The sequence below is a fragment of the Aminobacterium colombiense DSM 12261 genome, assembly GCF_000025885.1.
In the GTDB taxonomy this organism is placed as follows: Bacteria; Synergistota; Synergistia; order Synergistales; family Aminobacteriaceae; genus Aminobacterium; species Aminobacterium colombiense.
The window spans coordinates 1,729,049-1,786,719 of sequence record NC_014011.1 but is presented as its reverse complement, the minus strand read 5'-3'; the positions used below and the strand labels follow the sequence as shown (position 1 = coordinate 1,786,719).

Sequence of the window (57,671 nt, the reverse complement as noted above, 5' to 3'; positions counted from 1 at the left end):
ACAAACAATAACGTATACATGTGGAGATCGATATAAAAATGGATAGGCACTTTCTAGGTATTTCCTTAGCCCTTATGACAGGCGTTTCATGGGGCACAGTAAGCCCTATCGGGCGAATCCTTGCCCTTAAGGGCATCAATATGGTAACCGTTACAGTTCTCAGAACCTTTCTGGTGGTTGCGGGCTTTGGGCTCTATCTGGCGTTGCGGAGTCCCCAGTACCTTCGCACTTCCCTCAAAGAACAGAAAATATTTTTAATATACGGTATTCTGTCAGTGGTCTTTACCTATACAGGCTTTCTTTTTTCCCTCAAGTATTTAACTGTTTCGGCAGCCCTTATCATTCATTACACCTTTCCAATGGTGACCCTTCTTGGTGGCCTCCTGATAACAAAAGAACCTCCCACACCTGCACAGGTGCTTTCAGCCCTTCTCATCCTTGTTGGAGTATGGGTAGGCATGTTTTCTGGCAAGGAGGGAACTCAAGAGATCTCACTGCCCGGCATCCTCTGGGGGCTTGTGGCTGTTCTCGGATTGTCGGGACAATCCCTTCTGGGCAGAGAAACGTCCAAGAAAGGGGAACTCAACAGAAACAGCATCATCTTCTATTCACATGTATGGGGCGGCCTTTGCCTCATTATCATAAAGACCTTCACTGCCGGGTGGGCCGATGTGTCGCCCCTTTCCCTCGTCAACTGGGGATATATCGCCATTATTTCCTGTGTAGGCAGCCTCTTGGCCTATGCCGCTTTTTATACGGCCTTGAAATACATATCAGCCACTGCTGCCAGCCTCATGTGCACTGTAGAGATAATAACGGGCATCACTCTGGCCGCCCTTATGAGCGCAGAATTCCCCACATTGAGAGAAATGGCGGGCTGCACTATTATTATTCTGGCTATTGTGCTGGCTGCTATTCCCCCAAGGGTCTTTAAAGGCCGTTTTAAGGGCGCTCCACGGCAAAACAACGCCTAAAGAGGCATCAAACTACGAATAGCTAAAAACATATGCGCAGAGAGCCTTCTTTTTATTTGACTTCCTCTTTTGTGAGTAATAAAATGACTCGAAAAGAAGAAGGAAAAACATAAATCATGATTGATTCTTTAATTACTTCAAAAACCCGTGTCAAATTGCTCTTAAAGTTCTTTCTCAACCCTGAGAACAGGTCGTACCTTCGTGAACTTTCCGAAGAGTTCGGCGAATCAACCAATGCTGTGCGGGTAGAGCTCAACCGCCTTGCTGAAGCAGGGCTTTTGCAATCCCAAGACGAGGGGCGAACCAAGCTCTACAAAGCCAATACCAAACATCCGCTTTTCCCCGAAATACGAGCCATCGTTACAAAAACTCTCGGAATCGACCAGCTTGTGGACCAGGTTATAAGGCGCCTCGGCAACGTAGAGCTCGCCTTTATAACGGGAGACTACGCAAAAGGCATAGACTCTGGCCTCATCGACCTCGTGCTGGTTGGCGATATTGACAGAGCTTACCTGCAAAGCCTGATAGACAAACTTGAAAAAATGATTGAACGAAAAATTCGTGTGCTGGTGCTGAAGCAAGAAGAGTTTGAAAAAATAGGGGAAAAATTTTGTTCAGAAGGGCTTCTTCTTTGGAATCAACTTAATCCGAATTTTCATGAGGTTTAAAAAATGCAAATCGTTCATTTGTTACCAGACTCCCTTTATTCGAAGAAATTTTTAGAGGTTCTTGCTATAAATACAGAAGCAATAAAACACTTTGTTTTATTGCCAGAGAATCCTAAATATATTGACATTTCCTCTCCATTGTTTGGAAGTTTGGATATTGCTTGTTTTTCTAGAAAAAATCGGATTCAAAGAATATCTTGTCTAAAAGAATACGTAGAAAAAACGGATAAATTGGTAGCGCATTGCCTTGACGATAATGTTCTTTTGTTGCTTTTATGTTATCCCTCTCTTGCGAATAAAGTATGTTGGGTTCTTTGGGGGGGGGATCTTTATTATAGGGTTATTCGGCCTCACGATATAAAATCATGGTTAAGAGAAAAAGCAAGAGAAAGAGTAATACCTCAAATACCCCAAGTTGGCATGTTAGTAGATGGGGATTATGAGCTATTGAAAAAATGGTATGGTTTTAGGGGTAAAAGGCACGAACTTTTTTATCCACTGCCAAGTCCGTTAGGAACTTATAGCGTAGATAACAACATGGAGGTTGAAAGAGAAATAAAAATCTTGGTAGGGAATTCTGCTGATCCTTCAAATAATCATAAAGAAATTTTTGAGGTATTAGCTTCAAAAAAGTTGAGTGAATGGAATATTAAGATTATTTGCCCACTTTCTTATGGGGATAGAAATTATGCCAGCCAAATAGCAAATTATGGACGTTCGCTTTTAGGAGAGCGCTTTTCCCCGTTGTTTGATTTTATGTCTTGCGATAAATACGTTGCTTTTATGGGAAACATGAATATTGTTATAATGAATCATCGGAGACAACAAGGCTTAGGTAATATTTTGTTGGCGCTTTCCTTAGGTAAAAAGGTATATGTACGATCAGATACAACTTCTTACGCATTTTTTAAATCTCGAAATATTGAAGTATACGATACCTTGCGTATTAAATTTCAGAGCGTGGAAGATTTGCTTACTTGTAACGCTTCTGAAGCAAAAGATATTTCTTCAAAAATTAAGTCGTATTTCTCTGATGAAAATGGCATCCGTTTGTGGAAAAAATTCTTTGAAGATATCCTAAATAGTTAATCTTAATCAGTCAACAAGAAAAAGGGGTGTTTATAAAGGTGAAAGGTATAATCCTTGCCGGAGGGAAAGGAACACGACTTTATCCTGTAACATGGGGTGTAAGCAAACAGCTCTTGCCTATTTATAATAAGCCTATGATTTATTATCCACTTTCAGTTCTTATGCTAGCGGGGATAAAAGATATTCTCATTATAACTACATCGGAAGATTTAGGTGCTTTTAAACGTCTTTTGGGCAATGGAAGCCAATGGGGTATCTTCCTTACATATGCAGTGCAGCATTATCCAGGGGGTCTCGCTCAAGCTTTTATTATAGGTGAAGATTTTATCGGGAAAGATACGGTTTGTCTTGCTTTAGGAGATAATGTTTTTTATGGTCAAGGTTTCTCCCCAAAATTAAAAGAAGCTGCGTCTATCCATGATGGTGCTGTCGTTTTTGGATATCAGGTGAAAGATCCTGAACGGTTCGGAGTTGTTGAATTTGGCCAGGATAAGAAAGCAATATCTTTGGAGGAGAAACCCCAAAATCCTAAAAGTAACTATGCTATTACGGGTCTCTATTTTTATGATAATCAGGTAGTTAATATTGCGAAAGGAATTATTCCGAGCCCTCGCGGGGAACTTGAGATTACTGATGTAAATAAAGAATATCTTCGTCGGGGTCAATTAAAAGTAGAGATTTTAGGGCGAGGTTTTGCGTGGCTTGACACCGGAACCCATGATAGCATTCTTGCGGCTAGTTTGTTTGTTCAAACAATAGAGCAGCGTCAAGGGTTTAAAATAGCTTGTTTGGAAGAAATTGCTTTTCAAAATAAATGGATTGATGAAAAATCTCTTTTAAAGGGAGCAGAAACGTTATCTAATACAGAGTTTAACTCTTATCTTAAAGAGCTAATACAGCGGAGGGGCAAATGATAAATGTAACAAAGCCTTACTTGCCGGACAGAAAAAAACTAGAGGGTTACATAGACTTAATTTATAATACTGCACGGATGGCAAATAATGGTCCTTTAGTAAGAGATTTAACAGATCGCTTAGAAGAATATCTTAATGTAGAGAATTTATTATTGGTCGCAAACGGTACCCTTGCTCTTCAAATAGCTTATAGAACTTTTGGAATAAAAGGAAGGGCAATTACAACCCCCTTTTCTTTTGTTGCAACTGCTAGTTCTTTGATGTGGGAAGGAATTACGCCTATCTTTTCAGATATAGATTCGCAATCTTTTTGTATTGACCCTCAAAAGATAAGAACAAATATTACATCAGAAACAACGTGTATTGTCCCTGTGCATGTTTTCGGTAATCCCTGTGATATGCAAAAGATAGAACAACTAGTACATAATTCTAATTTGAAAGTGATTTATGATGGTGCTCATGCTTTTGGCGTGAAATATAGAAGGAAAAGTATCTATTCCTTTGGAGATGCTGTAACGTTGAGTTTCCATGCAACTAAGCTTTTTCATACAGTAGAGGGCGGAGCCATTGTTTTTAAAAATAGAGAAGATTGTGAAAAAGCCAAATTAATGGTTAATTTCGGGATAAGTAAGCCTGATACTATTGAAAAATTAGGCATAAATGCAAAAATGAATGAATTTCAAGCCGCCATGGGATTATGTGTTTTAGATGAAATTGAAACAATAATGGAAAAACGACAATTTTTATGGAATAGATACGATGAAAGATTAAAAAATTATTTTCAACTTCAAAAACGAAATCCAGAAGCGACAAATAATTATAGTTATTTTCCCATCCTCTTTGAGGATGAGAAATCTTTGCTTTGTGCAAAGAGGGAATTGAACAATAACGATATTAATCCAAGACGGTATTTCTATCCCTCTTTAGATACCCTTGCTTTTTTATCTTCTCCTAATAATATGGCTATTTCCAGAGATATATCAAAAAGGATTTTATGTATACCTATTTATCCGGATCTCTCTACCGATGATCAGGATAAAGTAATAAAAATACTTTTGGAACAGCATAAATAACAAAATTCATTTTTATTTTAGGTGGCAAAAATGAAAAATTCATTTATGACCAGGGATGAAATTGAGAAAATAGGGTTTAAGTTTGTAGGGAAAGATGTACTCATAAGTAGAAAAACTTCATTTTATTCACCAGAAAATATCTCTATTGGTGACCATTCTCGAATAGATGATTTTTCCATCATAAGTGGCAAGGTATCAATTGGTAGCTATGTCCATATCTCTGCTTATGTTGGATTGTTTGGTTCAAATGGAATCGTTATAAGCGATTTTTGTTGTGTGTCGATTAAAACTACTATACTTTCTGCTACAGATGATTTTTCAGGAGAATCAATGTTTGGATCTGTTGTTCCGATGGAATATCGCAATGTTCAGAAGGGGCCTGTTATTTTAAGAAAGTATGTCTTAATAGGGGCTAATTGTCTTATAATGCCTGACTTAATTATTGAAGAGGGGGTTTCCCTGGGGGCTATGAGCTTCGTTAATAAAAGCTTAAAAGAGTGGGCTGTTTATACAGGTATCCCCGCTAAGTTTCTTAAAAATAGAAAGAAAAATGTAAAAAATATGGCTCGATTATTTTTAAAGAGGAGAAACCCTAATTGTTAGGAGTGTCTTGAATGTTTAAAAAATCAGCTAAAGCTATTCTTGTAACAGGCGGATGTGGTTTTATTGGCAATAATTTAGTTCGCTACATTTTGAATAACTATGATTTTACAATAATCAATTTAGATAAGCTAACTTATGCAGGCAATGTGGATTCGTTATGTGATATCTCTTCTAAAGAGCGTTATAAGTTTGTGCAAGGTGATATCGGGGATCGTAATTTGGTCAGAAAGGTACTTGCAAAGGAAAAACCATGGGCTATATTAAATTTAGCGGCAGAATCTCATGTTGATCGATCAATAGATGGTCCCGATGATTTTGTGCAAACCAACATAGTAGGTACTTTTAATTTATTGGAAGAAGTTCGTTATTATTGGAACTTTCTTGAAGCAAAAAAACGTGAGAAGTTTCGTTTCCTTCATGTTTCGACAGATGAAGTTTTTGGCTCTCTTAGATTAGATGACGCCGCTTTTACTGAAAATCACCAATATTCACCGAATTCGCCTTATTCTGCCTCCAAGGCGGCGTCTGATCATTTAGTAAGATCGTATTTTAGGACGTATGGATTGCCGACCCTTACAACTCATTGTTCTAATAATTATGGCCCGTATCAATTTCCAGAAAAATTAATCCCATTGATGGTATTGAATTGCTTATCTGAAAGAGCCTTACCGGTTTATGGAGATGGGCAGAATATTAGAGATTGGCTTTATGTAGGAGATCATTGTTGCGCTTTGATGACAGTTTTATTAAATGGTAAGGCAGGGCAAACTTATAACATAGGTGGGAATTGTGAGAAAAAAAATATAGAGATTGTGTGTTTAGTGTGCTCTATCCTCGACGAAAAAAAACCGCGTTTGCAGGGGAAGAAATATAATGAACTAATAACATTTGTTAAAGATAGACCTGGTCATGACTTACGTTATGCCATGAATACAGAAAAGATTAGAAGCGAATTAGGATGGAGAGCGGTAGAATCGTTTGAAACAGGACTTGAAAAAACAATAGAGTGGTATCTAAATAATAATATTTGGACAGAGCGAATTTTGTCAGGGAAATACCAATTAGAGCGACTTGGTGTTGCGACAACGCAACGAATGGAATGATTAGTTTTGGAGAGCGTAAGTGTTTTTATTAAACGTTTTTTAGCTTTTCTTGTCGGCCCTATAGTAGCAGCAGGGATATCTTTTGTTATCGTTCCTTTAGCTACATGGATGGTGTCCCCCGAAGAATTTGGCAAAGCATCAATGTATACTCTTGCTATGTCCTTGCTTAGTTTAATTATCTACTTAGGTTTTGATCATGCTTTTGTTAGGGAATTTTATGATACGGAGAATAAGAGACATCTTTTTATGAATTCTATAAGTTTGCCTATTAATTTGTCATTGCTTTGTAGCTTTTTAGGACTTATTTTTTGGAGAGATATTTCATTGTGGCTTTATGGAAGAAGCGAATGGCTAGCGTCACTTTGTTTGGTTCTTGCCTTCCCGTTTACCATTGTAGAACGTTTTAATTTGTTGGCTATTCGTATGGAGGAAAAAGCCAAACTTTATTCACGCCTTATGATTTTAAGGCAAGCGATTCGAGCTCCATTTTTACTTTGTGGAGTTTATTATGTACGGAGCTTTGTTGGGATAGTTTTGGCAGAAGCAATATCACAAATCGTTTTTTCTTTATTTTCTGTGTTAGTTTCGAGAGTGTATTGGACAATTCATTTTAATATTGATTGTACATTATTAAAAAAACTTTTAAAATATGGGCTGCCATTTCTTCCCGCATCTTTTCTCATGTGGCTTTTTAATGGGATGGACAAGATTGCACTAAGATACTGGAGTTCTTTCGATGAAATAGGGCTCTATGCGGCTGCATTTAAAGTAGTCTCTGTCCTTTTAATATTTAACGGGGCATTTTGTGCTTTCTGGGCACCAACTGCTTTTAGATGGTATGAAGAAAAAGTGCCAGTAGAAAAGTTTGATAAGGTAGGGGAATTTTTGTGTTTTTTTATGACCGCTATTGGTTTTTTGCTAATTGCTTTTCGTAAATATATTATTTTAATTTTATCTTCATCGTATCAAAGAGCAGCTGATGTTATGCCTTTTCTCATCTTTATCCCTGTTATGTATACTATATCTGAGGTTACTGTTGTGGGAATAAATTTTATGAAAAGGACAGAGCTTCATATTATAAGTGCGTTAGCTTCATTTGTAACTAATTTTATAGGGAATTATTTGCTCGTTCCTATATTAGGTGCTCAAGGGGCTGCAATTTCTACGGGCATATCTTATATTGTTTTTTTCTGGTGTCGCACCCTTTCTTCAATGTATGTATGGAAACCGATTAAGATTCGGTGCTATTTTATTAATATATTGCTACTTTTTAGTTTCATTGTTTTTACTGTATTAAACTCTTTCTTTGTCAAAGAAGGGGTTTTTATAGTTTGGTTATTTTATAATAGAAAAACTATAAATAGTATCATGTTATATGTTGTCCTTTTTTTCAAAAATAGGAAATTAAAGATCAGCTAGATTTCGGAACGTTCTTTGAACTTAGTATAGAACCGCGGACACGAAAGTGTTAACCGCATAGACTATTCTATAAAAGGTGAGTGTTAGACCATGGTCAAAAATGGTGTCCAGTACCCAGATGAATTCAAACAATAACTTGTGAGTTTGTATCATTCAAGTCATAATATGGCGTGTCAGGTGTAAGCATATACGCACGGCATGCTAAAGACTCAAAAGGTACTGGTTAGGCAAGGGGGAAAAAGTCAGTCTTAAACGGGTACTGTGCACTATATGGTAATTCGCTCTATTGCTGTCAAGAAATATCGATATCATACAGATACTATACAGAAAGAGCGGGGTAAAAATATCTTAGACAGAAATTTCTCGATAAGCGATATCAACCAGAAATGGTGTGCTGAATCCCATATGGTCAAGGATGCCCCTTCTGTGGGACTTTGAAAATTTGGGTCTGAAAACAAATATGTAAAAAATATTGACATTACCTTTGATTTTGGAAATATTTGGATTCGGAAAAACTCTTTTTACTCTTGGAAGTTATTGAGGCTAACGTTAAAAATCTTATAAATATATAAGGAAGAAAATATACTATAAATGGGAATAACGATAAATTATGAGTTTCAACTTTTGGGAAAATTACGATAAATCCTAATAAAATATTTGCATAAATAATATAGCCAATCAGTCTTCTTCTCCTTTTTATATAAGCATGTATCTTTCCCATAACAAATCCCCAAAATAACATTCCTACTAGAGGCCCTATCATTCCAAAATTTGCATACATCTCTCCTACCGCTGTAGGGGGTAATGCTCCTCCTTGAATGTGCAAATACCATTTTTGTTTTATAACAGTAGAAACGGGAGTTACAAGTAATCGTATAGAGCTTGGGAAAGGACTCAATATCCATTGAAACATTGTTTTTCCTAAGCTATATCCTATGTCTATACCCCAACTATCTATTATTTTCATTAATATGGCAATGTTTGGGGTGTTGCCTTTTGCAAATGTATATACGGCAAAGTGCTTAATAAATATTTTTACGGTAGAAATATTAAAATCATTTCCACAGGCAATTATTGAGCTTGCAACCCTTAAAAAATAGAAGGTTATGGCAAGTATTGCGAATAAAAAAATAAGTCCCAAATATTTTTTGTTGTTTACTTCTCTTTCTCCTCTGATTTTATAATAATATGTAATAAGAAATGTCATTGGGAATATAATAGTATTTGTGACTCTTCCTGTAGAAGCTTTCAGTAGTGTGGCGAAAATGAGAATTGCTAAAAAAAGGAGGAGATATCTTTTTTTACTATTCCTTAAATATAAAAATTGAGCTAAGAATGTTGCGGCATAAGCAAAATTATATCCAAGAGTTGTCCCTTGTTTGGCAAATTCATGATACCGAAGTGCAATATTTTTCATATAAATTAATGGATTACCATGGGCAAATAAAAAGACATTTTGGGTAAAATTAAGGAGTGATATGGCGAGAAAAATATAAATAATAAAGATCAATATGAGGGGGCTAATTTGCTTATGAGTTTCTAAAATAAGTTCTGAAAATTCAGAGCAGTTTTCATTTTTTTGGATTTCGTAGCCATAAATGAATGAAATATAACCAATGAAGCCTAAGTAAGAAGCAGTTCCACATAAGGCTTCTAAGTTATCGCTATAAAAATAAGTTGTATTAATAAATTGACTATTTTGAAAATTAGTTGATATTAAATTAAAAACAGATAATGAAAATGTGATATAAAATAGGCTAAAAAGAAAAGTAGGATCGAAAATGTCTTTTGATCGTCGAGTAGTTGTGTATAATAATATAGTAAAAAATATCATCCATGCCCAAAAATAACCAGAATTAATATGCTCGACATAGTAAAAAAACTGAGAAATAGAAGAGATAATCACTAGAATTAGAAAAATGAAAGTTTTCGACGACTTTGAAAGAAGCATATTTCCCCCTACTTTATAAAAGATTAAGAATTCAATATATTCGACACACTAACCCTCATACGCCGCTTCAATAATCTCCACGGTCTTTCGAGCTTCTCGTCCGGTCACTAGTGGCTCTACTTTGCCATCAAAAACATCAACAACGTGGCGATAGTAATCGAGATGTCCGAAGCCGTAAACACTTTTAGGGTTCGTGTCGGCTTCGCAAATGGCTTTGTCCATTGGGCTGTTATCGGCAAACTGCCATGTTTCTACCTTATTCATGGCGACACCACCAATGCGTACCGTTCCCTTTTCGCCCAGTATAGTAAGGCTCCCTTCGAGGTTTTTGGGGTAGGTGAGAGTGGTGACGTTAATAGAGCCGAGAGCGCCACTTCTGAATTTAAGGTTGACTACAATAGTATCTTCGGCTTCAATACGCCGTGCAAGTGTAGAGCTGAAGGCACTAACGTCTTCTACAGCTCCTCCCATCCATTGAACCATATCTACATAATGAGCGGCTTGATTTGAAAGGCATCCACCATCGAATTCCCATGTCCCTCGCCATTTAGCTTGGTCATAGTATTCTTGGGGGCGGGTCCAAAATACATTAGATGAGATCATGTAAAGCTGACCAAATCGGCCAGCTTCAAGGGCTTTTCGTAGAAGCTGAATGGTTTTATTGAATCGATTTTGCTTTATAACAAGATAGAGTACCTGTGCAGCGTCACAAGCGTCTATTGCGGCATCTACTGATTCAAGGGATGTGCCAGCTGGTTTTTCACTTATGGAATGTTTACCAGCCTGAGCTGCCATTATAACGTGGTCTGGGTGGAGGCCAGATGGAGTGCATATGGAAACCGCATCAAATTTACCATCATTAAGCATGTGTGAATAGCTATAATAGGGTGTACACCCTATCTGAGAAGCTACAGAATCAGCCTTTTCTTGAACAATATCACAACATGCAACGAACTCCGCTTTCCCTTCTTCTTTTAATGTCGATAAAGCCTCTATGTGGTTTTTACTGATTCGGCCACAGCCGAGCAGGGCAAACTTATACATAACAGATAACTCCTTTTTATAGAATATGTAACGTATTCAAGGTTTCTGGTTTTATGTTAAGAATTTGACTTAAAATATTCTTAGTATCGAAGATCAATTGAGCGTTTTCAGCAATAAGCCGGTAGTCAACATTGTCTTTATGGGCAGTTGTAATGATGACAGCATCTGCTTTTTGTACAACTTCTTTTGTAAGTGGTGTGGAAAGTATCTTTTTACCCTTCCACGCCACAGAAGGGCAACAAGGGTCGTAATATGTAACGATGGCTCCCTTTTGCTCTAGAAGCTGCCAGATCTTCAGGGCAGGCGACTCCCTAAGGTCGTCGATGTCTCCCTTATAGGCTATTCCACAGAGAAGTATTGCGCTGTTTTTAAGAGGTTTCGCCTGATCGTTCAGAAGGTTCATAAGCCGTTCCACCACATGCTCTGGCATGAGGTCGTTAATTTCTCCGGCCATCTCTATGAGCCGTGTATGGTAATCGTAGGCTCTGGCCTTATAGGTAAGGTAGAATGGGTCTATGGGAATGCAGTGTCCGCCGACCCCGGGGCCGGGGTAGAAAGGGACAAAGCCAAAGGGTTTTGTGGCAGCTGCGTCAATAACTTCCCACACATTAATGCCCATTTTTTCGCATACTATAGCCATTTCGTTAGCTAGAGCGCAGTTAACAATACGGAATGTATTTTCAAGAATTTTCGTCATCTCTGCTTCTTTGGGAGAAGAAACGGCACAGACAGGGGCATTAAGCACAGCTTCATACAAGGCTTTTGCGTGCTCTGTACATAAGGGAGTACATCCGCCAACAACTTTAGGAGTGTTTTTTGTTTTATAAATATGATTCCCAGGGTCTACGCGTTCTGGAGAAAAAGCGAGATAGAAGTCTTTACCTACTTTTAACCCTTTTTCTTCAAACAGAGGTAAAAGAACTTCTTCTGTTGTGCCAGGATATGTTGTTGATTCTAAAACTATAAGCATTTCTTTATGTATATGATTTGCTACAGATTGTGCTGAACTCACCACAAAAGAAAGATCAGGCTGTTTAAATACATCTAATGGAGTAGGCACACAAATAGCAATGACGTCACATTTGCCAATATCAACAAAATCACTGGTAGCATGCAAGTGCCCCGAAGCGACTAACTCTTTAAGCTCTTGGGGAATAATATCCCCTATATAGTTTTCTCCCTTGTTTACTTTCTCGACCTTCTCTGATTGAATATCAAAACCAGTTACATGAAATCCGGCTTTTGCTTTTTCAACTGCTAAAGGGAGGCCAACATAACCAAGGCCAATAACGCCAACGGAAGCTTTTTTTGATTGAATTTTTTGAAGTAAAGTTTTCATTTTTTGTCCGCCTCAAATATTAACAAGAATATCCACCATCAATAATTAAGCTAGATCCAGTAACCCATCTACTGGCATCTGAAAGTAAGTAGATGGCTGCGTAGGCAATATCATTTGGTGTGCCAAGACCTAGAGGGTGAGAAGATACTATATTTTGCTCAAATAGTTCTTCTCCCAGTTTCTCTCGAGTACTTTTTAACATTGGAGTATCCACCCACCCAGGGCAAATAGAATTAAAACGTATTCCTATAGGAGCATATTCTAGTGCGAGACAGCGAACTGAAGATGCAAGAGCTGCTTTTGAACTAGCATATAATATTAGTCCACTTTTCCCCTTTAGAGCTGTAATAGAAGATATAGCAACTATACTCGCATTTTTTGTATGGTTCTTCTTTTTACAACAAATTTGAGATAAGAAGAGAAAGCTCCTGTAGTTTACATTAAAGATATTATTATAATCTTTTTCCGTTCTAATTCTGTTTAATGGTTGAGTAATTGTTAATCCGGCACTATGTACCATCCCATGTAAAGGTCCCCATTCCTGAATAAGATTGTCGATTGTCTCTTCAATCTCATATTCTTGAGAGAGCAAATCAAGAGGGACAATTCTATGATTGCATCCTTCAAGCAAGGAAAATGTCTTTTCAAGCTTTTCTTTAGATCGTGCAAGAAGAGCTACTTGTCCTCCCATGCGGCTGATCCATATAGCTATAGCTTGTCCTATTCCTGAAGATGCGCCGGTTACCAGTATTTTCTTGTCTTCGAGAGAAAAAGGGTTTTTAAAGTTATTCATGCATCTCATCTATGATATCTTGAACTATTTTAAATTCTCTTAACTTTTCGACAGAAATGTTTCGTCCAAAGGATTTACTGAACATTCCAATCAGAGAAATTAATGCCAGAGAGTCCCATTCGTCTAAAGAGTCAAGAGAGCGAGTAGAAATTAGATTTTTAGAATCAGTTTCTATAGTTTCTGCAAGTAATGCTATCTTTTGTTCCAATGTCATGTTTCATTACTCCTTCCATGTTAGTACGGCAGATCCCCATGAATATCCAACACCGAATCCAGCGAGGAGAATTTTTGCTCCGTTATGAAAAAGTCCTTTCATTCGAGTGTTTTCAAGAGCAATAGGAATTGTACTAGATACAGTATTTCCATAATCTTTCATATCGATAATAAATTTTTCTTCAGGAATATCCAGCTTTGCGCGAAGAGTTTCAAGCATAAACTTGTTAGCTTGGTGGAAAACAAAAAAATCTATGTCTTGCATTGTTAACGATGCTTTTGCTAAAACTCGTTCTATTGTCAGAGGCACTGTATTTAATGTAAAAGTGAAGATTTCAGGGCCATTCATATATAGATTATCAAGAGAACGGATATTACCATTAGCGTCAACTTGTTCCTTAGCTGTTTCAGAGGAACAATGCAATGCATCTCCACCAGCTGGAACGATAAGATTCTTGGCTCCAGCTCCATCTGTTCCCCAATCGAAAGCATCAAGAGTAGCCATTCCTTGAGTTTCTGATAGAAGTGTAGCTGTTGCTCCATCGCCAAAAATTGTACGCGTACTTTTATCTTGAGGATTAATATAGCGGCAATATTTTTCTGATGTTAACAGTAATACATCGTGGACGTGTTTTGCTTGCATCAAAGATGTGGCTAAAAGCAATCCATAAATATAACCGGAACATCCAAGGTTGAAATCTAACGCTCCGATCGTTTGTTTCAAGCCGAGTCTTTCTTGTACCAAACAGGCCGTTGTTGGAAGAAAATAGTCTGGACTTTGCGTACAGAGAAGAAGAAAGTCAATGTTATCTTTTATAATATCTTGACTCGAATTAAAGAGAGCTTCTGCTGCTTTTACGGCCATTTCTGATGTTGCTTCTTCATTGGCAATATGGCGGTTTTCAATGCCTGTCTTCCGGTAGATTTTATTCGCAGACCATGATTCATATTCTTTTTCTAGTTCTTCATTTGTTAAAATATTTTGAGGCAAATAATAGGCAATTCTAGCAATACTTAGCATTCAAATCATCCCTATCGCTGTTTATTTATATATTAGAGCGAGTTCTTAACATCCGTTTAAAATGGTCCATCGCGAAATTTCCTGAAACTCTTTCGTTATCCTTCACATTTCTTACTACTACTGATCCGATTAATACTTGGGCGTTGTTTCCTAGCGTAATTCTGTTAGAAAGGGTAGCCCCAGGACCTATCCAGATGTCGTTTCCTGTCGTTACAGAACCAGATATGATAGCTCCTGCTGCTACTAGACAAGAGCATCCGATATGAACTCTATGAGCTATGTGTACTAAGTTGTCTATTTTAGTATGATCACCGATGATAGTATCACGTCCCATCAGTCCCTTATCTATTGACACATTAGACCCGATCTCTACATTTTCTCCTATAATGACTTTCCCGTCATGGTAAACTTTCTTTTTGTTTCCATTGATATCATCATAACAATGAAAACCATGAGTTCCAATAATTGTTCCGGGCCCTATTATTGTACCTTTTTGTATGGACACGCCATCTAATATGGCGGCTTGGGGATGTATGATTACTCCTGATTCTATGCTTACATTATAAGGAGAAACATAAGCTGATGAAGCTATGTTCGCATCGGGATCTATTTTAGTTACCTGACGTGATATATTTAATTTACAAAATTCATTATGGATATCGAAAAAAATACTTTTAGGTTTCTCTATAATAATTTTTTCTATTTCAACATCTATTTTTTGTGCATCTTCTGGATTGACTAAAATAGCAACGATATTAGAATTTTGAGCTAATTTAGAAGCAAATTTAGGATCAGAGAGAAAACTTACAGTATTAGAATAAATGGCATCCATTAATCCAGTGTGTTCTATCTTATTTTTAAAAGAATCATATCCTGTATATTTAGTTATTAGTTTTTTTATTTCCATTTAGACCCCTCTTTTGCTATTCTTGTGCGTTACTTTTGAAACAGCTTTTTATAGAAGATAATAAGTTTTTTGCATTCATTGTCCCAATTATACTTTGTTTCTATTGCTTTTAAACCGTTTCTTCCCATTTTTTGAGCTTCTTCTGGATGATCTAATACCCACTGCATTGCTTTTGCTATCTTTTCAGGACTAAGAGGATCAACGAGGAGGCCACACTTGGCTTCCTCTACAATTTGCCTCCATAAAGGGAAGTCTGATGCTATTATAGGAATTCCTGCAGACATATATTCGAAAAACTTATTAGGTTGAGCCCCAATATGATTGGGTACCGGATGAAAAAGTACAAGCCCAGCTTTTGCTTTTTTTAATATTTCGACAACTTCTTTTCTACCAACAAAACCTTCATATTGAACTTTGTTCCATCCATGGAGAAGTTTAATTTCTCTAGATAATTTTTCAGTGCTAAATTTTCCTGCAAGAATAAGGTTTACTTGAGAATTCGCCATGTATTCTAAAGATTTTACCATTTCTTTAATCCCACGAATTACTGTTATCCCCCCAATGTAAGCAAAATATGGAGGACGGTTTGAGTAATTTTTTAAGTCCAATTCTAAAAACTCTTCACGAATAGGAAAGTTTTGTACCATAATAGTTTTATGAGAAGGGAATCTATGTTGCTGCACGGGAGCAACGATTACAATGCCATCAAAAAATTTTGCTCCTATCCATTCAACAAATTCTGCTGCGAATGCAATACCCTTTCGACTCCAACTTGGTAACCATTCTTTAGTGCGTATTTGACGAGGAAGGTCTTCATGCACGTCATATACTACCTTTTTGCCTATAAATTTAAGTATAAGCCCCATGAGAATAAGTTCAGGGTCATGAAAATGATAGAGTGAAGCTTTTAGTTTAACTGCTTCTTTTAAGGCATGCCATTGGCCACGTATCAAACGAAGAAAACGACCGTGTTCTTTGTGTATGAATTTTACCTTCACAGAGATATCTGTTAAAGACATAGGCGTTTCTGGCGCAACCAAAAATACTTCATAGCCTGACTGGCTCAATGATTGGCATTCTTTTGCGAATATTCGAATATCATTTGCGGAATGTACAGTTGTAATATGACAAATTCTTTTTCCCATAGTTTTTAAAGGACCTCATTTATTCAAGTATGTCATAATATTTTTCACAATAGCTTTTGCTGCATTTCCATCTCCGTAGAGATTGACAGGATATGCTATAAATTTATTTTCTAAGATACGAGGCAAAAGTTCTTTTGCTGCGTTTCCTGGTACAAGTTGATTCCAACCAGATTCTATGATTTCCTTCCATCCTGTATCGGGCATAATTACAGCTGCTTGCTTTTTTGCGTAGTATGCTTCTTTTTGTAGGCCTCCACTGTCCGTAACAACGTTTGAACATCCTTCAAGAAGGCCCATGAGTTCTAAATAACCCACTGGCTCTACGATGTTCATAGAATCAAGATAAGTAGCAAGGTCAAATTCCTCTATGCGCTTTCGAGTTCTGGGGTGCATGGGAAAGACAATAGATAGCCCTGTCATTTTTGCATAATCATTTAGCCCTTCGAGAATAGGAAGAAGGGATTCTTTATTATCCACATTAAAGTCTCGATGAAGTGTAACAAGTATATACTCACCTTCATGAAGAGTGAGATTTTGTAACATTTTATCTTTTAGGAAACGTGGTTTCATTCGAAGAAAAAGGTCATACATTACGTCTCCTGCAATATAAACACCGCTTGTTATATTTTCTCGCTGGAGATTTTGATAAGAAAGTTCAGAGCAACAAAAGAGGAGAGATGATAAGTGATCTGTTACTACGCGATTGACCTCTTCTGGCATATTTTTAGGATATTGGCGCATACCTGCTTCAATATGAGCTACGGGAATGTTAAGTTTTGCAGCTGCTAACGCTCCAGCAACAGTGGTATTTGTATCTCCATATACAAGAACGAGATCGGGTTTTTCTTGAAGAAGAATGTCTTCAAACTTTTCGAGCACTGCCGCTGTTTGCTTTCCATGACTGGAAGACCCAACCTCTAAAAAATATTTAGGGGTTGGGATTTGAAGTTCCTCAAAAAAGAGATCAGACATATTTACATCATAATGTTGACCGGAATGTACTAGTATATGATTCCAGGCATTGGTTTTATGAACTTCAGACGCGATAACTGCTTCTTTTATAAATTGGGGACGGGCCCCAACGAGGGAAATAATTGTATTTTCCATTAATTTTATGCTCCTAATTTTGTGTTTAAAAGTCAATACTATACTAGTTTTTTGAGTTCTATAGCAAGTTTTTTTGCTAACTTTCCCCAATTATAATGCTCCTCCGCATACTTCTGACCTTTTTCTCCCATTTTAATCTTTTTTTCGGGACTCAATTCTTGAAATTTTAGTAAGGCTACAGGCAATTCTCGTGCTGATGAAACAGCAAAACCTGCCCCAGATTCAATAACAGGGTTTTGTGCATATTGTCCGATTGAAATTATGGGTTTGCCAGCGGCATGATAGTCCGCCAACTTATTTGGGCTAATTCCATATTGAAATAATGTTACAGAGGAAGAAACTAGATTAAATAACAATGCGTCTGCTTGGTTAAGAACGGACCATATTTGCGCCTTGGGTACTGGATTGTGTATAAAACAGGGTAATCCATTCTGCTCAATATAACTGGATAATGATTCTTTAAGGGGGCCATTTCCCCAAAAATGGAATTCAAAGTTTTTAAGTTTTTCTTTACTTGCTTGAATGACCCGTAAGATTTCATCTAGCCCATTTGCTTGCCCTAATGCTCCCGTATAAACAATGCGGAAGGGTGGGCGGGCCTCTTTTTTATTTTCAGGCAGAATTGTTTCTCCTGAATCATTAGTTGAATTAATATCTATGTTAGTCCCATTCGTGACCCATAAAAATTTACTTTCTGGAAGCCCCCACCGATCAATGTAATATTTTTTCATAAGAGGAGCTGTTGTTATAACAAGGGTGGCTTCTTTAGAGAGAAGTTTGTCTATTCTATCGAAATATAACACCAGTGGATTCCATTTTTTAATTCTACCGAGTTCTATCAAGGTCAAAGGCCATAGGTCCCTAACCTCATATATAAATGGTACTTTGTACATTTGCGATAGCTTATAGCCGGCATAAGCTGCCCACGGGTGAACTGTCGAGCCTATGATAATGTCTGGGTGTTCGTATTTAGTCTTGTTGGGAGATAGGACTTTCGTTGTTTTAAGATAAAACGAGTACATATTTCTTATTCGTCCCAACGAAGCATTCCCACTGTACGAAGGTAAATTGATGGATAAAAATGACACGCCCTCATATGTGTGGGAAATAGGATTTTCACTGTTTCTTTCTTCTGGAAGAACAGTGTCTCCCAAGTGATCAAAAGTTCCATTAACGATCATTACGTTATTTTCTAAAACACAAAGCTTTTTTGCTAAATTAAAATGTCTCGTCCCTCCTGCGAAGATAGGGGGGCGGGCATGTTGGTTTATCCACCAAAGCTTCACTTATACTCACCTTTTCATTCTTTTTGCAGGATTTCCTATATAAATCTTATTGTTTTCTAACGAAGTAATAACATTACTGCCAGCTCCTGCAATAGCCCATTGGTTTATAGTTACATTCGGAATAACAGTAGTACCAACTCCAAGTAAAGCCCCTTCTTTTACCTGCACATTTCCGGCTAAGTGGCAGCCAGGGGCAATATGTACAAAATTCCCAATGCGGCAGTCATGATCTATTGACGCACTGGTATTTACTATGACGTGTTTGCCGATGATGGTGTCAGGTTGTATCACGGCTCCTGCGAAAACGACGCTTCCCTCTCCTATAGAAACAGAAGAGTGAACCATGGAAAAAGGATGTATGGCTGTAACCCATTTGACATGAGGCAAGCATGAGGCTATTTTTTGACGAGTTTTGTTGTCTCCAATAGCTATTATTGCATAAGTTTCTTCGTTAGCGAGAAGGTGTGTTCCCCCAACAATAGGAATATTCCAGATGGAAGAGTTCCATAAGGTTGGGTTGTCGTCGTAAATCGCATTTATCGCGCATCCACATGCTTGTAAAGTGCTAATGACAACCTTTGCATGCCCGCCTGCACCTATAATACTTACTTCATTCATAATAATCTTTCCCTTGCTTGCTTATTTCTGTAAGAACACTCCCGGTAAAACGTGGCATTGTAGCTTCTCCCTGTGCCGATATTCCTTCCCGTTTTATTATGGCCTGGATTGTTTTTGCAATGATCTTCAAATCGAGTATGAGATTCCAGTTTTCTACGTACCATGTGTCTAATTTAAATTTTTCTTCCCATGTCAAAGCATTTCTGCCATTTACTTGGGCCCAGCCTGTAATTCCGGGAAGTACGCTAAGACGTTTTCGTTGTTGCTTGTTGTAAAGAGGAACATATTCAGGTAAAAGGGGCCTTGGCCCCACAAGGCTCATATCGCCTTTAAGAACATTAAACAGTTCCGGCAACTCGTCTAAGCTCGTTGATCTAAGAATTCTTCCAAAGGTTGTGAGCCTGGTACTATCAGGCAACAACTTCCCGTTCTCATCTTTTTCATCAGTCATGGTTCTAAACTTGTACATAGTAAAGATCTTTTCGTTGAGGCCTGGCCTTTCCTGTTTAAAAATTACAGGGCTGCCAAGTTTTATTCTGACCAGTAGTCCGATTATTACGAGAACCGGACTCAGTATTATCAAAGCTGTCAATGATAAAAAGAAGTCCATAGGTCTTTTGAAAAACCTTCTGTAAATTCCACTCTTAGGTGTTTCCATTATCCTCTCCATAGCTTTTTAATAATCTCTACAATCCTTCCCAAATCCTCATCTGTCATTTTAGTGTCAGAGGGAAGGCAAATGCCATTCTGAAACAACTTCTCAGATACGTCTGTTCCTATGTAATCATATTCTGCAAAGAAGGGCTGCATGTGCATTGGTTTCCATACCGGTCTTGATTCAATGTTTTCTTTTTCAAGAGCTTCCATTATATCAATAGGGCTTACCTTTCTTTTTGAGGTCAGGCATGATAGCCAGCAATTTGGTTCGTTCCACTTATTTATGGGCATGAACTGTACTCCGTCTAAATTGCCCAGCTCTCTCTTATAAAACTCGAAGATGTATTTCTTTTTGGCAAGCCTCTGATCAAGAACTTTTAGCTGGCCTCGGCCAATGCCGGCAACTACATTGCTCATGCGGTAATTAAAGCCTAGTTCGCTATGCTGGTAGTGCCTCGCCTTATCTCTGGCCTGAGTTGCCCAGAAGCGTACCTTTTCAATTCTCTCTTCGTTATCAGAAACGAGCATTCCGCCGCCTGATGTGGTGATGATTTTGTTGCCGTTAAAGCTGAATATTCCATACTCGCCAAAGGTGCCGGTATGTTTTCCTTTGTAATAGGTGCCCAGCGACTCTGCTGCGTCTTCAATAACGGTGACGTTGTGTTTATTGCAAATATCCATGATCTTATCCATATCTGTCGATAGCCCATAAAGATGTACAACCAGAACGGCCTTAACTTGAGGGTACTTTTCAAAGGCTTCTTCCAGTAATTTAGGGTTCATATTCCATGTTTCATAGTCGCTATCTATAAAAACCGGTATGGCGTTCTGATAAATAATGGGGTTGGCTGTGGCAGAGAAAGTAAGGCTTTGGCAGAAGACAATATCCCCTTTGCCGACTCCCGCTGCTTTAAGGGCCATATGAATGGCACCTGTTCCAGAAGTCAGTGCCGCAGCATGTTTTGCGCCGACCCTTGAAGCGAAGTCTTTTTCGAATTCATTTACGTTTTTCCCAAGAGGAGCAATCCAGTTGGTGTCAAAGGCTTCTTGTATATACTGCATCTCATACCCTTCTTCGCTCATATGAGGGGATGAGAGATAAATCCTGTTCTTATTCTCATATTTGTTCATGAACAGCACCTTCTATTTCTTTAGACTTGAATTGGGGTACAACTTCAAATAGCCTTTTGCATATGTCTTCATTGTTGCCGCTGGCTGCGGTTTCAAAAAGGCCGGCAAGTTTTGCATCCAGGTCCGCTGGCAAATCATTGCTTTTTGCCTCATATATTTTTTTATGATGAGTTGCTGTTGTGCCTTCTTCCGCTGTAAGAAGCTCTTCATACAACTTTTCACCAGGGCGTACGCCAGTATAGACAATTTCGATTTCTTCAGGTTCAAATCCTGAAAGGCGAATAATGTCTTTAGCTAAATCAACGATTTTAACAGGTTCGCCCATATCGAGAACGAAAACCTGTCCGTTTTTGTTCATTCCTCCCGCTTGTAAAACAAGCTGTGCCGCTTCGGGTATTGTCATAAAATATCGTGTCATTTCAGGGTGGGTGATTGTTATAGGGCCACCCTTTCTGATCTGCTCTCTGAAGATGGGAACAACGCTGCCGCGAGAACCAAGAACGTTACCGAAACGTACAGATATAAAGTGTTGCCCTTCTTTGGCTTCTATGGCAGCTTTTCGCACCACCATTTCGGCCACCCGCTTAGAGGCTCCCATAATAGATGTGGGGTTTACCGCCTTGTCTGTGGATATGTTGACGAAGTAACTGGTGTTAAAGCGCAAGGCATTTTTTACAAGGTTTTGTGTGCCTCCAATGTTGTTTAAAATGGCTTCGTCAGGGTTGGTTTCCATCATGGGCACATGTTTATGAGCCGCCGCGTGGAACACAACTTCAGGCCTGTATTGTTCAAAAATATGCTCGATTTTATGGATGTTTCGCACGTCTGCTACCATCGTAACATAGGGAATATGAGAATAATTTGCTTTCATCTCCCTTTCAATGTTAAAGAGGCTGTTTTCTCCTCGACCGAGGAGGATGAGAAGCTTAGGTGAAAAATGACATATTTGCCTGCATATCTCAGAGCCGATGGATCCGCCGGCCCCCGTTACAAGAACTACTTTGCTAGAGAGGTAGCCGGCTATTGAGTCGATATCAAGCCTCACGGGTTCGCGGCGAAGCAGGTCTTCCACGTCTACAGGGCGAAGCAGTGATATTGAAACTTTTCCGCTGATTACTTCATAGATGCCGGGAATAATGCGGTATTGTACTTTGGCTTTCTTCGCAAGTTCAACAATGCGCCTTACGGTGGTTCCAGGGGCAGAAGGCATGGCTATGATAACTTCTTCAATACTGTGTCCTCGAACCACTTGTCTCAGGTCGCCAATGGGGCCAAATACATCGAGGCCTAAAAAGCGGGTTTCTTTTTTCGAAGGGTCATCGTCGAGAAATCCAACAGGAACCAGCCCAGACTCAGGATGGCGGAATATTTCACGGGCGATCATGGTTCCGGCATCGCCAGCCCCTACGATCAGGGTTCTTTTTTTGTTTATGCCTGTTTTGCGGCCAACAATTTCTTCAAAGATTATTCTGCTGGCGAATCGGCTTGATCCCATAAAGACGGCGTAGACAAGAGCGTCGATAAGGGGAATGCTGCGAGGGATATTGTAGTTGTGTCCCAGCATAAAGGCGATGGAAGAGGCGATTAAGGCGAAAATAACAGTAGATTTAGCGAGGGCAAGGGCATCCCTGGTGCCTACTGTGCGCCATGACTGACGGTGGAGGTTGAAGTAATAATTGAGGGCCACTTTGATAAAAACACTTATATATGTGTAGGTAAAGGCACGGGGGGCGTATTTGCCAAGAGGCAAGCCAATGCGAAGAGCGAAAGCGCAATAGGCCGCAAGTGCGCCGAGCAAAATGTCGATACCTAATTTTATAAGAAGCATCTGTTTGCTTTTAGTCATGAGTGTCACCTAATTTAGAAAGCCATTGTACGGTTCGTTCAGCGAGAGGCGGTTTCTGCCTGCATTGTTAAAGTATTTACCAAAAACTTGTGTGTTTTCTGTTGTGGCTACAAGCAAATTGACCTGAACAACATTATCAATATAGCAGAAGTCTCGAGTGTTGTCGCTGTCTCCATATATAAAAGCCGGCTGTTGCTTTAGAAGGGCTGTTATCCATGCCGGGATGACGGCGGCATAAGCGCCGTGAGGATCTTGCCTTGGGCCAAAGACGTTTGAGAGTGGGGTGAAAATTTTTTGTATTTGGTGAAAGTAGTTTTTATAGACATTCATGAAGTGTTAGTCCTTTCAGAAAGAGCACGTATTGCAGTGTCTCCTTTCTTCTTTTCAAGGTTTGCATCTTATTATGCATTGTCATTCCTCAAAAAACAAATGCGGATTTTAAAATTGAGGTTTCAGCGTAATTGGCTGGCAAAACCTATTTTGTTTATAAAAGTTTAAATTGCACTAGCAAATTAATTGCTCACACTGTAATATAAAACGAACAACATGTTTCGTTAATTGAAACAAGCCGGGGCTTTCTGTTCATTTTTTGTATATGATGGAATAGTTGATTGTTGCTTTATGTAGACGTTCATTGGCCCAGTCCGTGTGTTTAACAGACTTTTCCTCATTGTTGTTGTTTTGCAGATTTCAAAATAGTATCATATAATAAAATTAAAAAGAAGCGGGACATTTTTAGTGTATCTTTCGAGGAGGTTTTTGTTGTGCGCAAGTGGGGAATTCTATTGTGTTGCTTTGTTTTTATCTTTTTCTTTGCGCCCTTTGCCATGGCCCAGACGGCGGTTTTAGATGGAGTGGGTGGAAGTGGCGGCATTGCCCTGCCAAACGTTCCGGATGTTCAGGAAGGGGGACAAATACACGCGCCCATTGTTCTTCCAGGTGGCAGCGCTCCTGATATTCCTGACATCTTTCCTTCGCAGCCCGAGAACTCCATCTCCCCTTCCTCTTCCCATGAGACTGGGAATGATTCAGCACATTACACAGAAGAAACAATAGACACAGGAGACCCTGCTTCCAATATAGATGAGTTCCAGCGTTTTATTACAGGAAGTTTGCCAGAAGAGCGCCTGACTCGCATTCAGCGATATGGAGCCGGTTTTTTTAGAAATCCTCCATCTACTTTTGCTCCGGGAGATACTGTTCCTGTTCGTCCGGATTATGTGATTGGGCCTGGTGATGAGATTAGAATCAATGTCTGGGGCATGGTGGAAGGAAGCTGGGTTGAAACAGTGGATCGCCAGGGAGCCATTACTATTCCCAGAGTTGGCGTAATAGGAGTGGCGGGAATGACCTTCGAAGAGCTTCGCTATGCTCTTCATCAGGAGTTTTCAAAGTACTACTCCAATTACGAAATGAATGTGACCCTCGGCGCGCTGAAAAGCATCAAGGTGTATGTGGTGGGAAATGCGAAAAGGCCCGGAGCCTATACAGTCTCTTCACTTGCGACCCTTGTAAACGTGCTTCTCCAGGCTGGAGGGCCCGACAGCAACGGCTCAATGCGTAACATAACAGTAAAACGGAACGACAAGATTGTTGCAACCTTTGATATGTACGATCTGCTCATGAAGGGCGATAAAACAAAAGATATCAGGATGATGCCGGAAGATGTGGTGTTTATTCCTGTGGTAGGGCCTCAGGCGGCCATTGTGGGAAATGTGAGGCGGCCGGCTATCTACGAACTTAAAAATCCTCTGAATGTGGAAGGCCTTATCGCTATGGCCGGCGGTATGACTGCTACAGGGTATAAAGGCCGTGTACAAATGATGAGGGTTGTGGATCAGGAATACAGAACGATTTTTGAAGGGGATTTAAAGCGCCTTTCAAAAAACTCCATAGGATCTACCATGCTTAATGATGGCGACTTCTTGCGTATTTTTTCTGTTATTGAGCGGCAGTGTACGGTAAAAGTTGCCGGGCCTGTGGCGAAGCCTGGTATTTTCTCTATTGAGCCTAATGTAACCAAATTGAAAGATGTTCTCGATTGGGCCGGCGGGCTTCTCTATTACGCAGCAGATGATGTCGAGATTACCCGGGTTGAGGCGACTCCTCAGGGGCCGAAGACACATCAGTTGCGTGTGAATGCTAAAAGGGTTCTGGCGGGAGACCCCTCAGAAAACATAATTGTGCAGATGAATGACTTTATTTCAGTAAGGGCCATCCCTAATTGGAAACTTTATAAAAGAGTAGAAATCTATGGGGAGGTTAAATACCCAGGTGTTTATCCCATTCAGGAGGAAGAAACTCTTTCTTCCCTTTTAACACGGGCAGGGGGTTTTACCGACAGGGCTTACCCACGTGGTGCAATTTTTACAAGAGCGAGCGTGAAAGCCGCCCAGCAACGGCAGGTTGATGAAATGGCAAAGCGGATGGAACGAGAGCTTCTAGCCGTGAATACCAACGAAATGTCATCGGCTCTCACATCAGAAGAGGCAAAAATTCTTCAGTCTGAGGCAGAGCAGAAACGGCATCTGCTGCAAAAGATGAAAGAAATCCAGGCCACTGGCCGTATTGCCACGTTGGTCGCAGAGCCAGGGGTGTTGAAGGGAACAGCCTATGATCTTGTACTGGAAGAAGGGGATGCCCTCTACGTTCCGGCGAACCCGTCTACTGTTCAGGTAATAGGATCTGTTCTCAACCCTTCGGCCTTTATTTATGATAAAAGACTTTCTTTTAAGGATTATGTACTGATGGCAGGGGGTTATACCAGCGAGGCGAGCCCAGCCAGGATCTATGTTCTTAAAGCGGATGGTACGGCCATGCGTGTGAAGCCTTCAGCTCGGGAGGTTACACCCTGGGTGAAGGAGTTCAACAAAGGGGATGACTGGAACCTCATTGAGCCGGGAGACGCTATTGTGGTGCCGCAGAAGATGGCCAGCTACCGGGGAATGCGTCAGACCCGGGATTATGTGGATATGCTCTATAAAGTAGCGGTAACAGCAGCGAGCATACATAACATTACAAAATAATGAAGAGGATAGGATTATGGCTGAAATGAAGAATGGAGAAGAATTTCATTACTTTGAAGACGACGAGATTTCCCTGCTTGATCTGCTGCTTGTACTCGCCCGGCAGAAAAAAATAATAATGGGAATAACGACCCTTTTTGTGGTCGTGGCAATTATAGCCAGTTTGCTTATGACAAAGGTATACCAGGCATCGACGAGAATTTTGAATCCTGTTCAGAGGCCGTCTTTTGCCAGTCTGATGGAAGAAAAGGCTGGGTTAATGGGTGATTTGCTGTCTTTGGGCCCCACTGGCGGCAACGTTTATGTGAGCATGCTGAAGAGCCGCTCTTTACAAGACCAGGTGCTTGATCGTTTTGTTTCAAATGGCTGGAGGGATATGGTTGGGGCAGGGAAAGAAATGAGACGTCATGATTTTGTTGCTGAAAACATAGGAGAAATGTCTGTAACTGAAGAAAAGAATGGAACCATTCTTGTAACGGTATCTTACACTGATCAGTATAAAGTGGCGGATATAGCCAATGCCTATGTGGAAGAACTGCAGCATATGGCAGACCATTTTTTTTCCACAGAAGCGGCTCAGCGGAGAGGATATTATGAGAATGAACTGGATTATGCCCGTGAAGCTTTGGCCCAGGCTGAAAAAAGTTTGCGGGAGTTTCAGGAAAAAACAGGTGTATATATGGGAGACGCCCAGCTAACGGCCAATATTCAGAACAGGGTGAATATGCGAGCTCAGATTGCTGCAAGAGAAATACAGCTGCGATCCCTTTTATCCTATGCGACACATCAGAACCCTAAAGTGGTAAAGCTTGAAAAAGAGATAAATGGATTAAAAGAAGAGATAGCCCGTTTAGAGTTGGTAACAGACTCTGGTGATCCCCTCAATCCTGTTGGAGGTATGCCGGCGGCTCGATTTGAGTACCTTGAGAAGTTCCGTGACTGGAAGTTTCAGGAGGTTCTGTATAATACCCTGCTCAAGATGTACGAGACGTCTCGTCTCGACGAAGCCTATACGCCTGTGACTATTCTGGTGCTTGATAAAGCGGTGACTCCAGAGCAGCGTATCAAGCCAAAGCGAAAAATGATGGTGGTGCTGGCTGCCATGTTAGGGCTGTTCGTTTCTATTCTTTGTGCCTTCCTGGCGGAGGCGTGGAGCAGGGCTGAAAAAGACCCTGAACAGAAAAAAAAGCTAAAGGAATTTAAAGAAGCTTTAGGAGTGCATTGGCTGCAAAGGGTGCTCAAAGGCTTAGTGCCTTCCAGGTCGTCAAGGTAGCAAGGGCGAATATACAATGAAGAAATGCTTTTTCTTTATCCTCATTCTTCTGCTTATGATTTTTCCTTTTGGGGAAAAGGCTTTGTGCAGACAAAAAGAGATATACGAGAAGGGGTGGTGCTTTCCAAGCATTGGGAAAGGCAATGGCTTTTGGGGACTCAGTGCAGGGGCTCATTTCTGGACAGACCATTTGGATTTCAGAAACTTGCAGCTTTTGACAGATGTGGATTTAGGGGCTGGCCTGCGATGGCATAGTATTATCCGCTCTAATAAAGAAATGAACGGTTTAGGGGAGTGGGCCCCCCGTTTTGACGAAGCTTTTATTGAGAAATATGGTTTTTATGTAGATGCAAACGGAACACTGAGTTTGAGTGCCAAGCTTGGAAGAAGCCGCTATTTACGTTTCCCCTATCCGGATGCTATCGCCACCTTTGATCAGGTGCCGGGAATCGGTGACCTCAAGGGCGGAGATGAAACAGGCTATTCCGGCCTGATTCTTACTGCTGATTATGCCCACAAGTGCGGCTTGGGCGTTCATGCTGCGTGGATAGACTGGGGTTTTGGTGTAGACCGCTCTTCGAATTGGGCAGAACGGTATATTTTCTATCGCAACGATTCTGGTTTGTGGCATTATGAAGCAAGGTTCGGTGACTTACCCATACGAGAAGAAGTGATGGGGGAAACGGCCCAGGGATTTAACCTTTTTGTGGGCCGCACCTTTAAGAACTGGTCTATAGGCTTCTTGTATGAGGAATTAGAGGATCAGCCGGCTTACACGGGGATTGTGGTGCGCTTTGCCCAGGGAGATAAGACGAAAAAAATGGGAGAGCTGGCTTTCGATTACACCCGTGCCCCGCGGGGTCACGCTGTTCAGATTCCCCTTCTGTCTGGAACGATAGGCCGTGTTCGGAGGGTCGACCCAACACAAGAGCCTCTTTTTAAAGGCGTTCTGATGAAGCCTGGCGAAGATGGCGCTTTGCAGGCCACAGACTACGTTCTTGTTGGTGAAGTTGAGGCTGAACGAATACGAACCTATTGGCAGAACGGCCAGGTTCGGAATTTTTATGAGCACCGTTTATCTTGCTGGGGAGATACACAGTCACCCGGCCTGGTTGTGAAGATGGTAGAAGAGCCGTGGTATTTGGAGCTTGAGTCGCTAGTGAGCCCCCATACTGATCTGTGGAGCTGGGATGACCTGAAAAAATGGGAAGAAGATCGCATGGGGCCTGCCCAGCTGAACCAGAAAGTTGTGTACCGGTTTTACAAAAAAGTGGTGCCAGGTCTTGAAAATGTGCATTAGTTTTTAATTTCACATGTTGGCAGGCAGAAAAATAGCGAATGCCCTCAAAAGAGGTTTCAAGACTCTCTTGTGGGGCATTCGTGCATACTTTTAATACAATTGCACATTTTCAAGACCTGGCACCACTACAGGTTGTTGATGTCGGTCATTTGTTCTACGTCGTAAAGGCTGCTGGCGATGGAAAGGTTGGTGGCGATTCCTTTTTCAATAAGGGGAGAGAAGAGGTTGGCGCCGCCGTATATGACCATGTAGCCTTTGTTGCGGTCTTTTGAGCTGATGCGATATGAGGGGGGAATGAGCCCGCCATGGAAAATGAGACCTGAAAAGATAGATGGATCAAGGTGCGCCAGGGCTTCTTGAAGTTCTTTGTATAAGAATGATGGAAAGGTCTTGATGGCAGCGGTAACAAGCCCCTCCCCGGTTTCTGCCAGACGGCAGACAGATGTGTATCGCCCTCGAATGAGGATTTCTCCAGGGCTGAGGGTTGTTCCTGTATGAGATATGATCTCTGTAAATCCCCGGGGAGTGAAGTTTTTGAGGCTGTAAAGACCTGTTGCCGAGGTTTCTACATAGATTCCTTTCTTCTGAAGAGCCACATCGTAATTCCTGGATGATACGCAGACAAGACCTACATACTTGTCAGGAAGGTCGCACTTCCACAGCTTTTCCGGTTCTTTTGAAATGCCGAGGAGAGACGATACCCATACGTTTGTAAAAGCAGCCTTTTTAAGTTCTTGCAAGGCGATTGATAGCTTGTTCTTTTCTAGAAGGAGGCAGTTGGCGACGATGAAGCCCTTCTTTTTTTCCCCATTGAAAGAGTAAAAAGAAGAAAGTTTTTCAGTTTCGAAGGATGGAGTGCCAACGCGGTCGAAAACGAAGAGCATTTTTGCTTCGCTGATTCCTTTTTCGGTAAGGTAAGCCCCTCTGTTTCCCTTTCTCTTCACAAGGTTCTCAGATTCCATGTTTGAAAGATGATACCGTACCGTTCTGGAGTCGAGGTCGAATCCTCGCTCTCCGAGCTGGCTGCGTATATGGCTTGATGACTGAATGCCGTCAGAGAAGTAGAGGATGCGTAGAATCTCTATAACTGTGGCCGCATATTTTTCATTGGCAAACATGAGTGAAACTCCTTTGCTGGTTTTGCTACTATTATACGTAAAATTTTGCATTTTAAAGCCCTCTCTATTTTCGGAAGTTGCTATCCGATGAAATAAATTAAAAATTTTCTTTTTTGCGCCGTGTTTGCGCCAAACACCCCTATTTTAGCCTTTTGATAGCTATTAAACCCGCACTATTTGAAGTTGACAAAAGAGTCTGAGTATATTAACCTATAGCCAAACGGAAGTCAATTTCCGAAAATAGAGGAGGGAATGTTGTGGAAAAATGTTCGCTTCTCGTGTCTACCGGCAACTTGGGCGATAACATTATCGAAGAAGAATCCTTTTACGAAGGTGTGAAGCATCATATCGACTGTTTCGCAGCCGATGCGGGAACAGCCGATGCCGGCCCCACCTTTTTAGGAGCCAACAAGCCCCACAACCCAATTGAATGGGAAAGACACGACCTTGAAGTAATGCTTGTGGAGTCAAGAAAAAAGAATGTTCCCATGATTGTTGGATCATGCAGTACCACTGGAACAGACAGAACTGTGGATTTGTACGCCGACCTTATTCGCGATATAGCAAAAGAACATCGCCTCGCCCCCTTCAAAATGGCCCTTATCTATTCTCAAGTGGACAAAAATGAACTGTTAAAACGTGTAGAAAACGGAGACACTGAACCTCTTGAAGCAGATTTTCCCCTTACGAAAGAAGTAATTGATCAGACGACGAATGTAACTGCCAGTATGGGTATTGAGCAGTTTGTTTATGCCCTTGAGCAGGGAGCGGATGTGATTATGGCCGGCCGGGCCTGTGACGATGCCGTTTTGGCAGCCTATCCCATCTTTAAGGGTTTTGACAGAGGGATCAGCCTTCATATGGGGAAAGCGGCGGAATGCGCCTCCCTTGTCTGTTGGCCCCAGATGGTGAAAGAGTCGATTATTGCCACTGTCCATCCAGACCATTTTACAATCGAGCCCATGCATCCGAAACAGCAGGCAACGCCACACAGCCTTGCGGCCCACTCTATGTACGAGCGAACGAATCCCTTCGTTCAGGGGTTGCCCGGCGGAATTCTCGATATGCATGAGAGCGTTTATGAGTCTGTTACCGACCGTATCGCCAAAGTATCGGGAAGCAAGTTTGTTTCTTCTCCCGACGGAAGCTATAAGGTGAAACTGGAAGGGGCCGGCGAAGCGGGGCACCGTGTCTATCACTTTGTTGGAATCCGCGACCCCAGGGCCATCGATAATATCGACATGATTCTTGAAGACACGAGAAAGAAAGTGTCTCACATTATTGGGCCTTCCCGGGACAAAGACTATGATCTCTATTTCCACGTATATGGCCGAAACGCCGTTATGAGAGAGTATGAGCCCGTTATAAAAACCCAGGCCCATGAGCTGGGAGTTTTTATAGAAGTGGTTTCTCAAGATCTGGATCTTGCCACCACTGTGGCAAAGTGCGCCAAGTTCCGTTTCTTCTATATGAGCTACCCTGGCCAGATGAACTCATCGGGCGGCTCTGTGGCCCTTCTTACCGACGAACCCCTTTATCCTCAGAACAAGTGTTATCGGTGGACCATCGATCATCTGCTGACCCTCAAAGATCCACTGGACAGCAAAATCTTTAAATATCATTTTGAGACGGTAGGGGGTTAGTAATGACTCAAACACTTGATGTAAATGCCACCTATCTTTCAAAATTAAGCCGATTCTATGGCGATAGGGGGGCTTCCCCCATACCGGAAGCAGTTCTTGATAAAGCTCGCCGCGTTCTAGTGGATTTTCTTTCGGAAGTAGCGGCCGGACACAAAACAGGAGAGTTTCCTGCCCTCTGCGCAGAGTACCTCATTTCCCTTGGCGGGGCTCCGGAATCCACCATCCTTTGTCATGGAAGCAAGGTTCCTGCTATTAATGGAGCGTTGGCCCTGGGAGCTCTGGGGCATTCCATAGAGCTTGATGACGGCCATCGGTGGGGAACATGCCACCCTGCAGTGGCTATTATTCCGGCTGCCCTTGTGATGGCAGAACGGGAAGGATCTGACTTTACCAGCCTTCTTCGGGCCATTGTGGTGGGGTACGATGTAATGCTTCGGGCGGCGAGAGCCATTAACCCTTCCCATCTGAAGTGGGGATTTCATTCTACAGGTACATGCGGATCCCTTGGCGCTGCCGCTGCCTGCGCCAGCCTTAAGAATTTCGGCCCTGAATCTTTTGCCTACGCTGTTGCACTTGGAGGGCTGCAAAGCGCCGGACTTCAGGAGATGCTTCACGACCATCCGGGAATCAAGCCACTTCAGCCGGGCAAGGCCGCCATGGCGGGAGTATTGGCAGCAGACCTCGTTGATCGGGGAGCGAAAGGGCCCAGGTCTCTTTTCGAGGGAGAGCACGGTTGGTTAAAGGCCATGTGCCGCAACGAATTTTCTGAAGAAGCCCTCATGGGAGAGCTGGGAGATCGGTGGGAGATTATGTACACCTATACCAAGCTTTATCCTACCTGCCGCCACTGCCACGCTGCCATCGACCTGGCCAAAGAGGGGAAACAGGCTCTTGGCCTCACCCTTGACGATATTGAATCCATCCACGTAAAGACCTATGCCCTGGGGATTGCGGAAGTGGGACGGATCTTTACCCCCGCTACCTTTGAAGAAGCCATGTTTAGTCTTCCATTCTCCGTGTCTATTGCCCTTGAGCGGGGCCATGTGACTCTGCGGGATTATGACGAAAAAACTCTGAAGAACGAGAAACTTCGCCAAACCGCCCTGAAAATGAACCTCGAAGAAGATGAAGCCATGAACCGCATCTATCCAGAGGAGCGGGGAGCCTGGATGAGAATTGAGCTCAAGGACGGACGTTCTTTTGAAAAGCATATTCCCGTAGCCAAGGGAGAGCCTGAAAATCCAGTGAACGATCAGGATCTTTTAGAGAAACTTCAGGGCATGGTGAATGTGTATTACCCGGCAGAATTTTTAGCGGGCTTGTGGGATCTGTGTGTGGAAAGACCCATAGACTCAGTCGCCTATGGGGAAATAGTTGACCATTTCGGGAGGTTCCACTCATGAAAACAAAAAATATATGTGATTTAGCCAGAACGGTTCGCAGCAAGAATGCGGGGAGCTTTATGATTACCCTCGAGATTATCTTCAGTGACCGTTCAATCTATGAAAAAGTGAAACAAAGCGGTGTCGTTACTCAAGAAGCCATTGCCCGGGCCTACGATGTGCCAACAGAAAAAGTGCTTGATTTTATGTTCTTCGATCCCGGGATGGGTATTAAGGCCAATATTCGGCGGTCGATAGCCAGCGGAGGCCCTTCAGAAACAGACGTGTACGGGTGCCAGCAGTATGCCCCACTCTTCTCTCTGGAGGTTCCCTGGGATGAGTGACAAAACCTTTTCGAGGAAGCTGGCGGAATTTGCCGCTGATACATCCTTTTCAAGCCTGCCTGAAGCTATTGTTCATCAGGCACGACGGTGTCTTCTCGATACTGTGGGTGTGATCATTGCTGGCTCAGCCATGGCAGATTCGGCTCAGGCCATTCAGGGTTTTGTCAAAAAATGCGCCCCTGCCGGCAAGGCATCGGTGATCGGAACACTCCTTAAGACTGATAGCGCTCATGCCGCTCTTGCCAATGGAGTAGCGGCCCATGCCCTGGAGCTCGATGACGGGTCAAAGTATGCGACCTACCATCCCGGGGCTTCTATGATTCCAGCTGCATTGGCTCTTGCGGAAGAGCGGGGAGCCACTGTGGAGGATGTACTTCTTGCCATTGCGTTGGGGTATGAAGTTTCTCTTCGAATTGGCACCTCGGTTAACCCCTCCCACTATCTTAAGGGCTTTCACCCCACGGGAACGGTGGGAACCTTTGGCACCACAGTGGTGAGTGCCAGCCTGCTGGGGCTGAATGCGGACGAGCTTGTTTCGGCCATTGGCATTGTTGGCAGTCTGGCCTCAGGTATTAACCAGTACGAAATCGACGGCTCTTTTGTGAAACACCTTCACCCGGGCAATGCGGCGCGAAACGGCATGTTTGCCGCCCTTCTCGCTCAAAATGGCTTTACGGGGCCAGAAGAAATTCTTGAAGGCCGTCTGGGCTTCGCCCACTGTTTTTCAGATACCTTCAATCCTTCCATTCTTGAAAAAGACCTTGGCGAGAAGTGGGAATTCCAGAAAATATACTTCAAACCTTACTGTTCATGCCGGTATGTTCATTACGCTGTTGAGGCTGTGGAAAATATTTTAAGGGGGCACCCCATGACGATGGATGACATTCAATCCATTCGGGTGCTGACCCACAAAAATGCCAAACAGGGTTCAGATATTCCCGACTACCAGACAGTGCTTCACGCCAGACTGAGCCTTCAGTACGGCATGGGTTCCATGATCGTGCGGGGAAGAGCCGGTCTCCAGGAATACACGGAAGAGAGTATTAAAGACGAGAGGGTTAAAAAGATAGCTTCTCTTATAGAAATAGAGGCAGATCCCGAGATTCAGAAGACCTATCCTGAAATACGAACCACCATTGTAGAAATAACCGATACCGACGGGCAGATTTTTGCGTCAAGGGTGGATTATGCCAAGGGAGATCCCCTTAACCCCATGTCTGATGAAGATCTGATGGATAAGTTCAGGGATGTGACCCAGACTGTTCTGACGGCTGGGCGTCAGAAAAAAGTTATGGACTGGATAATGGATGAAGGCACTTTAACGAATCCGATTCAAGAACTGACCGACATGCTTCTATGGTAATGGCAGTACGATCACGTGCAGCATCTGAAATAAGATCAGGTGAATTATAAGGAGGAGAAGCAAGATGGCAGACAGAATTAATGAAGGTCTTTCTCGATTTATCGCACAGCTCAAATATGAAGATATCCCCGTTGAGGTCACAACCCATTTGAAGAACATTCTGCTGGATTCCTATGGATGCGGTCTCTTTGGTTCCACCACTCCATGGATGAAGATCTATAAAGACGTACTTTTGAAAATGTCTGACAGGCAGGAAGCCTCTGTTTGGGGTACGAATGTTAAGACATCGGTTACATCGGCCATGATGCTCAACGGTTCTGCCATCAATTCCTTTGAGCTTGACGATACCCACACCGACGGTATCATCCACGTCTCCACAGGTGTTCTTGGCTGCATTACAGCCTTTGCCGAAACCCTTGGCACTGTTTCGGGAAAAGATTTTCTCACCGCCGCGGTTCTGGCCTTTGAAGTGGCCTGCCGGGTAGCGGCTCCCATCGGTATGGAGCTGGCCCATCAGGGTTTTAACAATACGGGTACGTGCTGCCCCTTCGGTTCTGCCGCAGGGGTGGGGAAGATGCTGGGGCTGAGCAAAGATCAGATGATCCACGCCATGGGCATTACCGGAAACTGGTCGAGCGGATTGCAGGCTGTACAGTTCGCTTCCATGGCCAAGCGAATAGTTCCCTCCAAGTCTTCTGAAGGGGCCATTATTGGATGTCTGCTGGCTAAAGAAGGCTTTACCGGCATCGAGGATGTTTTTGAGAATAAATTCGGCGGGTTCTACAACTGCTTTACAGACGATATCTATAACGTAGAGCGCACAGCTGGAGAACTGGGAGAACGGTGGGAACTCCTTGGCATAGGCTTGAAGTTCTACTCCACTTGCCGAAGCAAACATTCCACCATCGATACGCTGCGGAGATTCAAACAGGAGCACCCTGAGATCAATCCCGACGACGTGAAAAAGATCAGGGTTGGAACCACTTCCATTACACATAAATATTCGGTGAACGCTGACGCCATTACCAGTGTTGTAGCGGCCCAGCTGAGCCACCCCTACGTATGCGCCGTGACCATGCTTGAAGGAAACGCCTTTGTGGATCAGTTTAACGAAGAAAAGATCCGCGATCAGAGGATTCTCGAGTACGCCAAAAAAGTCGAGGTATATCCCGACGAAGAAATTGAGAATCTGCCAAGAAACCTTCGTTATACAGTGAAGGTCCAGATCGAACTCAACGACGGCCGTGTCTTCAATCTGAGAACAGAATATCCCAAGGGACACCCGCTGAATCCCTTTACAGAAGAAGAGCTTCTTTGGAAATTCGATTCTCTGGCGGGGAAGGTCTTTGATTGCGCAGACCGGCGGAAGAAGATTGTTGACGCTGTGATGCATCTTGAAGATCTTGATAACGTGAAAGTTCTGACAAATCTTCTTAGAAAAGAGGCGTAAGTATGGGGCGGGGGAAGACCATTGTTGAAAAAATAATATCATCTCACTGTGGTCAGGATGTGCGGGCCGGAGATATTGCTGTGGTCAATGTAGATCTTGCCATGGCCCACGACAGCACGGCTTCCCTGGCGATTCAGGCTTTCCGCGAATATGGGGAACCTCACATTTGGGATGCTTCCCGTCTGGTGTTTGTGCTTGATCACGCCGTTCCCTGCCCTAATGAGCAGGCGAGCCGCCTTCACTCCCTCATGCGGGACTTCGCCAAGGAACAGAATGTGCGTCTTTTCGAGGTTGGGGAAGGGGTTTGCCACCAGCTTCTTGTGGAAAAGGGACTCGTGGTTCCCTCAGAGATCGTGCTGGGATGCGATTCACACACCTGTACCTATGGAGCCATGAACGCTCTCTCTTTCGGAATTGGTTCCACTGACATGAGCGGAGTGATGCTCACAGGACAGCTTTGGCTGAAGGTGCCGGAGACGCTGAAGATAGTTTACAGTGGAGCCATGGGCAAAGGAGTGACCGCGAAAGACGTAATGCTCTACACCATTGGCAGACTGGGATTTGATGGGGCCGATTACCTGGCCATCAGCTTTACAGGAAAAACTATTGCCGATATGGAGATCTGTGATCGTATGACCATGTGCAATATGGCCATTGAGTGCGGGGCGAAAGCCGGAATTATGGAGTGTGACGAAAAAACGTCCGCCTATCTGACTGGCAGAACCCATAAAAGCTACACCCCTGTTTTTGACGATGCAGACGCTGTTTACCACAATGTGATGGAAATAGACGTTAATGCCATTGGGCCGCAAGTCGCCTGTCCCCACGCCGTTGACAACGTTCATCCAGTGGAGGATGTGGCGGGGAGAGCGGTTCAGCAGGTATTTATCGGAACATGCACCAATGGAAGACTTGAAGATTTACGGGCAGCTGCGGCTATTTTGCGAAAGGGAAGGGTGAACCCCAACTGTCGCCTGATCATAGGGCCGGCATCGCGGCAAATCTTTCTCGAGGCGGTTAAAGAAGGTCTTGTGGAAACATTCCTTAAATCGGGAGCTACTCTTATCCCTCCAGGCTGCGGTCCCTGTCCCGGAACCCATTTAGGAGTGCCTGGAGATGGCGAAACGGTGCTTTCTACGGCCAATAGGAACTTCAAGGGGCGGATGGGGAACAATAAAGCCTCTGTCTATCTGGCTTCACCTGTAACCTGTGCTGCTTCGGCCTTAAAGGGATGCATTACTGATCCCCGAGAGTTTCTTGAAATGGGGGATGTACGATGATTCAGGGACGGGCCCATATCTTTGGCGACAATATAAATACCGACTACATCATCGCCGGTAAATACACCAAAACCCTTGATCATACCGTTTGGGTGGAACACCTTTTCGAAGACATTTCACCCGGGTTCAGCAAGAAGATACAGCCTGGGGATTTTGTTGTGGCCGGTCGAAATTTCGGGTGCGGTTCCTCAAGAGAGCAGGCGCCTGTAGCATTGAAATATGCCGGAGTAGGGGCTGTTTTAGCGAAATCCTTTGCACGCATATTCTTTAGAAACGCCATAAATCTTGGGGTTCCTGTTATAGTATGTAATACCGACGATATCCATGACCTCGATCAATTGCGCATTGATCTCTCTACTCAAAGAATCTTCAATCTCACTACAAACCAGATAATACCTATGGAACCGCTTCCTGATGTAATGATCCGAATTCTTTCCGCGGGGGGGTTAACCCCTTACTTAAAACAGCATAAGTCTTTTGACATATCGGGCCGTCGCTGATGGCACGGCCGCTATTGATGATTATGCTACCATGAAGAAGAAGGAGGGACGCTTATAAGGAAGGCAAAAGACGAAGCACAGTGCAGGAAGGCTGAAAAAGCTTGGGTGCTTGAGGCTTTTCCGTGGTTTTCCACGGAACAGAGATGTTTTTTAAAAGGGAAAAAAGGGGGAAACACAATGCAGAAAAGTAGAAAGATGTTGCTTCTTGGGTGTCTGCTAGTGCTCTTCTCTTTCGTCGTTGCAGGAGCAGGCTATGGCCAAACGAGTTTGAATATGGGCAGTACGTCCTCTTCTTCCGGTGTCTATGCATGGTGCGTAGCCGCCGCCAACGTGGTCAACAAAGCGAATGTTGGGCTTAATGTGACTGTTGTTGAAAGTGGAGCCGGTATTGATAACCTGAAGAAAGTTCGCGATGGTGTTTTTGACTTTGCTATGTGCATCGACTTGCCGTCTACCCTTCAGCTCTATGAGGGAACAGGGGCTTTTGAAGGGGAAAAACCCTACCAAGATGTTCGCTGGCTATTTTTGAGAAACGTATTTGCCGACCGTCTCTATGTTAGGGAAGATGCCAAAGTTACCACCTTTAAAGATCTTGCTGGAAAACGGTTCTGCCCGGGCATTCCCGGCTCTGCTTCAGCTTCTTACGTTATGGAGTACAACGACATTACAGGGGCCAATATCAACCTTATGCCCATGGCCTATGGGGATGCCGTCAATGCCCTTAAGGAAGGCCGTATTGTTGGTCTTCAGAAGTCAAGCGGGTTAACTTCTATGGATGCGTCCCTCATAGAAGTGAATATTACAACGCCCCTTACGGTTATTGGCTATTCCAAGGATGACATTGAGAAAATACGGGAAAAGATACCTAGCATGAGCTTCCTTGAAACTCAAAAAGGCTCTATATCCCAGCTTCCAGATGTGGGCCCAATTTGGGAAGAGTGCCCTATCGCTGGAGCGGTAGCCAGCACCAGAATGTCAGAAGAAGTGGCTTATAACATCGTTAAAGCCTATGTGGAAGGGTTTGAAGAAGTTGCAGCGGCCTACGGGGCCGTCAAGGGATGGGATCCTGTTGCAGACTACTTTAAATTCGCAACAGAAGATGCCTTTGTTCCTGCCCACCCAGGTCTTATTCGTTACGCCAAAGAAAAGGGCATAGAGGTTCCAGAGTTTTTCCTTCCACCAGAATACAAGAAATAGACTTTATGAGAGCGGGAAACAGAAGGTTTAAACGCCTCGCTGTTTCCCGCACCCTCGTCGGCAGCGCATGAGTTAATAGAGGGGGGAAGAAAGGGTGAATGTGCGAAATTTTTTAAATAAACATATGAATCACTTTTTATTCTGGAGCGGTATCGTCTTTTCTCTAACCCAGCTGATTGTACCCATGTTTTTTCAGAATTTGCTCGACATTCAGGTGCGAGCTCTTCATGTGACCCTGGGCGTATCTATAGCTTTGCTCTGTTTCCCATTTCGTCAAAGGGAAGGTCAAGAACATGAGCGTTCTTTCATATGGGATGTTTTTCTGATTGCTGTCATTGTTCTCGCCTGTTTTAATGTTGTGGTAAAGGCCCTTGATATTTACATGAAGCCTGGAGGAGCCACATCGCTGGATTTGCTTCTGGGAACTGCTCTTCTGATCATTGTATTAGAGGCGGCTCGTCGCACCGTTGGAGCGGCCATACCCATACTCGTCGCAATGCTTTTTGTCTATATCTATGTGGCGCCCTATTTAGGGGGGCTCTGGAAAATTCGGGGTTTATCTTTTAATTTTATTATGAATTCCGTGTATTATTCTCCCCTTGGATTGTTTGGCAGTGTGACAGGAATGTCGGCAACCTTTATTGCCATGTTCATCATATTTGGGTCTCTTCTGTCTGCTACGGGCGGGGGCAAGACCTTTATAGATCTGGCCCTGGCTCTGACAGGCCGTTTTGTTGGAGGCCCTGCCAAAGCAGCTGTTATTTCAAGCGCTCTTTTTGGCAGCATCTCTGGAAGTTCTGTAGCCAATGTGATGGTGACGGGAAGCTACACCATACCTCTCATGAAACGTCTTGGGTATAAACCAGAATTTGCCGGAGCTGTGGAAGCCATTGCCTCGACCGGGGGCGGAATTACGCCCCCCATCATGAGTATCACTGCTTTCATGATGGCGGAATTCTTAAATATTTCCTATATGAACATCATCGGATATGCCTTGCTGCCTTGTATATTGTTTTACACAGGTGTGTTTAGCGGCGTCCATTTTCAGACAAAACGAAGAGGGCTTTCTGCAGTTCCAGAAGATGAAATTCCAAAATGGAAGGATATATTAACCTTTGAACGGATGGCGGGCCTTGTTATTCCCACTGTTGTTCTTCTTTATCTCATTGGAACGGGGCAGCCTTTGCTGAAGGCGGGTTTTTATGCCAGTGTTTCTTCCATTGTCGTGTTGGTTTTAAGTGATTTGCTGAAGAAAAAAATCAAAGAAACTCCCCGTAAGGTTCTTGACGCCTTAAGCGAAGCCGGGGCAGATGTGGCGCGAATTGCCCCTATCCTTATCTCGGTGAGTGTGCTTGTAAACCTCATAGGGATCACGGGGATCGCCCCTAAAATAAGCGGACTGATCTTGAAATATGGCGGTTCCAATATTTTTATCGCTCTTCTTGTGGCCACTATAGTTCCCTTCCTTTTGGGAACCTCTCTTCCTGTTGTCCCTACGTACGTTCTTTCTGTTTCCATCCTTGTGCCGCCTTTGATGAAAATAGGAATTGACCAGGTTGCTGCCCATCTTTTCTTTATCTATTGGGCCATTCTTGGAGGGGTTACACCTCCTACCTGCACGGCAGCAGTGGCGGCGGCAAGCATTTCGAAGGGGAACTGGGTTAAAACTGGCCTGAATGCGGTGAAGCTCGGGGCTGTGGCCTTTATTCTGCCCTATTTCTTCGCTCTCAATCCCTCTCTGGTGGGGAGAGGTTCTGCAGGTGCTATTCTGAGCCATGGGTTAACAGGCTTTGTCGGGGCTATTGCTATTGCGTACGGTTTTTTTGGCTTCGGCAAAGGTGTAATGGCTATACTGAGCAGAGTTCTCTTTTTTGTGAGTGGCATATTGTTGCTTTTTCCTGATGTTAAGCTTTCCGCTGCGGGTATGGTCGGCGTGGTTATAGCCTTTGTATGGAACAAATATATCTTAAAACAAGAACGTTCTAGTCTCAATGGAGGGGTACGTGTTGAAAAAAACAACGAAGCTTAAAAATATGATCCTTGAACGGCGGGCCCTAGTGTGCCCGGGAGCTCACGATGCGATTTCTGCCAAGCTTATTGAAAGAGCGGGTTTTGAAGCCCTTCAGGTCAGCGGGTTTGGGTTGTCGGCTACCTATTTGGGATTGCCGGATATGGCCTTCATCGGATTCAGTGATGTCGTCCACTTTACAAAAAATATAATAGACTCTGTTGGAATTCCCGTCATGGCCGATGCTGATACTGGATATGGAAATAGCATTAATGCCATGCATGTCACGAGGGAATTCATCAAGGCAGGCGCCGCTGGAATGAATATCGAAGACCAGGTGTTCCCTAAACGGTGCGGCCATCTCGAGGGGAAGCAGATCATTCCTATAGAGGAAATGGTCATGAAAATCAAGGCATGCAAGGCTGTGAAGGATGAAATTGATCCTGATTTTGTCATCAATGCCCGCACCGACGCCATTGCGGTTCACGGAATAGAAGAGGCTATAAAACGAGGAAACGCATATGCCGAGGCTGGAGCAGACCTGATCTTCGTAGAGGCTCCACGGTCAATAGACCAGATAGAACAGGCTGTGAAAGAGATCAAAGCGCCAGTGAGCATCAATCTCATGGATGCCGTTGTTGGGGGGAAAACACCTCTCGTTCCCATCGAAAAGCTTAAAGAACTAGGCGTGGGAAGAATAAGCATTCCTGTTGGCCCTCTCTTTGCGGCTGTGAAAGGCATGGTCAATTACCTCAATGAGATACAGGGAGGCAAGCTCGCTGAGGGCAGAACAGACCTCGTTGCGGCATTCTCAGAGTTTAAAGACCTTGTAGGTTTCGAACAGTTCCGCGACCTGGAAAAACAGTATCTCCCCAAATTCATCGAATAAAAAATGGTGCCAGGTCTTGAATTTGTGCAAGTTGCGAATAAAAAATGGTGCCAGGTCTTGAATTTGTGCAAGTTGTGTTAAATGTATACCATAGGTTGAGATAAGAATATAGTGGGGTCGCTCCATGATTGAAAAAAAGAAGGAGAGAAACACCTCCTTCTTTTTTATTAAAAGGAGGCATTAAAATGAAACGTTTAATAGTGTTAATAATGGCTATAACGGTTCTTTTAAGTACTTCTGCTTTTGCTGCAGCCCCTTCAGAAGAAGTTATGTTTTTGCAAGGATCAGCAGTTGAAGTGGGGACAATGTGGGGAGAAGTCAACCGCGATTCTATTTTAAAGGCATACAATACATTTATATCACGAGCTGAGGGTAAAGAAGATGCGTTAAGGAGATTCGCAAAGCTTTCAATAGACCTTTCCAAAAAAATTAATTGTTCTTATTGGATCGACGAGCTTAACGCTATTGCTGATACGGTTGGAATAGACCGGGAACTTTACATCGCTTTCACTTTTGGAAGATATCGTGATTTAGCCCTTCTTTACGAAGGTGTGGGATGTACCTCGTTTGCAGTTGCTCCTCCAGCAACAAAGGATGGGCAGATCATCTTCCATAAAACGAGGGAAACCGCGGTGGATCTTCAATCTGCCTATCTTAAAAAGATAACAGAGGTGCCCTCGGGTGATAAAAAACCCTATAAGTTTTTCGGAGAAATGGGCACAGCAGACACAGGCGTATCCTTTTTTGTCAACGAGAAAGGCCTCGCAGGAGGCGCAGATGTTCCAGCCCAATGGCAGCATAAGGAATGTTATGTTGGGCCTTACGAGGGAGAGCTGCCCTACGTTGATCCACCTAAATATGATGGGTTTATGAATCATTATGTCCCCCGTTATATTGCTGAACACTGTAAAAATGTCGACGAAGCAAAAGAAGTTCTCCATTCTTTTGCTGAAAAGGGATACATTGCCAGCGGAAAGTTAGGAACAAATTATTTGTTTGTCGATGCAAAAGGGAAGATTCTTCAAATAGCGGATAATTGCTATAAGATTATCGAAGAAAGAGAAAACCCGCCCCTTTTAAATGCCGGGGATGAATATGAGGGTATATATTTCACCGTTTCCAGGAGAAATGATTATGGCTCTCCGGAAGATGCTCTTGTATCTCACCATGGTGAGATAACAATAGAACTAGTTAATTCTCCCAAGGTTTCAAAACACTCTGCCTTGTGGAATTTTGCCCGCGCACAGTCCAGCGCCACAATTTTGATTGACCCTGAAAACCCAGAAACTTTGACAACTATTTTTGTAACATTGCCAGCATATGGTTATTCTATTCCTTTCCTGATGGGGGCAAGCGCTACACCTAAAGCTCTTGTTGATGGAACGGTTTACGAGACTCAGAGAGGGAGCTTTAAATATAGTGAGTTCTACGAGGCCGGGGTCAATGATGAATGGAGAAAATTTATTTATACCATGAGGGAAAAAGTTAAAAAGGGAGAAGATGTAACAAAAGAGATGAATGATAATTTCCTTCAAATGGTCAACTTGGTGCTCTCCATGAACCATTAATGGTGCCAGGTCTTGAATTTGTGCAAGTTGTATTAAATGTATGCAGTGACGGTGAGAGGAAATAGATTTAAAACCGAATATAAGCGGAAGAGGGGCAGGGGGTTTTTCTCTTGCCCCTTTTTGTAGGCCCGGATTTTTTACACTTTGTTTACAAAGTTGTAACAATACGTAAACTCCTTTCCTGTAAGGTATTAAGCAAAGAATATCTACATTGAGGGGGTATTATGTTGCGTAAGTTTTTTTCTCGTAAACTGGCAGTTATTGCTTTGGCTTTGTTTTTAGGGCTAATTGGGGGAGTGAATAGTGCAAGTGCCCACGCTCCGCGCTATGTTTTTTATTTTATTGGTGATGGAATGGGCGCAGCACAGCGCCAGGCGGCAGAATATTATTTGAGGGCTGAAACCGGAGTAAAAGATATAAAACTTAGGATGAATCAGTTCCCAGTGGCAGGTATCAACACCACCTATTCCGCAGATTCCTTGGTAACAGATTCTGCAGCGGCCGGGACAGCATTAGCGGCGGGATATAAGACGAATAATGGCATTATTGCTCAGCTTCCAGATGGCACGAATGTAAAAAGTTTGGTGGAGGCAGCGGAAGAGAAGGGGATGGGAACAGGTCTTGTAACAACAACGCGAATAACTCATGCGACTCCTGCTGTTTTTGCTTCCCATAACTCAAATCGTGATGCTGAAAATGAAATAGCCCTTGACTATCTTGATAGCGGAGTGGATTTTTTTGCTGGCGGAGGATATCGCCATTTTGTTCCCCAGAACTGGGATGGCGGGAAATCAAAGAGAAAAGATGACCTTAACATTGCGGAAAAGTTTAAAGGCCAAGGGTATCATATTTTCCTGACAGAAAAAGATACTCAAAAATTTAGAAACTATAAGCCAAGTGGGCAGGAAAAAGTCTTTGCGGCCTTCACGTACAGCCATCTTCCCTATGAGCTTGATAGAGAGAATGATCACACTCCAAGTTTGGCGGAACTAACGGCGAAAGGAATTGAAGTGTTAGAAAAATATAAAGAAGGTTTCTTTCTAATGGTAGAGGGCGGCAGAATAGACCATGCCTGTCACGCCCATGATCCGGCGGGGTCTATCCACGACACGTTAGCATTCGATAAGGCACTAGACGAAGCGTACTCTTTTTACCAAAAATATCCCGATGAAACGTTGATAGTTGTTGTAGCAGATCATGAAACAGGCGGTTTTGGGCTTGGGTTTGGTGATAATTATTTTTTGAAAATGGATCAGCTTTTTAAGGCAAAGGTCACGACGGCGGATGTGTTAAATGAGGGTGTGGGGAAATATGATAAAGACAGGAAGAAGTTCTTTGATTTTATTGCTACCAACCTTGGTTTAGATAACTTATCCCTTGATGAGAAAATAAAAATTGAACAGGCAATGGATCTCATAGACGGCTCTCAGAAAGATGCAATTGCAACGTATGCAGGGTACGACCCCGCGGCTATTACAGTAACTCACATTATGTCTGAGCGGGCAAATATGTTCTGGACCACTTATGCCCACTCTGGGACAACGGTGCCCCTTTCAGCCATTGGAGTTGGCGCTGAGGCTCTTGGCGGATTTAAAGATAATACAGAAGTAGCAAGAACCTTATTCTCCATTTTGGAGTTCAAACCTACTGAAGTGGCATTTACCCATCCAACCAGTTTGCCTAAAGTCATTAATTATTAAAATATTGGGTTTTGAAAACATAGCCGAGGCTTGTCCCCGGCTATGTTTTCATTAATAGTAGAATGGAGTGTATAGATAATGAAGAAAATAAAAGCTTCATTACTTTGGGGCATTTTATTTCTTGCTCTTGTGGGGTTTTGGGCATATGAAAACAACAGAAATAGCAACTTTGTTCGGGCAGTGGTTCTAAGTACAGATAACAGCGATGTAATGCAGTCTGGAATAGCAAGAATAGGGAGCCAGGAATTGCTTTTGAAGGTTGTTGATGGAAAGTTTAAGGGACAAGAGGTTGTTGGGTATAACAATTTGCTGGGAAACTTGGATATAGATGCCTTTTACGCCCCGGGAGATACAGTAGTTGCTGCGTTAAGGGAAGACCATGGAAAAGTTGTTGACGCAAAAGCTGTTGATCTCTACAGGCAGAGCTGGGAGTTTATTCTTTTTGGTTTTTTTGTTCTTTTGCTCATTATTTATGCTGGGAATACAGGGTTAAGGGCAATTTTTTCTTTTATAGCTAGTTTATGGGTTATATGGAAAAATCTTATTCCGGGGCTTTTGGCTGGAGAAAATCCGCTGCTTTTGTCGAGTGGCATTTTGTTTGTGCTGTCGGCCATTGTTATTTTTTCTGTTGCAGGGTTTACGCGAAAGGGTTTGTCTGCTTTCTTGGGAACAGTGGCAGGATTATTTGTCACTATTGGAATTACAGCTTTTTTTGGCGACAAACTTGGGTTGCTCGGAACAACTCTCCCTTATTCTTCCACACTTTTATTTAGCGGAAATATTGGACTGAATATGAAACAGATTTTCTTTGCTGCTATTGTAATAGGTGCTTCTGGAGCAGCTATGGATATAGGTATGGATATTGCTTCTGCCATGGCGGAAGTAAAGAGCAAGAAACCTGAAATAATGTGCCGAGAACTCATTCAGTCAGGATTTAATGTGGGGCGTGCTGTTATCGGAACTATGACAACTACTTTATTACTGGCTTACTCTGGTGGATATCTAACGCTGCTTATGTTGTTTGCAAGTCAAGATACAGATTTCGTACGGATTATAAATTATAGAATGGTTGCGGCAGAAATATTGAGAACTGTGGCGGGAAGTATTGGCTTGGTTTTGATTGCCCCTATTACCGCTGTGATTGCCGGATGGATTTATTCTTACAATTTAGAGCCTCTTAAAAGTAGGGTCAAGAGTTTTTTGGGGAAAATGCAAGGTATCATTAGAGTTTAAGTAGTTTCCCTTAATGATGTATTCATCAGCGACGTAGCCCTGCTATTGCACAATTTAAGACCTGACACCATAATGAAATAGAGGTGATGCTCTATGAATTTCGACCCCTATCGTTATCAATACCCTTCACGAAGAAATGTTGTCTATGGTTCTAAGGGAATGGTGGCTACGTCTCATCCTTTAGCGGCTCAGGCGGGACTTGAAATATTAAAAAAAGGTGGGAATGCCATAGATGCCGCAATTGCTGCAGCGGCAGCTTTGACTGTAGTGGAACCCACAAGCAATGGTCTTGGCAGCGATAATTTCGCCATTATATGGAAAGATGGGAAACTGCATGGGATTAATGGCAGTGGACGGGCTCCTCTGTCTTTCGATCTTGACAAATTTCGGGCCAGAGGATGGGAGAAGGTTCCTGAACAGGGGTGGCCATCGGCAACGGTTCCCGCGGCTCCTAAAACGTGGGCTGTCCTGGCCGAAACAATGGGAAATCTGCCTCTTACAGAAACCCTTGCGCCAGCCATTTCTTATGCTCGTGACGGCCATGCAGTGGGGGTGACTGTGGCTCATAACTGGCGCTTGGCCTTTGAAAAGTACAGCCGTATTTTGAAGGGTCGGGAATTCGAAGTCTGGTTTAATACCTTTTGTCCGGAAGGCCGTTCCCCCAGAGCTGGAGAATTGTGGCGATGTCTTGATCAGGCCTATACACTTGAGCTTATAGCGAAAACGAATGCAGAGTCTTTTTATGCCGGAGAGATAGCAGAAAAGATCATAGCTTTTTCCAACAGAACGGGTGGGTTTTACAGTCAGGAAGATTTTGAACAGCACAATCCTGAGTGGGTGGACCCCATAAGCGTAAATTACAAAGGGTACGATATATGGGAGATTCCTCCAAATGGGCAGGGGATTATTGTACTTATGGCTCTCAACATGTTAAAGGGATTCAATTTCACCTTTCGCAATGCCGAAACCTTCCATGCACAGATAGAAGCGATCAAGCTGGCATTTGCCGATGCCCATCGATATGTGGCGGACCAGCGCTTTAGCCAAGTGCCCGTGGCTGAAATGCTTTCTGATAATTATGGTGATGTCCGGCGGGCATGCATCAAAGAAAGAGCCTGCTTGCCTAAAGCGGGGGAACCAGAGGCAAGCGGCACAGTTTATCTGAGTGCTGCTGACAGTGAGGGGAATATGGTGTCTTTTATACAGAGCAATTACGCAGGGTTTGGTTCAGCTATCGTAATACCAAAAACCGGCATAGCTTTGAATAATAGGGCAAAAGGATTCTCTCTTGACCCTAATCACCCTAACGTTCTAGCGCCTGGGAAACGTCCTTACCATACGATTATTCCTGGCTTTATAACGAAAGATGGCGAGCCAGTGGGGCCATTCGGAGTAATGGGAGGATATATGCAGCCTCAGGGGCATGTGCAGGTGATTATGAATATGGTGGACTTTGCAATGAACCCTCAGGAAGCGATCGATGCTCCGCGGTGGCAGTGGGTGGGAGATATGAATGTTTCTGTGGAACCAGGCTTTCCTATAGCCGAAGCCCAGGCACTGGCACGTATGGGCCATCATATGGGGGCCGCACTAGACTCAAACGAATTTGGCCGTGGGCAAATGATCTTGAGAACATCGGATGGAACGTTAGTCGGGGCTACGGAACCTCGTGCGGATGGTTCTATCGCAGCCTGGTAATGGTGCCAGGTCTTGACTGCATGTATTGACTGTGGCCGTTTCTGTGAACTGTGTATTTTCAATAGTTGCTCCGCAAATTTTTGGAAACAACTATCTTTATATACAAAAGTACGCTATCATTCAAGCTTGTGGTTTATATTTTCTTGAATAAAGGGAGTTTCCAAGATGAATAACTTCTTAAAAAGGATAACAAACTTATTATTTGGCCTATTCTTATTTGCTCTGGGAGTCGTTATTACCATGAAAGCAAATCTTGGGTTCGCCCCATGGGATGTTTTTCATCAGGGGATAGCAAAGACCGTGGGTATGTCTATAGGCAATGTATCTATTCTGATGGGGCTGGTCATTTGTATCCTTGTTTTTCTTATGGGAGAAAAGATAGGGCTGGGAACGTTGCTCAATATGTTGTTAGTGGGATTTTTTATTGATCGAATTCTGGAGTTGAACATATTACCAGAAATGGGCAGTTTTATATCAGGTGTCGCTATGATGATAGCAGGTCTTTTTACCATTGCTTTTGCTTCTTATTTTTATATCGGCTCTGGTTTTGGAGCAGGACCGAGAGATAGCCTTATGGTGGCTGTTGAAAGGAAAACTGGTTTGGCTGTAGGTGTTTCCAGGGGCATTGTAGAAGGAACAGCAGTGCTAATAGGCTGTCTTTTAGGCGGGCCAGTAGGTTTTGGAACCGTGCTGGCGGCCTTTGGGGTTGGTTTTTGCGTTCAGATAGTTTTTTCTGCTCTTAAGTTCGATGTAACCCGAGTAAAGCACGAAACTCTTCGTGCCACACTTGAAAGTTTGAAGGCTCAATAAAAGGTGCCAGGTCTTGAAATTGTGCAATTGTACGTAGCGAATACAATTTGATCAGAAAAAAGAGGAGGGAAAACAATCCCTCCTCTTTTGTTGTGTTTCTTTTCACACATGCACAATTTCAAGACCTGGCACCAATTTGTTACAGGATGCTGCGGATGTAGTCCTCTGTAGTTTTTGTGTCCTCTGCCATGAATTTTATATCATTGTTGGTAAGCTGTTCTTTAGTGATGTTATTCATTTTGAGAACGTTTTTGCAATAGGACCGTCTCAGGTCATCAAGGCTTATGTCCCGAGCTTTCACCTGGCCTGGATTTTCCGGGATGATAATGTTTTTGCCAGGGATCTGCTCTTCTGGGTTTCCTCTTCGGACTTCGATACCCAGCTGTTCCCGGGCAAAAGAGAGTTGCGCTGTAACGTGTTTCCCCGCCCCTGTGTACTCCGTTTCCTGAATAACGACAACCTGGTCCCTATCCATTTCCTGGGCAAGAGCAAAGGCCGCTGTGAGGGAGGTATTGCCCGCAGGCCCTCGTTCCAGCCCTTCAAGCTGGGCAAGGGCTTCGGTCATATAGAAGACTTCCCCCTGGCTTACGAGGACGTAACGATCCGTATACCGCAAGCTCCTTGCTGCGTTGCGGGGGACGTCTGTTCTGTCGGGCCACGTTGAGAAGGGCATTCCAAATCCCGTATGCCCCGTGGTAAAGGATTTTCGGTTGAAGGCTTTGTCGCTGGCCATATGAAGCCCTGTGATATCCACGCTGGCTGCTACGATCTGGGTATTGGAACAGCCGGCTTTGATAAGGCCTCTTGCAGTACCGGTCAGGTTTCCGCCTCCTGCGTTTGTTATAACGACAGCGTCAGGATCTCTGCCGCATTTTTGTCTGATCTGAGTTGCTATTTCATCTCCCAGTGTTTCTATTCCGGCAATGGCGAAGGGGGAATAGAGGGAGGCGCTGCAGTACCCTGTTTCGTCCAAGAGTCTCAAAAACTCGATAAAGAGCTCCGGTCCTACCGTCAACTGAACCACTTCTGCCCCAAAGGCTTCGCTGATGCGGCCTTTTTCCAGAATTTCAGGTTGCCCCACATGTCTGCTATCGAAGAGTTCTTGAACGATGATAGCTTTCAGATTTCTCATGTTTGCCTGAGAAGCTACAGCCGCCCCGTAGTTTCCGCTTGAAGCGGCGATGACACCGGCGTATCCCTTTTGCTGGGCATAATAGCATGACATGGCAGCCCTTCTCGCTTTAAAGCTTCCAGAAGGATTTGTCGCTTCGTCTTTAAGGAAAATGCGAGCGCCTTTTCCTGGTCCAGCGAGGGCCCTGGCCGCGGCGGTAAGGTTCCGCAGTTCAAGCATGGGAGTGTTTCCTATGTTGGTTTCGGCCTGTATGGCACGGATTTCTTCAAGGGTGTACCCTGTCTTGCCCATCATTCCTTCGTAGTCGAAAGCGATGCCAGGCAGTTCAAACTCCGAGTAATCAATGCCTAACGCTTTTTTTAGAATTTCGTTTTTTCGGTTGGCTACAGCGTCAAATACGGGGTTCATGCTTGTTCACCTGCCTTGGAAATAAGGGCATGAAACTCTTTGCCAACAGATAGGAGTTCAGGAATCTGACGACCAAAGGTGTGTATGTAGGGAGGATTCTGAGCCACCAGAGTTCCCTGTACTTTTCTGTCGGTCACGGTTGTTATTGTGACGGAACTTCCGATAGAAGCGTCATGGTCCAAATACCCTTTTACCCAGAGCTCCAGGGGAACCTGTTTTGTATCTTCAGGAACATTATCTGCCCGTTCTGACGGCTGAAGAACGATATAGTGGATTTGAACCCAGCTTCCTTTTTTGATTATTTCTTCTGCCATGATATATCTACCAGCCTTTCACAGTTTCCAATACACTGTCAGGAATTGCTCCCGCTTCGTACTCTTCAAAGGCTTCTTCTATTTTGGCAAGAGCCGTGTCGATCTGCTGTTTTGAAATGACAAGTGGAGGCTGTATTCTCAATACGGAACCGCTGAAGAAAGAGAGAAGAAGTCCCTTTTGCCATGCTTGATAGCAGACCTTGGCTGCCGCTTCGGTGTTTCTTTCTTTAGTGGTTCTGTCTTTTACAAGATCAACGCCTATGGAGAGGCCAATGCCTCTCACATCTCCGATGAATTCAAACCGTTTTTGCATTTCTTTGAAGCGGGAAAGGGTGTAGGCACCTATTTCTGTGGCGTTTTCTCTTAAATTTTCTTCTTTAATGACATCGATTGTAGCAGAGGCAGCAGCGCAACATACAGGATTTCCTGCGGCGGTGAAGAGATGGGCAGGAGCCTCCCACTGTTCCATTAATTCTGCTTTTGCCACCACGCCGCCAAGAGGCATGCCGGAAGCTATGGCCTTACCCATGACAATGGCATCGGGTATAACGTCGAAGTTTTCTATGCCGAACCATTTGCCTGTACGGCCGAAGCCTTGTTGCACTTCTTCAGAAATCAGAAGTATTCCGTATGTGTCACAGAGTTCTCGTAAAGCTTTAACGTAACCTGTAGGGGGAACTATAAGTCCAGCGTCTCCCTGGATAGGCTCAAAAAATATTGCTGCAACTTCTTCTGCCGGTACGCATGTTGTGAAGAGTTCCTTTATTCTCTCTATGGAATAGGCAGTGACGTCTTCTTCACTCATTCCCGCAAATGGGGTCCTATAAGTGTCTGGGTAGGGGATATGGTGTATTTCCGGAAGTAGCGGGCCGAGTCCCCGGCGCATGGGCAGGCTGACGGCACTTAGAGAAATAGCCCCGTAGGTGCTTCCATGATAGGCCCTGAGGAATGAAAGGATCTTCTTTCTTTTTGTGGCGGTACGGGCCATTTTTATGGCACCATCGTTTGCGTCGGATCCGCATAAGCCATAGAAGACTCTCTTCCTGTAATTTCCTGGTGTGATTTCAATAAGTTTTTGGGAAAGATCGATAAGAGGGCGGTGATACATATATACTGGCGTGTAAAGAATAAGCTGCTCTGTCTGTTTTTTTATGGCTTCAACGACTTTTGGGTGGCAGTGTCCAGTATTTATAGCGCCTGCGCTGGCAAGAAGGTCAATATACTGATTTCCGTCCACATCTGTAACTGTAGCTCCTTTTCCTTTATCGACAACCAGCGGGTAATAGGGAACTTTTGCTGCGGGAGAGGTCATTTGCTGATCAAGGTCAACGAGCTCTAAACACTTAGGAATATGCAAAGCCATAACATTCATCCCCTTTACATGATTTAAAGAGCTTTTCAGCAAAGGATCGCTGAAAAGCTCTTTAATTGTAGCAGATTATATCTTATTGACGAGGAACGCCTGATCCCTCATAAACTCGTTCCATAATATCCTTGCCAACGAGCTCTTCCATTTTCGGCCAAACTTTTTGCCTTACGACTTTTGCGCAGTTTTCCAATTCTTCCGGAGTCAGTATAACGATTTCCCAGTCATATTCGTTGTGCAGCTTCTGACGATATTCTTCGTCTTCCTTTGCAACATTATCCCAACGAATAAGGGATTCTTCATTAGCAGCCTGCTGTATAATTTCCTGCTCTTCTGGAGTCAGCTTGTTCCAGACATCCATGTTGATGGAGAACCACCATGATTCAAAATAATCATTATACTGGATCCAGACCTTATTGACGTCTTTGAACTGCCAGGCCTGGAAAGGGGGTCCGCCCATCTGGCCATCAGCAATACCGGTCTGAATGGCACTGTATGCCTCTGCGTATGGAATGGGCGTAGGAATATATCCTAGCGCTTCATATGTGGCTTCGCAGGGTTTAATGGGCATAACGCGTACTTTCATCCCTTTGTTTACTGTTGGATCTGCATAGTTGTCGGGTTTCTTGCTTAGAGAAACACCAGACATCCCTATGGGCAGAACGGCCAGGGCTTTGATGTTATGGGTTGCCCAAAGGTCTTTAATGATGTCAAAAGCCCATCCGTCAGGACCATAAGCCTTTTTGGCTTCTTCAATGTCTTTTACGACGTAAGGGAAGTAGTATGCCAAATTCAGTTTGGGATCAAAGTTAGAGTTTGCCTGGGCCACATTGAGCTCGATCGTGCCTCGCATGAGCATTTCAAAGGTTTCTGTCCAGTCTCCAAGAACCCCGCCAGAGAAGACATCAATTTTGATCTGTCCGTCTGTTCTCTCGAAAACTTTTCTCGCAAATTCTTTTGCGCGAATGTCAAAGTCACTGTCTACCGGGTGGACTTGTGCCATACGCCACTGGTATTTGGGTTTCGCTGCTTCAGCTTGCTGGACAAAAGTGCCAAGGGTCAATGCGAGTGCAAATAATACAAGTAGTGTAAAGGCCCAACGTTTTCTATCGTTCATATCGCACCTCCGTTTCGTGTTGTAGAATCAAGCAGAATTTAAACGACAACTTGCCCCACCTTGATAAGAAACCTTTAATCTACCCTGTAAAGCAACCACCTCCCTTATTTATTTGATTCCCATGATAAGTCTGGGAAGGAACAGTGAGAGCCCTGGGACATACGTTGTTAAAAGAACGATTGGTATAGAGCCAAAGATCATGAATATAAGAGCCGGCTTGATGTACTCGTCTATGTTGACGCCGCCAATGCGCCCCCCCAAATAGAGGATCGGTGCTGTCGGAGGGGTGACATTTCCAAGTCCCAGGTTCGTTCCAAGAATTGCCGCAAAGTGTATGGGGTGCACGCCGATCTTGAGCATAAGGGGCATGAGGAGGGGAGCGACGAGCATGGTTCCGCTCAAGTCGTCCATCAACATTCCAATGATGATAAGGAAAATGTTGACCATGAACAGAATAACGAATTTGTTGTCAGACACCCCGAGAAGGAAGTCGGCGACCATCATGGGAACTCGCTGCATAGTATATAGGCGCCCAAGTATGGTGACGAAGAAGAGCATAAGGACGATAACCCCACTCGTTGTTGCCGAATTGTGAAAGGCTTCGCCTAAAATGTCCATTTTGAGTTCCTTATGAATGAAAAATCCTACTAAGATTGCATAAAGAACGGCAACGGCAGCTGATTCGGTAGGAGTTGTTATTCCTCCATAGATACCGCCGAGAATGATGAAGGGCATAAGCAAGCTCCAGAAGCCTTTTTTTGTTGCCACGAAGATTTCTTGGTTGCGTTCTTTTTTGGAGATCTTTTTCCCCACCTGCAAATTAGGGAACTTTTTACACATAAAATAGTTGATGACGCAGAAAAGGGTCATGGTAAGGACACCTGGTACAACTGTCGAGAGGAAGCAGGCGGCTACTGATTGCTGCGTTACCCATCCATAGAGGATCATGGGAACGCTTGGAGGAATAAGCTGGCCAAGCACCGCCGCGCAGCTTACCATAGCTGTGCTGTAATTTCGTGGATATCCCAGCTCTTCGAGACGGGGTATCATGATGGTTCCTATACAGGCTACCGCAGATGAAGCTGTTCCAGAAATGGCACCAAAAATGGCACAGGCTACAATGGTGGCCGCCCCCATACCGCCCCGGATTCGTCCGAGCATGGAGTTGGCAAAGTTTGTAAGCTTCTCAGCGATACCAGCTGAACCCATAAGGGCCCCGGCCATAATGAAGAAAGGGATCGACAGCAAAGTAAGAGAGTTAAGGCCGCGGAACCCGACTGTCATAAGGAATGAGAAGTCTGGGAAAAATACCAGTCCCATATACAGAGCGGCAGCCATAAAGCAGAAGGGAACGGGTATACCCAGGATGATAGTTGTAACAAGTATAAGAAGGTCAATAATGATATGCATTAAAAGCCCTCCTCCTTCCTTGAAATTTCATTGCAAAAACCCTGCCAGTTTTTACTGTTGTAGGGCAGATTAAGTTTTGGATACCCTAATGCTGAGCGTGCATAATCCACTGTCATAACAAAAGAATAGAAACTCATGAGGAAAGAGCTTACCAGGAGGCTCGTTTGGGCAAAAATCATGGGGATCATAAGGGCAGGTGAACGTTCCCAGCTTTTAAAAGACCATACGACATAATTCCATGCCCATTGTGTCATGATAAAAGTGAGAAGAGTGGTCATAATAGACGTAACTGTTTTTGCCCAGGCAAAGAATCGGGCATCCTTAATAAGTACATGAAGCAAATCAGCCTGGATGTGGCTTCTTTCTCGCGAGCCAGTTGCGGCACCGGTCATATACATCCAGAATCCTACGAGACATGCCAGTTCCTCAATGCCCATAATAGGAAGCTTCAAAACATACCGTAATAAAACCTGTGCTATAACAAGGCTTACAAGAATAATAGATGTTATAACCATAATGTAGCGCTGTATTTTCCCAAGAGTGAACCATAAGAGAAGAAACGCTTTTTTCATAAAAACTGTGCCTCCTTCTTAAAAGATCAGATTATCCCCCATATATCTGAGATCCAGAGAAAAAGAATGTGTTACATTACGAATAAGATTAGAAAAAGCCCTCTCTTCTGAGCTGTTTTTTCCATAGCGAGAGCGAGGGTACGCTATGCTCATGGATGCAACCACTTCGTTTCTTGCGTTGATTATGGGAGCAGCGACACAGGCTAGTCCTTCTTCGTACTCGCAGTCGTCGTAGGCAACACCTCGTTCTCTTATCTCTTCAAAATTCTTGAAAAGGAGCTCGGGTGAAGTGATGGTTGTAGGTGTAAAATGCACAAAATCCACCGTGCTCAATATTTTCTTAACCTTTTCTTTTTCCATAAATGCGAGCATGGCTTTGCCAAGGCCTGTGCAGTATGCGGGAACCCTTTTGCTGGAGCCGAGCCCTACTCGCACTGCATCAGGGCTTTCGATCTTATCAATATATATTAGTGAGGCTCCTGATAAAATAGCCAGGTTTATGGTTTCCCTGGTTTCACATGCTAAATGCTTAAGATAAGGTTGAGCCATTTGCCATATGCCAAGGCGTTCAACTTCTCTGTTTCCCATTTCGAATAATTTCAAGGTGTTAACGTAGCCGGTATTGCGAGAAATCCTTTTTGTATATCCCCCCTCGGAAAGAGTAGATAGAAGCCTGGAAACAGTGCTTTTATTTATCTTTAAGGAGGCACTGATCTCCGATATAGTAAGTGTGCCCTTTTCATTAAGGAGTTCCAGAATTTTCAAGGCTTTTATTACGGAGAGTACTGGTGGGTTTTTTTTAGCTTGTTCCAATAAATCCCCTCCTTGTTCTGGTGTGCAAAAAGAAGTTTTACATTAGTAAACAAGATTTATTATAGAAAGGATATTATATTAGATTCACAACTGTGTCAATAAAATAGATTTTAAATATTCTGTTAGAATGAAAGGGCAGTGCCAGGTCTTGAAAATGTGCAGATGCATACAAATGCACATTTTCAAGACCTGGCACCATTAAGGGAGGTTGGGTATGGGGCTTTTTGTACTTGTTATTACTCTATATATAGCTATTTATGGCGGAATGACGTGGATGGTATTGACTTCCCTTGTTCGAGTTCTGGCCTTGCGAGGGATAGCAGTGTGGGTATGCAATATATGGGGAGCTCTCATGGTGGCTTCTCCCCTTTTGCTCCGTCGATGGGATGGGCTGGGACACAGCGAACTTCGCCATATCGCGGCGTGGATTGCTTATGTGTGGATGGGTTTTGTCTTTTTTGCCTTTTGCCTTTTGTTGCTTTTTTTTGTTTTTCGCATTCTTTTTTGGTGCCGAAGGGTTGCGTTGAGTGATTTAGGGCTGAGGTGTTGTTCGTCAATAGCTCTTTTTCTGGCTTTTCTATGTTGTCTTTTGGGGTACTCTCAAGCCTGGGATATTAAGGTGAACTACATCAAGGTGGAAACTGCCAAGTTGCCCCCGGAGTGGCCATATGTGCGCGTTGCCCAGATTTCAGATGTACACTTGGGGCTTATAGTTCGTGAAGATCGGCTGAAAAAGATCGTTGAAGCCATTGAAGCCTCTAGTCCCCACCTTGTGGTTTCCACTGGGGATTTGGTGGATGGACAGATGGATGGACGGCAGAAGGAGATCGATCTGTTGCAAAGCCTTTCTGCACCCTTGGGCAAATTTGCCGTAACCGGGAACCATGAAGTATACGCGGGGCTCAATCAGGCCGCATCATTTATTGAGGAATGCGGTTTTCAGATGATCAGAAATGAGGTTCTAGCTCTCGCCCCCCTTCTACTTGCTGGCGTGGATGATGACGATATAAAAATGGCAGAGTCCTTTTCCTCATCAGAGCAGAATCTTCTTTCTTCTTTGTCCCCTCACCGGTTTCGTTTGTTTTTAAAGCACCGGCCCGTAGTGATGGAAGACTCCATTGATTTTTTTGATTTGCAATTATCGGGACATGTCCATGGCGGGCAAATGTGGCCCTTTACTTTTGTGACTCGGGCTGTGTATCCTATGGGAACAGGCCTTCATAGACTAAAAAACGGGGCAATGCTTTATGTTACCTCCGGGGCAGGGACGTGGGGCCCCCCCATGCGTTTTTTGGCCGCTCCTGAAGTCGTTATTATAGATATTGTGAGCAGTGAAACAGCAAAAAAATAAGAGGCCTTGGGGGAAGGCCTCCGCAAAAAAAGGGAGATATTTTTCTTGAGTGCCATTGCGACATCTTTACTATCGTGAGATATCTTTTATGGCATAAGTTAAGTATATATTATATGAGTGGCGCCATGGTGACCCCGTCACTTTTACGGGGCTTTTTTTCAGCTAAATTACGTATTTGGCGGCATGAGGATTTTTTACCACGGCAATTTATTCTAAGATGAGGATGTGACAAGATGAGCTTGGCAACAAAAGAACCTTCTAAAATACTTGGAATTCTTGGCGGTATGGGGCCGGCAGCCACTGCTGAATTTATGAGGTTGCTTGCGGTGAAGGCTCCGGCTGCACGTGATCAGGAACATCCTAAATTGTACGTTCTTTCCAACCCTCAAATTCCTGACCGCAGCAGTGCGATTCTTGGGCGGGGGAAAAGCCCGGCTCCAGCGCTGAAAGAAGGATTGCTGACCCTTGCGCGATGGGGAGCGGATATTTTAGCTGTTCCCTGTAA

At 43.4% G+C, this 57,671-nt stretch carries 52 protein-coding genes (1 of these 52 cut by a window edge); 29 read left to right on the top strand and 23 right to left on the bottom strand.

All coding sequences use genetic code 11. The annotated features are described in order from the left end of the window. Positions 1 to 38: 38 nt before the first annotated feature. The 9 genes from AMICO_RS08840 (at position 39) to AMICO_RS10205 (ending at position 8,281) form a co-directional block, all read left to right on the top strand. Positions 39 to 974 carry a DMT family transporter gene (locus AMICO_RS08840; RefSeq protein ID WP_013049113.1) on the top strand — a complete coding sequence of 312 codons (936 nt, stop codon included), beginning with the start codon at positions 39 to 41 and terminating at the stop codon, positions 972 to 974. A 116-nt stretch (positions 975 to 1,090) separates the two neighbouring features. Next, a complete protein-coding gene (locus AMICO_RS08835; RefSeq protein WP_013049112.1) occupies positions 1,091 to 1,642 on the top strand; it encodes a winged helix-turn-helix transcriptional regulator in 552 nt (183 codons plus the stop codon). A 3-nt stretch (positions 1,643 to 1,645) separates the two neighbouring features. Continuing rightward, complete coding sequence (locus AMICO_RS08830; RefSeq protein WP_013049111.1) at positions 1,646 to 2,731, top strand: TDP-N-acetylfucosamine:lipid II N-acetylfucosaminyltransferase family protein; 1,086 nt, start codon at positions 1,646 to 1,648, stop codon at positions 2,729 to 2,731. Positions 2,732 to 2,769: 38 nt separating this feature from the next. Further along, on the top strand, positions 2,770 to 3,645 hold the full coding sequence (gene rfbA / locus AMICO_RS08825) for a glucose-1-phosphate thymidylyltransferase RfbA (RefSeq protein WP_013049110.1): 876 nt from the start codon (positions 2,770 to 2,772) through the stop codon (positions 3,643 to 3,645). Next, positions 3,642 to 4,718 (top strand): DegT/DnrJ/EryC1/StrS family aminotransferase, encoded by a 1,077-nt coding sequence (locus AMICO_RS08820; RefSeq protein WP_013049109.1) that lies wholly within the window; start codon positions 3,642 to 3,644, stop codon positions 4,716 to 4,718. The genes rfbA and AMICO_RS08820 overlap by 4 nt, the downstream gene beginning before the upstream one ends. A 30-nt stretch (positions 4,719 to 4,748) precedes the next feature. Beyond that, positions 4,749 to 5,321, top strand: coding sequence for an acyltransferase (locus AMICO_RS08815; protein WP_013049108.1), 573 nt, complete (start codon positions 4,749 to 4,751; stop codon positions 5,319 to 5,321). Between the two features lie 11 nt (positions 5,322 to 5,332). Continuing rightward, positions 5,333 to 6,424, top strand: coding sequence for a dTDP-glucose 4,6-dehydratase (gene rfbB, locus AMICO_RS08810; protein WP_013049107.1), 1,092 nt, complete (start codon positions 5,333 to 5,335; stop codon positions 6,422 to 6,424). A 6-nt stretch (positions 6,425 to 6,430) separates the two neighbouring features. Continuing rightward, the gene (locus tag AMICO_RS08805) at positions 6,431 to 7,843 is read left to right on the top strand and encodes a lipopolysaccharide biosynthesis protein (protein WP_013049106.1); all 1,413 of its coding nucleotides are present in this window, start codon (positions 6,431 to 6,433) and stop codon (positions 7,841 to 7,843) included. Positions 7,844 to 8,104: 261 nt separating this feature from the next. Then, a complete protein-coding gene (locus AMICO_RS10205; RefSeq protein ID WP_169302822.1) occupies positions 8,105 to 8,281 on the top strand; it encodes a hypothetical protein in 177 nt (58 codons plus the stop codon). 40 nt (positions 8,282 to 8,321) lie between these two features. Here AMICO_RS10205 and AMICO_RS08800 read toward each other — a convergent pair whose 3' ends face one another. Genes AMICO_RS08800 through AMICO_RS08730 form a run of 15 tightly spaced genes read right to left on the bottom strand, consistent with a single transcriptional unit; the run spans position 8,322 to position 23,231 of the window. Further along, positions 8,322 to 9,794: an O-antigen polymerase gene (locus tag AMICO_RS08800; RefSeq protein ID WP_013049105.1), complete on the bottom strand. Its 1,473-nt coding sequence runs from the start codon at positions 9,792 to 9,794 to the stop codon at positions 8,322 to 8,324. Between the two features lie 48 nt (positions 9,795 to 9,842). Next, positions 9,843 to 10,838: a Gfo/Idh/MocA family protein gene (locus tag AMICO_RS08795; RefSeq protein WP_013049104.1), complete on the bottom strand. Its 996-nt coding sequence runs from the start codon at positions 10,836 to 10,838 to the stop codon at positions 9,843 to 9,845. A gap of 16 nt (positions 10,839 to 10,854) precedes the next feature. After that, the gene (locus tag AMICO_RS08790) at positions 10,855 to 12,177 is read right to left on the bottom strand and encodes a nucleotide sugar dehydrogenase (protein WP_013049103.1); all 1,323 of its coding nucleotides are present in this window, start codon (positions 12,175 to 12,177) and stop codon (positions 10,855 to 10,857) included. 19 nt (positions 12,178 to 12,196) lie between these two features. Continuing rightward, positions 12,197 to 12,970 carry an SDR family NAD(P)-dependent oxidoreductase gene (locus tag AMICO_RS08785; RefSeq protein WP_013049102.1) on the bottom strand — a complete coding sequence of 258 codons (774 nt, stop codon included), beginning with the start codon at positions 12,968 to 12,970 and terminating at the stop codon, positions 12,197 to 12,199. Next, the gene (locus AMICO_RS08780; RefSeq protein WP_013049101.1) at positions 12,963 to 13,184 is read right to left on the bottom strand and encodes an acyl carrier protein; all 222 of its coding nucleotides are present in this window, start codon (positions 13,182 to 13,184) and stop codon (positions 12,963 to 12,965) included. Before AMICO_RS08780 ends, AMICO_RS08785 begins: the two co-directional genes overlap by 8 nt. A 6-nt stretch (positions 13,185 to 13,190) precedes the next feature. Continuing rightward, the gene (locus tag AMICO_RS08775) at positions 13,191 to 14,204 is read right to left on the bottom strand and encodes a 3-oxoacyl-ACP synthase III family protein (RefSeq protein ID WP_013049100.1); all 1,014 of its coding nucleotides are present in this window, start codon (positions 14,202 to 14,204) and stop codon (positions 13,191 to 13,193) included. Positions 14,205 to 14,229: 25 nt separating this feature from the next. Beyond that, positions 14,230 to 15,111 (bottom strand): UDP-glucose 4-epimerase, encoded by an 882-nt coding sequence (locus AMICO_RS09990; protein ID WP_013049099.1) that lies wholly within the window; start codon positions 15,109 to 15,111, stop codon positions 14,230 to 14,232. A 29-nt stretch (positions 15,112 to 15,140) separates the two neighbouring features. After that, positions 15,141 to 16,256 (bottom strand): glycosyltransferase family 4 protein, encoded by a 1,116-nt coding sequence (locus AMICO_RS08765; RefSeq protein ID WP_013049098.1) that lies wholly within the window; start codon positions 16,254 to 16,256, stop codon positions 15,141 to 15,143. A 15-nt stretch (positions 16,257 to 16,271) separates the two neighbouring features. Further along, the gene (gene wecB, locus AMICO_RS08760; RefSeq protein WP_244392408.1) at positions 16,272 to 17,453 is read right to left on the bottom strand and encodes a non-hydrolyzing UDP-N-acetylglucosamine 2-epimerase; all 1,182 of its coding nucleotides are present in this window, start codon (positions 17,451 to 17,453) and stop codon (positions 16,272 to 16,274) included. Continuing rightward, positions 17,402 to 18,649, bottom strand: a complete 1,248-nt coding sequence (locus AMICO_RS08755) for a glycosyltransferase family 4 protein (protein ID WP_013049096.1) — start codon at positions 18,647 to 18,649, stop codon at positions 17,402 to 17,404. The genes wecB and AMICO_RS08755 overlap by 52 nt, the downstream gene beginning before the upstream one ends. A gap of 6 nt (positions 18,650 to 18,655) precedes the next feature. Further along, complete coding sequence (locus tag AMICO_RS08750) at positions 18,656 to 19,267, bottom strand: acetyltransferase (protein ID WP_013049095.1); 612 nt, start codon at positions 19,265 to 19,267, stop codon at positions 18,656 to 18,658. Then, positions 19,260 to 19,937: a sugar transferase gene (locus AMICO_RS08745; RefSeq protein WP_274531979.1), complete on the bottom strand. Its 678-nt coding sequence runs from the start codon at positions 19,935 to 19,937 to the stop codon at positions 19,260 to 19,262. The genes AMICO_RS08750 and AMICO_RS08745 overlap by 8 nt, the downstream gene beginning before the upstream one ends. Further along, positions 19,925 to 21,055, bottom strand: a complete 1,131-nt coding sequence (locus AMICO_RS08740) for a DegT/DnrJ/EryC1/StrS family aminotransferase (RefSeq protein ID WP_013049093.1) — start codon at positions 21,053 to 21,055, stop codon at positions 19,925 to 19,927. The genes AMICO_RS08745 and AMICO_RS08740 overlap by 13 nt, the downstream gene beginning before the upstream one ends. After that, positions 21,042 to 22,901: a polysaccharide biosynthesis protein gene (locus AMICO_RS08735; protein WP_013049092.1), complete on the bottom strand. Its 1,860-nt coding sequence runs from the start codon at positions 22,899 to 22,901 to the stop codon at positions 21,042 to 21,044. The genes AMICO_RS08740 and AMICO_RS08735 overlap by 14 nt, the downstream gene beginning before the upstream one ends. A 9-nt stretch (positions 22,902 to 22,910) precedes the next feature. After that, positions 22,911 to 23,231: an NAD-dependent epimerase/dehydratase family protein gene (locus tag AMICO_RS08730; RefSeq protein ID WP_041459386.1), complete on the bottom strand. Its 321-nt coding sequence runs from the start codon at positions 23,229 to 23,231 to the stop codon at positions 22,911 to 22,913. 434 nt (positions 23,232 to 23,665) lie between these two features. Between AMICO_RS08730 and AMICO_RS08725 the strand changes: the two genes are divergently transcribed. From AMICO_RS08725 to AMICO_RS08715, 3 genes are read left to right on the top strand one after another with little or no spacing between them, the layout of a single operon-like run. Then, complete coding sequence (locus AMICO_RS08725; RefSeq protein ID WP_013049091.1) at positions 23,666 to 25,927, top strand: SLBB domain-containing protein; 2,262 nt, start codon at positions 23,666 to 23,668, stop codon at positions 25,925 to 25,927. Between the two features lie 16 nt (positions 25,928 to 25,943). Further along, the gene (locus AMICO_RS08720; protein ID WP_013049090.1) at positions 25,944 to 27,200 is read left to right on the top strand and encodes a GumC family protein; all 1,257 of its coding nucleotides are present in this window, start codon (positions 25,944 to 25,946) and stop codon (positions 27,198 to 27,200) included. A 16-nt stretch (positions 27,201 to 27,216) separates the two neighbouring features. Further along, positions 27,217 to 28,500 carry a hypothetical protein gene (locus tag AMICO_RS08715; RefSeq protein WP_013049089.1) on the top strand — a complete coding sequence of 428 codons (1,284 nt, stop codon included), beginning with the start codon at positions 27,217 to 27,219 and terminating at the stop codon, positions 28,498 to 28,500. 125 nt (positions 28,501 to 28,625) lie between these two features. On the opposite strand, the gene AMICO_RS08710 is transcribed toward AMICO_RS08715, so the two are convergent. Then, positions 28,626 to 29,618: a DUF128 domain-containing protein gene (locus AMICO_RS08710; protein WP_013049088.1), complete on the bottom strand. Its 993-nt coding sequence runs from the start codon at positions 29,616 to 29,618 to the stop codon at positions 28,626 to 28,628. Between the two features lie 257 nt (positions 29,619 to 29,875). On the opposite strand from AMICO_RS08710, the gene AMICO_RS08705 reads away from it, so the two are divergent. From AMICO_RS08705 to AMICO_RS08635, 15 genes are all read left to right on the top strand, one after another. Further along, positions 29,876 to 31,261 carry an acyclic terpene utilization AtuA family protein gene (locus tag AMICO_RS08705; RefSeq protein WP_013049087.1) on the top strand — a complete coding sequence of 462 codons (1,386 nt, stop codon included), beginning with the start codon at positions 29,876 to 29,878 and terminating at the stop codon, positions 31,259 to 31,261. 2 nt (positions 31,262 to 31,263) lie between these two features. Beyond that, complete coding sequence (locus tag AMICO_RS08700; RefSeq protein ID WP_013049086.1) at positions 31,264 to 32,664, top strand: MmgE/PrpD family protein; 1,401 nt, start codon at positions 31,264 to 31,266, stop codon at positions 32,662 to 32,664. Further along, positions 32,661 to 32,987 carry a DUF4387 domain-containing protein gene (locus tag AMICO_RS08695; protein ID WP_013049085.1) on the top strand — a complete coding sequence of 109 codons (327 nt, stop codon included), beginning with the start codon at positions 32,661 to 32,663 and terminating at the stop codon, positions 32,985 to 32,987. The genes AMICO_RS08700 and AMICO_RS08695 overlap by 4 nt, the downstream gene beginning before the upstream one ends. Beyond that, entirely contained in the window at positions 32,980 to 34,350 is a 1,371-nt protein-coding gene (locus AMICO_RS08690; RefSeq protein WP_013049084.1) for an MmgE/PrpD family protein, read from the top strand. Before AMICO_RS08695 ends, AMICO_RS08690 begins: the two co-directional genes overlap by 8 nt. Before the next feature lie 64 nt (positions 34,351 to 34,414). Further along, positions 34,415 to 35,800 carry an MmgE/PrpD family protein gene (locus tag AMICO_RS08685; RefSeq protein ID WP_013049083.1) on the top strand — a complete coding sequence of 462 codons (1,386 nt, stop codon included), beginning with the start codon at positions 34,415 to 34,417 and terminating at the stop codon, positions 35,798 to 35,800. Between the two features lie 2 nt (positions 35,801 to 35,802). Then, positions 35,803 to 37,080: a 3-isopropylmalate dehydratase large subunit gene (locus AMICO_RS08680; RefSeq protein WP_013049082.1), complete on the top strand. Its 1,278-nt coding sequence runs from the start codon at positions 35,803 to 35,805 to the stop codon at positions 37,078 to 37,080. Further along, positions 37,077 to 37,580, top strand: a complete 504-nt coding sequence (locus tag AMICO_RS08675) for a 3-isopropylmalate dehydratase small subunit (protein WP_013049081.1) — start codon at positions 37,077 to 37,079, stop codon at positions 37,578 to 37,580. Before AMICO_RS08680 ends, AMICO_RS08675 begins: the two co-directional genes overlap by 4 nt. Before the next feature lie 177 nt (positions 37,581 to 37,757). Further along, on the top strand, positions 37,758 to 38,777 hold the full coding sequence (locus AMICO_RS08670; protein ID WP_013049080.1) for a TAXI family TRAP transporter solute-binding subunit: 1,020 nt from the start codon (positions 37,758 to 37,760) through the stop codon (positions 38,775 to 38,777). A 124-nt stretch (positions 38,778 to 38,901) separates the two neighbouring features. Continuing rightward, positions 38,902 to 40,806: a TRAP transporter permease gene (locus AMICO_RS08665; protein WP_148211419.1), complete on the top strand. Its 1,905-nt coding sequence runs from the start codon at positions 38,902 to 38,904 to the stop codon at positions 40,804 to 40,806. After that, positions 40,781 to 41,674 carry an isocitrate lyase/PEP mutase family protein gene (locus AMICO_RS08660; protein ID WP_013049078.1) on the top strand — a complete coding sequence of 298 codons (894 nt, stop codon included), beginning with the start codon at positions 40,781 to 40,783 and terminating at the stop codon, positions 41,672 to 41,674. The genes AMICO_RS08665 and AMICO_RS08660 overlap by 26 nt, the downstream gene beginning before the upstream one ends. Positions 41,675 to 41,859: 185 nt before the next feature. After that, positions 41,860 to 43,242 carry a carcinine hydrolase/isopenicillin-N N-acyltransferase family protein gene (locus AMICO_RS08655; RefSeq protein ID WP_013049077.1) on the top strand — a complete coding sequence of 461 codons (1,383 nt, stop codon included), beginning with the start codon at positions 41,860 to 41,862 and terminating at the stop codon, positions 43,240 to 43,242. Between the two features lie 224 nt (positions 43,243 to 43,466). Next, on the top strand, positions 43,467 to 44,942 hold the full coding sequence (locus AMICO_RS08650) for an alkaline phosphatase (RefSeq protein WP_013049076.1): 1,476 nt from the start codon (positions 43,467 to 43,469) through the stop codon (positions 44,940 to 44,942). Between the two features lie 78 nt (positions 44,943 to 45,020). Continuing rightward, positions 45,021 to 46,175, top strand: coding sequence for a YibE/F family protein (locus AMICO_RS08645; RefSeq protein ID WP_013049075.1), 1,155 nt, complete (start codon positions 45,021 to 45,023; stop codon positions 46,173 to 46,175). Between the two features lie 93 nt (positions 46,176 to 46,268). Continuing rightward, positions 46,269 to 47,873 (top strand): gamma-glutamyltransferase family protein, encoded by a 1,605-nt coding sequence (locus AMICO_RS08640; RefSeq protein WP_013049074.1) that lies wholly within the window; start codon positions 46,269 to 46,271, stop codon positions 47,871 to 47,873. 165 nt (positions 47,874 to 48,038) lie between these two features. After that, on the top strand, positions 48,039 to 48,683 hold the full coding sequence (locus AMICO_RS08635) for a YczE/YyaS/YitT family protein (protein ID WP_013049073.1): 645 nt from the start codon (positions 48,039 to 48,041) through the stop codon (positions 48,681 to 48,683). Positions 48,684 to 48,822: 139 nt separating this feature from the next. Here AMICO_RS08635 and ortB read toward each other — a convergent pair whose 3' ends face one another. The 7 genes from ortB to AMICO_RS08600 form a co-directional block, all read right to left on the bottom strand. Next, a complete protein-coding gene (gene ortB / locus AMICO_RS08630) occupies positions 48,823 to 50,223 on the bottom strand; it encodes a 2-amino-4-oxopentanoate thiolase subunit OrtB (protein ID WP_013049072.1) in 1,401 nt (466 codons plus the stop codon). Next, positions 50,220 to 50,537, bottom strand: a complete 318-nt coding sequence (ortA, locus tag AMICO_RS08625; RefSeq protein WP_013049071.1) for a 2-amino-4-oxopentanoate thiolase subunit OrtA — start codon at positions 50,535 to 50,537, stop codon at positions 50,220 to 50,222. Before ortA ends, ortB begins: the two co-directional genes overlap by 4 nt. Before the next feature lie 7 nt (positions 50,538 to 50,544). Beyond that, the gene (locus AMICO_RS08620) at positions 50,545 to 51,900 is read right to left on the bottom strand and encodes an aspartate aminotransferase family protein (protein ID WP_013049070.1); all 1,356 of its coding nucleotides are present in this window, start codon (positions 51,898 to 51,900) and stop codon (positions 50,545 to 50,547) included. 82 nt (positions 51,901 to 51,982) lie between these two features. Continuing rightward, positions 51,983 to 53,020, bottom strand: coding sequence for a TRAP transporter substrate-binding protein DctP (gene dctP, locus AMICO_RS08615; protein WP_013049069.1), 1,038 nt, complete (start codon positions 53,018 to 53,020; stop codon positions 51,983 to 51,985). 108 nt (positions 53,021 to 53,128) lie between these two features. Then, positions 53,129 to 54,430 (bottom strand): TRAP transporter large permease, encoded by a 1,302-nt coding sequence (locus tag AMICO_RS08610; protein ID WP_013049068.1) that lies wholly within the window; start codon positions 54,428 to 54,430, stop codon positions 53,129 to 53,131. Further along, the gene (locus AMICO_RS08605) at positions 54,430 to 55,002 is read right to left on the bottom strand and encodes a TRAP transporter small permease (protein WP_013049067.1); all 573 of its coding nucleotides are present in this window, start codon (positions 55,000 to 55,002) and stop codon (positions 54,430 to 54,432) included. The genes AMICO_RS08610 and AMICO_RS08605 overlap by 1 nt, the downstream gene beginning before the upstream one ends. 18 nt (positions 55,003 to 55,020) lie before the next feature. Next, positions 55,021 to 55,815: an IclR family transcriptional regulator gene (locus tag AMICO_RS08600; RefSeq protein WP_013049066.1), complete on the bottom strand. Its 795-nt coding sequence runs from the start codon at positions 55,813 to 55,815 to the stop codon at positions 55,021 to 55,023. 214 nt (positions 55,816 to 56,029) lie between these two features. On the opposite strand from AMICO_RS08600, the gene AMICO_RS08595 reads away from it, so the two are divergent. Next, positions 56,030 to 57,166: a metallophosphoesterase gene (locus tag AMICO_RS08595; RefSeq protein WP_013049065.1), complete on the top strand. Its 1,137-nt coding sequence runs from the start codon at positions 56,030 to 56,032 to the stop codon at positions 57,164 to 57,166. Positions 57,167 to 57,399: 233 nt separating this feature from the next. After that, positions 57,400 to 57,671 carry the start of a cysteate racemase gene (gene cuyB / locus AMICO_RS08590; protein WP_013049064.1) on the top strand. It continues 442 nt past the right edge of the window, so only the first 272 of its 714 coding nucleotides appear in the window; the start codon lies at positions 57,400 to 57,402; its stop codon lies beyond the right edge, outside the window.

Bases quoted from the DNA above. Each gene is read 5' to 3' on its own strand.
- AMICO_RS09990 (WP_013049099.1), bottom strand. From the start codon at position 15,111: ATGGAAATAAAAAAACTAATAACTAAATATACAGGATATGATTCTTTT.
- AMICO_RS08720 (WP_013049090.1), top strand. From the start codon at position 25,944: ATGGCTGAAATGAAGAATGGAGAAGAATTTCATTACTTTGAAGACGAC.
- AMICO_RS08700 (WP_013049086.1), top strand. From the start codon at position 31,264: ATGACTCAAACACTTGATGTAAATGCCACCTATCTTTCAAAATTAAGC.
- AMICO_RS08685 (WP_013049083.1), top strand. From the start codon at position 34,415: ATGGCAGACAGAATTAATGAAGGTCTTTCTCGATTTATCGCACAGCTC.
- AMICO_RS08640 (WP_013049074.1), top strand. From the start codon at position 46,269: ATGAATTTCGACCCCTATCGTTATCAATACCCTTCACGAAGAAATGTT.
- AMICO_RS08800 (WP_013049105.1), bottom strand. From the start codon at position 9,794: ATGCTTCTTTCAAAGTCGTCGAAAACTTTCATTTTTCTAATTCTAGTG.
- ortB (WP_013049072.1), bottom strand. From the start codon at position 50,223: ATGAACCCCGTATTTGACGCTGTAGCCAACCGAAAAAACGAAATTCTA.
- AMICO_RS08680 (WP_013049082.1), top strand. From the start codon at position 35,803: ATGGGGCGGGGGAAGACCATTGTTGAAAAAATAATATCATCTCACTGT.
- AMICO_RS08645 (WP_013049075.1), top strand. From the start codon at position 45,021: ATGAAGAAAATAAAAGCTTCATTACTTTGGGGCATTTTATTTCTTGCT.
- AMICO_RS08605 (WP_013049067.1), bottom strand. From the start codon at position 55,002: ATGAAAAAAGCGTTTCTTCTCTTATGGTTCACTCTTGGGAAAATACAG.
- AMICO_RS08710 (WP_013049088.1), bottom strand. From the start codon at position 29,618: ATGTTTGCCAATGAAAAATATGCGGCCACAGTTATAGAGATTCTACGC.
- AMICO_RS08690 (WP_013049084.1), top strand. From the start codon at position 32,980: ATGAGTGACAAAACCTTTTCGAGGAAGCTGGCGGAATTTGCCGCTGAT.
- AMICO_RS08790 (WP_013049103.1), bottom strand. From the start codon at position 12,177: ATGAAAACTTTACTTCAAAAAATTCAATCAAAAAAAGCTTCCGTTGGC.
- AMICO_RS08635 (WP_013049073.1), top strand. From the start codon at position 48,039: ATGAATAACTTCTTAAAAAGGATAACAAACTTATTATTTGGCCTATTC.
- AMICO_RS08670 (WP_013049080.1), top strand. From the start codon at position 37,758: ATGCAGAAAAGTAGAAAGATGTTGCTTCTTGGGTGTCTGCTAGTGCTC.
- AMICO_RS08840 (WP_013049113.1), top strand. From the start codon at position 39: ATGGATAGGCACTTTCTAGGTATTTCCTTAGCCCTTATGACAGGCGTT.
- AMICO_RS08775 (WP_013049100.1), bottom strand. From the start codon at position 14,204: ATGCTAAGTATTGCTAGAATTGCCTATTATTTGCCTCAAAATATTTTA.
- AMICO_RS08745 (WP_274531979.1), bottom strand. From the start codon at position 19,937: ATGGAGAGGATAATGGAAACACCTAAGAGTGGAATTTACAGAAGGTTT.
- AMICO_RS08675 (WP_013049081.1), top strand. From the start codon at position 37,077: ATGATTCAGGGACGGGCCCATATCTTTGGCGACAATATAAATACCGAC.
- AMICO_RS08820 (WP_013049109.1), top strand. From the start codon at position 3,642: ATGATAAATGTAACAAAGCCTTACTTGCCGGACAGAAAAAAACTAGAG.
- AMICO_RS08730 (WP_041459386.1), bottom strand. From the start codon at position 23,231: ATGAATGTCTATAAAAACTACTTTCACCAAATACAAAAAATTTTCACC.
- AMICO_RS08795 (WP_013049104.1), bottom strand. From the start codon at position 10,838: ATGTATAAGTTTGCCCTGCTCGGCTGTGGCCGAATCAGTAAAAACCAC.
- dctP (WP_013049069.1), bottom strand. From the start codon at position 53,020: ATGAACGATAGAAAACGTTGGGCCTTTACACTACTTGTATTATTTGCA.
- ortA (WP_013049071.1), bottom strand. From the start codon at position 50,537: ATGGCAGAAGAAATAATCAAAAAAGGAAGCTGGGTTCAAATCCACTAT.
- AMICO_RS08815 (WP_013049108.1), top strand. From the start codon at position 4,749: ATGAAAAATTCATTTATGACCAGGGATGAAATTGAGAAAATAGGGTTT.
- AMICO_RS08830 (WP_013049111.1), top strand. From the start codon at position 1,646: ATGCAAATCGTTCATTTGTTACCAGACTCCCTTTATTCGAAGAAATTT.
- AMICO_RS08715 (WP_013049089.1), top strand. From the start codon at position 27,217: ATGAAGAAATGCTTTTTCTTTATCCTCATTCTTCTGCTTATGATTTTT.
- AMICO_RS08655 (WP_013049077.1), top strand. From the start codon at position 41,860: ATGAAACGTTTAATAGTGTTAATAATGGCTATAACGGTTCTTTTAAGT.
- AMICO_RS08650 (WP_013049076.1), top strand. From the start codon at position 43,467: ATGTTGCGTAAGTTTTTTTCTCGTAAACTGGCAGTTATTGCTTTGGCT.
- AMICO_RS08750 (WP_013049095.1), bottom strand. From the start codon at position 19,267: ATGAATGAAGTAAGTATTATAGGTGCAGGCGGGCATGCAAAGGTTGTC.
- AMICO_RS08695 (WP_013049085.1), top strand. From the start codon at position 32,661: ATGAAAACAAAAAATATATGTGATTTAGCCAGAACGGTTCGCAGCAAG.
- AMICO_RS08780 (WP_013049101.1), bottom strand. From the start codon at position 13,184: ATGACATTGGAACAAAAGATAGCATTACTTGCAGAAACTATAGAAACT.
- AMICO_RS08765 (WP_013049098.1), bottom strand. From the start codon at position 16,256: ATGGGAAAAAGAATTTGTCATATTACAACTGTACATTCCGCAAATGAT.
- AMICO_RS08620 (WP_013049070.1), bottom strand. From the start codon at position 51,900: ATGGCTTTGCATATTCCTAAGTGTTTAGAGCTCGTTGACCTTGATCAG.
- AMICO_RS08595 (WP_013049065.1), top strand. From the start codon at position 56,030: ATGGGGCTTTTTGTACTTGTTATTACTCTATATATAGCTATTTATGGC.
- AMICO_RS08740 (WP_013049093.1), bottom strand. From the start codon at position 21,055: ATGAACAAATATGAGAATAAGAACAGGATTTATCTCTCATCCCCTCAT.
- AMICO_RS08835 (WP_013049112.1), top strand. From the start codon at position 1,091: ATGATTGATTCTTTAATTACTTCAAAAACCCGTGTCAAATTGCTCTTA.
- AMICO_RS08665 (WP_148211419.1), top strand. From the start codon at position 38,902: ATGAATCACTTTTTATTCTGGAGCGGTATCGTCTTTTCTCTAACCCAG.
- rfbB (WP_013049107.1), top strand. From the start codon at position 5,333: ATGTTTAAAAAATCAGCTAAAGCTATTCTTGTAACAGGCGGATGTGGT.
- AMICO_RS08785 (WP_013049102.1), bottom strand. From the start codon at position 12,970: ATGAATAACTTTAAAAACCCTTTTTCTCTCGAAGACAAGAAAATACTG.
- AMICO_RS08610 (WP_013049068.1), bottom strand. From the start codon at position 54,430: ATGCATATCATTATTGACCTTCTTATACTTGTTACAACTATCATCCTG.
- AMICO_RS08735 (WP_013049092.1), bottom strand. From the start codon at position 22,901: ATGACTAAAAGCAAACAGATGCTTCTTATAAAATTAGGTATCGACATT.